A 57,671-nucleotide genomic window follows, 5' to 3' on the forward strand; every position below is an offset into this window, starting at 1 on the left:
TTGCAGAAGTATGTGCTGAGCACAACTGCCACTTCCACGTGGATGCAGCTTGGGGCGGCGCGACACTGATGTCGAACAACCATCGTCACCTACTTGGTGGCGTTGAACTTGCCGACTCTGTAACGATCGATGCTCACAAGCAGCTTTACATTCCGATGGGCGCTGGCATGGTTCTGTTTAAAGATCCAGATGCGATGAAGTCTATCGAGCATCATGCACAGTACATTTTGCGTAAAGGTTCTAAAGACTTAGGCAGTCATACGCTTGAGGGTTCTCGTTCTGGTATGGCAATGTTGGTTTACGCAGCAATGCACATCATCAGTCGCCCAGGTTACGAGCTTCTGATCGACCAAAGTATTGAGAAAGCACGTTACTTTGCCGATCTGATTAACCAGCAAGAAGACTTCGAATTGGTGTCTGAGCCTGAGCTTTGTTTGTTAACCTACCGCTATCTGCCAACCAATATGCGCGCAGCATTAGATAAAGCACAGGGTGTTCAGAAAGAAAAACTTAATGAGTTAATCAACCAGCTCACTCAGTTTATTCAGAAACGTCAGCGTGAAACTGGTAAGTCGTTTGTTTCTCGTACTCGACTGAATCCAGACCAATGGCAACGCATGAACACCATTGTATTTCGCGTCGTTCTTGCTAACCCATTAACCACCAATGATATCTTGAGCGCGGTTTTGAGTGAGCAAAGAGAAATTGCTCAGCAAGCACCGAGCTTGATGGCTAAGATTGAAGAAACTGTCGACGACATTCTCAATTCTTAGTCGCCAATGTGAGTTACATCAAAGTGAAAATTTCTTTCTTTTTGGTGTAACTCAGACATCATTATTGTTCCACTAGAGCAACAAACCAACGATCTCACCTTCAATTCTGTAGTTTTTACAACATTTTGTTTGAGGCTTGTCAAATTCTCACGAAATAGTAACGGTATTTGTTTTAGCCAGATAAAGGATCGGGTTTATACTGAATTTATGGCGCTGGTGGTTTTCGTTAACGCCCCTCTAGACCGAGAAGCCCCTTGGGTTTCCATTCGTTAACAGAGCCAGCGAGTTGTTCTCTATACCCTCGTGAACACTATGAATACATTAGAAAAAATTCAAAAAAACCTGGAGAATTTCAGTAAGTCAGAGCGCAAAGTTGCGGAAGTAATTATGGCGTCTCCACAAACTGCAATTCATTCAAGCATTGCAACGTTAGCTAAAATGGCTGACGTGAGTGAGCCTACTGTTAACCGTTTCTGTCGTCGTCTGGATACTAAAGGTTTCCCAGATTTTAAACTTCACCTTGCGCAAAGCCTTGCCAATGGTACGCCTTACGTAAACCGTAATGTCGAAGAAGACGATGGTCCGGATGCATACACGCACAAGATTTTCGAATCGACAATGGCGTGTTTGGACGTAGCGAAAAACAGTCTTGATTCGATGCAAGTTAACCGAGCGGTTGATCTTCTGACTCAAGCTAAGCGCATCTCATTCTTCGGTCTAGGTGCTTCTTCTGCTGTTGCACGAGACGCTCAAAACAAGTTTATTCGCTTCAATATTCCAATTACTTGTTTCGAAGATATCGTGATGCAACGCATGAGCTGCATCAACTGTAGTGACAATGACGTTATCGTTCTGATTTCTCATACAGGTCGTACTAAGAGTCAAGTTGAGATTGCAAACCTTGCTCGTGAAAACGGCGCGACAGTTATTGCCATCACAGCAAAAGACTCACCGCTAGAAAAAGCGAGTTCACTGGCTATCACGCTAGATGTACCTGAAGACACAGACGTATACATGCCAATGGCAAGTCGTGTGGTGCAAATGACGGTCATCGATGTGCTAGCAACAGGCTTCACGCTACGCCGTGGTACTGGTTTCCGTGAGAACTTGAAGCGAGTAAAAGACGCGCTGAAAGACAGCCGCTACGACAAGCTAAGTCAATACTAACGAATCGACTTAGTCAGTAATAAAAAATAGAAAGGGGAGCTAAATAGCTCCCCTTTTCGTATCTGGTTGATCGTATTTCTATTGATTCACATCCGAAAGGTCGGAACGTGACTCCAACACCTCTACTGAGCTGACATGTTGGCTACCTTCACTCTCGCCTATGCAGACATCACTGCAATCACAAACTTGGCGAAGAATGTACACCAAACGATCTTGCGTAAGCGGTAATGGATTACCTTTGATGGCAACTGACTTTAGTGCATCATCGGCGACTTGCTCAAACGACGTCTGGCACACACCAAATTTACCAAGCTGAGGCAATTCAAGCTTATCCAGCACCATTCTCACCCAAAGTACGCCATCATGTTCGTTGGCATTGGTTCTTTCCGTGACGAGTTGTGCCAATCGCTTGTAACGGCTTATCACATCACTGCGCCCTGCTCTTTTTGCGGCATTGATGTTTTCTTGCATAACATGAGGAGCCAAACGCGCAGTAATAACACTGTGTGGCGCATCGAGCTTGCCACCTAGTGCAGAGGCTAATCCGTGCGCCGCACCAAGTTTAGCGTTGGTGATGGCCATCCCGCCTAAAAGTGCCGCAAAAGAAAGGTCTGCTCTGGCCTTATGATTATCCTGTTTACAGCCCGCAATGACCGAACGACTTAATCGACGTAATCCCTCTTCACACACCATATCGGTGAGAGGGTTTGGATCACCACATACGTATGCTTCCATCAAATGCGTGAAAGCATCCATTGCTCCGCGACCAGAGGTATATTGGTCAGTGCCATAGGTTAAGGTTGGATCGACTATCGCCACATCAGCGAGCATTTCCGGACTTCTTAAACTGACCTTCACTTGGTCTTGCCCGGATTTAAGTACGGCGTTTCTGGTTACCTCAGAACCGGTGCTTGCCGTTGTAGGAATCGCAATAAAATGAATCGGTTTGGTTTTTAAAGGTACGTTTCGTCCAACCACTTCGACGTAATCATAGACATCACCTTGGTTGGGAATGATCGCGGCAAGTGCTTTGCCCATATCAATGACACTGCCTCCGCCAATCGCAATGACCATGTCAGGTTGAAACTTGCGCCCAAGCACTGCAGTTTCTTCCACCATGGTGATATTGGGTTCGCCATTGATGGCGACGTGTTGATAACGCATGTTCTGCGCTTTTAGATAATTAATGATAGGTGTGGCTCGTTGCGTGTCTTTACCAGTGACCAGTAAAACGCTATAGCCAAATTGATTGATTACAGACAGCGAAGATTGGAGCGCTCCCTCGCCGAAGATAATCCGTGTCGCAGTCATAAACTGAAACATACACTTCCTCCCCAAACAACAACTCATACTAGAGTGCTATGCTTTCAGCAAAAAAAAGTTGACCGAGTGCACCTTGCCGCCATTAACCCTTCAAAAAGTGTGTTTTTATGCGTCACTTCACATACTTAACTGCAGCGATTGTGCGGTTAAGAATCATCCCCAAAAGTGACTTTTCTTGGCTTTAAGCTTAGTGCGTGTTTAGTTTTTATACGATAGATTTCACCTATCGAGCCAAGAGGTAAATGCTGCTTTATTTCCGTATCTGGATCGGGCATAGTTATCCCAACAAACGAAAGCATGTACCGACATGACGTCTAGTTGTGCTTTCAACAAGAATAGATTTTAGGAGAAATAAGATTATGTTCGTAGTTATCTTTGGTCGCCCAGCTTGCCCATTCTGTGTTCGCGCAAAAGAGCACGCAGAGACACTTAAAGCAAAACGTGATGACTTCAACTACCGTTACGTAGACATCCATGCTGAAGGTATTTCTAAAGCTGACCTAGAGAAAACAGTTGGTAAGCCAGTAGAAACTGTTCCTCAAATCTTCATCGACCAAACGCACATCGGTGGTTGTGATGACTTTGAAGCTTACGCAAAAGAGCACCTAGGTCTATTCGACGAGTAATTCGAATAACTGATTTTTTAAAAGCCGCTATTAGCGGCTTTTTTATTATGTATTCAAATTGTTACTCCCCTACGTCAAGTAATAGTAAAACCTAAAAAATTTCACTTATCTTTTTGCTATATTTAGTTACAATTCGAAATTCTTAATTTTTATTTGGCACACACCTTACCGAGCCACGCTGTGAACATAGACGTCGTACACCTTCTTGAACAAAACCCCATTCTTCTAATCTTCGTCGTATTAGCAATTGGTCTTGCCATTGGTAAAATTCGCTTTGGAAAGCTGCAGTTAGGTAATTCCATTGGCGTTCTCATTACGTCTCTCGTAATGGGCCATCTTGGCTTTTCTTTTAATGCAGAAGCACTGACCATCGGCTTTATGCTGTTTATCTACTGTGTGGGTATTGAAGCGGGCCCAAACTTCTTCGGCATATTTTTCCGAGACGGTAAGCATTACTTTATTTTGAGTATGACCGTACTCGTTTCTGCGGTAGGTCTCACCTATTTCTGCAGCCACTATATGGGCCTCGATTTTGGTTTGTCTGCCGGTATGATGGCAGGTGCCCTTACTGCGACGCCTGTTCTGGTAGGTGCACAAGATGCGCTCAACTCTGGCCTTGCAACCATTCCACGTAATATGGATTTCTCTTTGGTATTAGAAAATCTATCGGTTGGTTATGCGATGGCTTATCTGGTGGGTTTGATCAGTATGATTATGTTCGCCAAACTGCTGCCAAAACTGCAAAAACAGAACCTATCGGATTCAGCTCAGCAAATTGCGCAAGAACGTGGCCTAGGCAACTCTAGTCAACGTAAGGTTTACTTGCCAATCATCCGTGCATACCGCGTTGGTCCTGAGCTAATTGACTGGACAGATGGTAAAAACCTTCGAGAATTGGGCATTTATCGCCAGACAGGTTGTTACATCGAACGTATTCGTCGTAACGGCATTTTGGCACATCCAGACGGTGACGCAATCCTGCAAGAAGGTGACGAAATCGCACTAGTGGGCTTCCCAGACAGCCACGCACGTCTTGACCCAAGTTTCCGTAACGGTAAAGAAGTATTCGACCGTAACCTACTTGACCTTCGAATTGTCGAAGAAGAGATCGTGGTTAAAAGTGACGCGATTGCAGGTAAGCGCTTGTCTGATTTGAACCTATCTGAATTCGGCTGTTTCTTGAACCGCGTAGTGCGTGCTCAAATTGAAATGCCTATGGATTTAGACATCGTTCTGGCCAAAGGTGACGTACTCCAAGTAAGTGGAGAGAAAAGCCGTGTTCATGGTCTTGCTGAGAAAATCGGTTTCATCTCGATCCACAGTCAAATGGCAGACTTACTTGCGTTCTGTAGCTTCTTTATTCTAGGCATTATGTTTGGTTTGGTGACAATGACGTTTGGTCAGGTGTCATTCAGCCTAGGCAACGCCGTTGGCCTATTGCTTTCAGGCATCACGTTGGGCTTCCTACGAGCGAACCACCCTACTTTCGGTTATGTACCGCAAGGGGCATTGAATATGGTCAAAGACTTAGGTTTGATGTTCTTTATGGTTGGCATCGGCTTAAGCGCCGGTGGCAAGATGTTCGAACACTTAACTCAAGTGGGTCCGCAGATCATCGGTTTGGCGTTTATCGTTAGCGTTGTGCCTGTCGTTCTTGCATACCTAGTTGGCGCTTACGTGCTTAAAATGAACCGTGCACTACTCTTTGGTGCCATCATCGGTGCTCGTACATGTGCACCAGCAATGGACGTAGTGAACGAATACGCGAAGTCGACGATTCCAGCACTTGGCTACGCAGGTACGTACGCGATTGCCAATATCTTGATGACCCTAGCTGGTACTATTCTGATTATTCTGAGTTAATCACTTTAAGTGGCGTTGCAGAACAGTTTATGGAGCGCTCCTTACTCAATACAAAGATTCAAGACACAAAAAAGGCGCTCATCGAGCGCCTTTTTTAATTCCGTTAGAAACGATTAGATTTGAGTGAAATCTGTTTCTACTGCTGGGTTCACGTCTGCTTCGTAATCCACACCGTCAACACCGAAGCCAAATAGCTTCAAGAACTCTTCTTTGTACTCAACGTAGTCAGTCAGTTCTTTTAGGTTTTCAGAGGTGATTTGTGGCCATAGGTCACGACAGTGTTGTTGGATATCTTCACGTAGTTCCCAGTCATCCAGACGTAGACGGTTCACTTCATCTACTTCTGCTGCGCTGCCGTCTTCTTTGTATAGACGTTGGCTGAACATACGGAAGATCTGCTCCATACAACCTTCGTGTACGCCTTCTTCACGCATTTTCTTGAATACCATAGCGATGTATAAAGGCATTACAGGAATTGCAGAACTTGCTTGAGTCACAACAGACTTAAGTACCGCTACGTTTGCGCTACCGCCAGTTGTAGACAGTTTCTCGTTAAGTGCTGCAGCTGCGCGGTCTAGATCCATTTTCGCTTTACCTAGCGCACCATCCCAGTAGATCGGCCAAGTTAGCTCAGTACCGATGTAGCTGTATGCCACTGTTTTACAACCATCTGCTAGAACGCCAGCTTCTGATAGTGCGTTAATCCATAGTTCCCAGTCTTCACCGCCCATTACGGTTACTGTGTCTTGGATTTCTTGCTCAGTAGCAGGCTCTACGCTTGCTTCGATGATGACGTCTTTGTTTGTATCAACAGCAGTCGACGTGTATGTCTCACCGATAGGCTTAAGTGCTGAACGGATCAGTTCACCCGTTTCTGGCATTTTACGTACTGGAGAAGCCAGTGAGTAAACCACCATATCTACCTGACCAAGGTCTTCTTTGATCAGATCGATTGTTTTCTGTTTTGCTTCATTTGAGAACGCGTCACCGTTTAGGCTTTTCGCGTATAGACCCTCTTCACGAGCTAGCTTTTCAAATGCAACAGAGTTGTAAAAACCTGCTGTACCTGGCTTCTTCTCTGTGCCTTCTTTTTCGAAGAAAACACCGATAGTTGAAGCGCCGCCACCAAATGCCGCAGCGATACGAGAAGATAGGCCGTAGCCACTTGATGCACCCACAACAAGAACGCGTTTTGGTGCGTTTTTAATTGGGCCTTGTGCTTTAGTGTAAGCAATTTGTTCTTTTACGTTAGCTTCACAACCCACTGGGTGCGTAGTAGTACAGATAAATCCACGAATTCTAGGTTTGATGATCATATTCAACTTCCTTTAAAAAACGTTGCTAGGATAAAAGGTTCAGCCCTACTTCGCACCTAATTTCTGTAAAAATGCTGCGAAAATGCAAGTGGTTGGAGCACTCAGCCGAAAAGCAAAAGCCTTAAACACAAAAAAGCACCTCAATTGAGGTGCTTCTCTCATTTTATACTCAAGTACTTCATGCTGCTGAGTTCAGATGCGATTTTTTCGTGGTCACATTGGTACGAACTTCTGAGAAATCGTGGCTAAAGTAGTCGACTTGAATCGCTTTGTAGCGCAACTTATCTGCCGCCATGATTTGGTCGATTTCTTGCTCTGTCAGTACCTCTGCTTCAAACGCTTGCTGTAGACGGTCATGCAGCAAGCCTTTACGAGCTACTTTGCCATCTTTCGCCGCTTTCATCAGTTTACGCTCTAGAGGCTTCACATCGTACATCGCTAAGAACGCACGCTCCATCAGACCAACGCTGTCGTCCTCTGCTTTACCGATGTAACACAAGCTCGTCATACGGTCACGTTGTGCTCCTGGTGTCATCATTGCTTCTGCTAGGCTTACACACAGCTCGTCGCTTGGCGCTTTGAAGTGATTACCTAATGGGAATAACAAGCCTTTTAGAACGCCACCAACGTATTTCACAGGGAAGTTTGAATACGCTTCATTTAGCGACTTCGAAGCGTTGTACAAACAGTGCTGAACGGCATAGTGTACAAAGTTCAAATCACCTTGTTGGCGGCCTTCATCTTCGTATTTCTTAAGCGCCGCTGACGCCATGTATAGATAGCTCAAACCATCACCAAGACGTGCAGAGATCATCTCTTTACGTTTCAGGTCACCGCCCAACGTTAGCATTGCAAAGTCTGCACTCACTGCCAGTGCACGGCTTAGGCGAGTGATGTCTTTGTAATATTGCTGTGTAGGACCACTCATGTGCGCTTTCACGAAGCGAGAACCTGTCAGTGCCGCACCCAACGCACCAAAAGTGTTACCCATTGCGTGTTTGATGTGTTTGAACAGCAGATCATCAAACTCTTTTGCGCCTTCTTTCGAGTCTGGGTTTGCAGCAGCTTCCATCTCTTTCAACACGTATGGATGACAACGTGTCGCACCTTGACCGAAGATCATTAGGTTACGAGTTAGGATGTTTGCCCCTTCAACCGTAATCGCGACTGGAATACCTAGATAGTGTTTCGCTAAGTAGTTCATCGGACCATCTTGAATCGCTCGACCCGCGTGAATATCGAAAGAATCGTTCAGGATAGTACGAGCCATTTCTGTCATGTGGTATTTGGCAATTGCGGTCACGATGCCCGGTTTCTCCTTCATATCCAGAGAAGTCGTCGTCAGCGTACGTGTCGCCTCAAGCAGGTAAGTCAAACCGCCAATACGGCCCATTGCTTCTGCCACACCTTCAAACTTACCAATCGACATACCAAACTGCTTACGAACGTATGCATAAGCGCCAGTAGTACGCGTAGTAAGGTGACCAATCGCGGTACCTAATGCAGGAAGGGAAATACCGCGACCGGCCGATAGACACTCAACCAGCATACGCCAGCCTTTACCTGCGTATTCTGAACCACCAATCAGCCATTCCATAGGAATGAACACGTCGTTACCACGAGTAGGACCGTTCATAAACGCAGAACCTAGCGGGTCGTGACGCTCACCAATCTCCACACCTTCATGGTCGGCAGGAATCAATGCACAGGTGATACCAACGTCTTTCTTGTCGCCAAGCAGACCATCAGGGTCTTGAAGCTTGAACGCCAAGCCAAGTACGGTTGCTACCGGAGCTAGAGTGATGTAACGCTTGTTCCAGCTAACACGAATACCAAGGACTTCTTCACCCTCATGCATGCCGTAACACACCACGCCTTGGTCAGGAATCCCGCCCGCATCTGAGCCAGCTTCAGGGCCAGTCAATGCGAAACAAGGGATATCAGTACCGTCCGCTAGACGTGGCAGCCAGTAATCTTTCTGTTCTTGAGTACCATAGTGAGAAAGCAGCTCACCTGGACCAAGAGAGTTTGGTACCATCACAGACACTGCCGCACTGATGCTTCGTGTTGCAATGCGAGATACGATAGTTGAGTTAGCCAGAGCAGAAAACTCGCGGCCACCATACTCTTTTGAAATGATCAGTGAGAAGAAACGCTCTTTGCGTAAGAAATCCCAAACCTCAGGTGGAAGATCTCGATCATCTTTCACGATTTGTTGGTCATTAAGCATTTCAAGCAGTGTTTCGAGTTCATTATCCATAAAAGCTTGCTCTTCAGAAGACAATGCAGGCTTTGGATAATGATGTAACGTTGTAAAGTTAGGCTTGCCAGAGAACAACTCTGCATCCCACCAAACGCTACCCGCTTCCATTGCTTCTTTTTCAGTGCTCGACAATGGAGGCAATACTTTCTTAAACATTTTGAATGCTGGGTCACTAATCCATTTTCTTCGTAGAGAGCTCATAGTTCAGATCCTTTTGTTCACGTCACCGCTCGCGGCTTTCACTTATCTTTTTTATTGATTTAATGTTTTTTACTTAGCGGACATACCTGCCGACAAGTAAGGAATCAGTAGGTCAACGACAGACTTCACGTCCACCTCTTTTTCAAATTTGCTTTCTGCAATCTCGGTTAACGCTTGGCTCGATGCCATAGTGAAAACACAAGTGCCAAGTGTGAAATGTAATCTCCAGAAAAGTTGTTCTTCAGTCATTTCAGGGTTTGCCTTCATGATGGAGAACATAAACAGGTTCAACACTTCTTCATATCTTGTACTGATAAACCAACGTAAATGGCCTTGTACATCGGTGTATCCTCGACCAATCAGCAGCATAAATAACGCTGTGCCGTTCGGTCTCACGTCATTCAGTGCACGTAAAGGTAAACGTAGCGATTCAAACACTTCATCCATGTTGTAATCGTCGCGTGTGTTTAACTCGATCAAAGACGTTTTGATGCTCGGCATTAGCGCCTCTAAATATCGGTCTAGTACTGCCCTTACAAGCGTTTTCTTGTCGCCAAAGTGGTAGTTGACCGAAGCTAGGTTCACGTTCGCCTTGCCAGTAATGGTTCTCAGTGATGTGTCATTGAAGCCGTATTCTGCAAATAGTCCTTCTGCTACATCGAGTATTTTTTCTTTTGTTGTACTTCTCGGGGCCATTTCAATCACTCGTATTAAACAACTGTTTGAAAATATACTCCCGAAACTTGAGATTAACAAATGATTAACATCACATTTTCACTCATTGGTCTGACCAGGCGAGGAAAGTGTGCAGTTAACGAGATGAATTTAAAGCGGTTCTTGTTTTGTGAAAAAAACTTCTAAAAAAAATGGAACTGTTTGGAATTGTTCCGGTCTGAATTACTGTAACAACTAGGGCATTTAAAGTTTTACTGGCCGTCAAACTTGTTTCTATCTAGTTGCTACATTGCTGCTTTTTCTTATTAACTCCTATGTTTGTATCCGCCCAGACACTTTTTCGTCTGGGCTTTTTTTCGTCTGTCGTTTGAGACTTTGTCAAATGACTTTCTTCTGGATACAAAAAAGCCTCCCGATTTGGGAGGCTTTTAAAGTGTAATCGTCTTTTCTTACGCTTTTTCTACCGCTACTTCTTCTGCCGCTTTCTTAGGTAGAGAGAAGTGCAATAGCGCATAACCTAGCACTGCTGCCGTTGTTGAGCCCATCAAGATACCTAGTCGAGCATAAGTATCGAACTCAGGACTTACGTTGCCGAATGCCAGTGATGAGATGAAGATCGACATCGTAAAGCCGATACCACACAGCACCGATACAGCGAAGATGTGCATAAAGTTCACGCCTTCTGGCAACTTAGCAATACCCATTTTCACAGCAGCCCAGCTGAATGTGAAGATACCAAGTGGCTTACCAACCAACAGACCCAGTGCAATACCTAGAGGTAGCATAGAAGTCAGACCGGACATCGATACGCCTTCTAGTGAGATACCAGCGTTTGCGAAGGCAAACAGAGGCAAGATACCGAATGCTACGTATGGGTGCAGTGCGTGCTCCATGTGTTTCAGTGGAGAGTGCTCGCCCTTCTTACCTTTAAGTGGGATAGCAAAACCGATTACTACACCCGCTAGTGTTGCGTGTACACCAGATTTCAGTACGGCAAACCAAAGGATCGCACCAACTATCATATACGGCGTTAACTTGGTGACGTTTTTCGCGTTCAGCATAAAGAGCACGCCCGTCATGATAAAGCCAACCACCAATGCCATTGTCGATAGATCGCCTGTGTAGAAAAGCGCAATGATAACAACAACACCAAGGTCATCGATAATAGCCAATGCCAGTAGGAAAACCTTCAGGCTAATTGGCACACGCTTACCAAGAAGCGCCATGATACCTAAAGCGAAAGCAATGTCTGTGGCAGCTGGGATTGCCCAACCAGAAATCGCCTCTGGGTCACCGGCGTTAAATGCAACATAAACAAGTGCCGGAGCCAACATACCGCCTACCGCTGCAATAGCAGGGAAGATTGCGGTTTCCTTCGATTTTAGTGCACCTTCAAGTAGCTCGCGCTTTACTTCAAGACCGATTAGTAGGAAGAACACAGCCATCAGGCCATCGTTGATCCAGTGAGAAACTGACATACCAAATACATAAGTATGCAGCATAGCTTGATAAGTTTCGCCAAGTGGGGTGTTAGCAATGGTCATCGCAATTGCCGCAGCAATTACCAGAAGAATACCACCAGCGGATTCCATTTTGAAAAAGTCACGAATGACATCGTTCATGATTTCGCCCTTATATTTATTATCTTAATAAACGATTAACAAAGAATGATGAGAGTGTATAGCTGCTGAAAATTTTAGAATAATCGCTTGTTTAGAGTTTAAACTTCGATTTTTCCGATGTTTCATTTACGAAACATCGTATTTTTCAACAAGAACATAATTATTTACAAGACCTGCCTATCTCCTTATAAGCTCAATCTATTAACATAGACTACTATTAAGTTAGTATAATATCTGATGAATTTTCGTGATTAACGTGCGGTTTTGCGTCGAAAACTGCGTGTTTCATTATCAAAAAAGCCACCCTTCTGGATGGCTTTTTTCGTATCCTAGTAACCGGTGAGTTGCATAAATCCCCAGGCTTCATTGGACCCCGATGCGAGTATCGGGCCTTCCCAATATGGAATCACAAAGGGCAGCCACATGTCCGATTTTATGATCCTCGTCGTCAAATTAATCTTCTGATCGGGGACATTAATGATCCACTGCAGCGGTAAACGTCGTCCATTGGACAAGTTGGTCACCTGTAGTGGCGTCATGGTTAAATCTTTTTCGGTAAGGTTAATCACCTTGCCAGAACGCGTTGATAGTGTGCCAAATAGATGTGGCACCTGACCATTGTGTCGATAGCGGCTTACTGTCAATGCGCGGCCATCATCAAGATTAAATACAAACCAATCCCAACCTTGCTGCCCTTCACCAATCAGGCCGCTTCCCCACTCTTTCTGCGTCCATCCAGAGCCAGAGACTGGGATTTCACGACCATTTAAGGTCAGTGTACCTTTTACATTAAGGAACGGCGCACTGAAGCTGAAAGAAGCAATAGATTGAAGTGCGTGTTTAACTTGGAAGCCCTGATCACCATTTACTACAAATGGACCATTGGTTGTGGTGTTCAAATCAAGCGCAAACGTGTCGGTCGCTACGTCTAGGTTACCCGGAAATGGAGTAGAGCCCAATGCTCGCCAGTTCCAGTTATCAATCCACAAGCGGAACGGGCGATTCGTCATTCCAGCCTGTCCAATGCCGCCTCGTGCAACTCTCTGCTCTTTCCACACATGAGAGCCAGAGCTCACAACGACATGGGAGATAAACAATTGTGGGTTCTGCCAACCGCGAGTATCTCGTTCGTCCGTAGCAACTCGGAAGTAGCTCCATTGAACGTTATATACTTTGCCGTTCTTGTCTTGAACTTTGGCAAAGTAGTTCCACCATTCATGTTGATAGTCAGGGTGGAAACGAAAATCCTGCGGCAGTGAAACATGTTGATCTGGTAGTACCGGCTCAAAGATGGTTTTGCTCTCGCGTTTTAGAACATCGCTGATCTCACTTTGTTCTGTTGCCGTCGCTTCTGCCCAATGCGTAACATACAAAGTCACACCCGCTAATGCGATAAACACAACAAACACCAGCGCAGAAATAGAAAACGTCTTTTTTGGGGTCATCTTCTTCATTACAACGCATCCCTTAACGATTTCATCGGCGTGCTCTTGATCATTCTTATCACAGGCAATGCCCCTGCGATCATGATGGCCAACATCGCCCAAGCAATTGTCTGAACGTATTCCCAAGGAATGGTTTGAAGCTCCAACGACCAGCCGAAGGACTGCTTAATGATGATATCGACGATCAAGTGCGCCAACGCTAAGCCCAGTGGAACCGCGATAATCGCAGAAATCATACCGAAGGCGAACAACTGTAAACCACCTAACAAGACGAGTTCTTTGCCTGAAACGCCCATACACCGCAACAAAGAGAAGTGTCGTTGACGAGAAAGCTCACCTGCGAGCGTTGCAAAGAACAAACCAAACACAGCGATAATCAACGTAATGTTGCCCAGCGTACCCGCGATCGCAAAGGTATGGTCAAACACGCGCATGGCTTGGTTATAGATATTGTTATTGTCAAACACTCGATCTTGCGACAGACGGAATACGTTCTCTAGACGACGCTTTAAGCCTTCGCCATTCACGTTGTCTTCGAGCAAGACGCCAAGCCCAACGTTGCCGGAGCCTGCGAACGCATACAGCCAATTGCGATGCGACATCATGACTTGATTGTATGGGTTGCCATAGTCGTAGTAGACACCAACGACTTGCCACCCTCCTCCTAATGGAGGTTGCAGGTCTATGTAATCACCAGGGCGAATGTCGAGCTTTAATGCCATGGATTCACTTACCATCAAACTCTTAGAGTGATGTAAATGATACCAATAGTTAGGCACACCAAGTTTCACGGTTAGAGAGTCCAACTCGCCCTCGGAAGCGCCTGTACTCACAACCTGCAAGGCACCACGTTCAGTCGGTACGTCTTTTTCCCAACGCCACCAAACCGAATCAACCTCTGGCTGCTCTTTTAACCAAGAACTCATGCGTGCAGCAGAGTTGTTGGTTGGGTAAATATAGAGATCGGCCGCTAAGCGTTGGCTCAGCCATTTGTCCGTCGTATCTCGGAAGCTACCCACCATGGTTTCAACACCAATGTTTGCCGCAAGTGCAAGCATAAAGGCCATGGTCGCTACACCTCGGTAACTCATACTTGCCGCCGCGTCAGCAAAGAACCAACGTACACGAACCCATCGTAATGAATAAGAGAAGCTTTGGAACATGTGCCACATCAGGAACGGCATAAACAACGCCACACTGATCAGCATTAGAGCGATAATCGCAAAACCTGACTCTTGCGTTTTTGGTGCCTGATAAACCGCAACAGCAGCCACACAGAACCCACAAGCTGCGAAAGCTTGCCAAGAGAACTCACGCCCAGCAAAACGCATTAGGGACAAGCGAGAAGATAAGCGAATAGGTTGTGATTTTAATAAGCGGATTAACGGCCACAGACAGGAAATCAACGCACCCAATGCCGACATAGCCAAACTGTATAGGCTGGATTCCCAAGACCAACCAATCGTCAGTCCTACATTGGCATCGTATAAATCACTCAAGCTTGATGAAACGGCAGGAATAAGCTCGTTGGCTAGAATCAAACCGAAGAAGTTACCACATGCCCAAGCGACAAGAACAAGTATGGTCAGCTCCAGCATCAAAGCTTGTGCCAATTGCATGCCATTCACACCGGTTTGACGAAGAATCCCCACCAAACGTTGACGTTGAATGAAAGACAAAGACATCGCTTGATAGAAGATGAACAAGCCAACTAGGAACGATAGCATGCCCATTGCTGTCAGGTTCATGTGGAAGGCTTTCGTCAAAGACTCCAATTCTGAGCGGCTATTACGTACCAGCGTCATGCCATTTGGCAGCATATTTTTCAGCGCTAGCACCTTCTCTTCTGGCATTTCGCCACACGCAATCGCGGACAAGCCAGAGCTGCGCTTTAACATTCGAAGAAGCGAAATGTCCGTCACTAAGCGCGTGCCTGAAAGTAAGTTGTCGCTGTCGACTTTCAACGGCCCTAATCTGCTGCCATCGTTGAGAGTGATAAAATCACCATCATTCCATGACATGTGAGACGCTAAGTCTTGGCTCACTAAAATTGGGTAAGGCGGCGTCATCAACGTCAGCATAGGAAGGTCTTTTAGCGACTTTCCTTGCTGCAAAGGCAGTAACGCAACTGGGTCTACCCCAACCAACATAAGGCTCAAGTCGGCTTTGGTATCGAGATGAAGAACATCAAAAGGCGCACATTGATTGAAGCCAGCGCGACGCAGTTGAATATAAAAGCCTTGAGGGATTTTATTAGCTGAATGCTTAGTACGAATACGGTAAGGCAAAGGGTTTGAAAAGAGTTTCTCACCGGTTTCGTAGCTCTGTTTTGCGTGTTGGTTAATTGATGTCACACCGACAAGAAGTGATACACCTAAGGTTAAACCAAGCCAAACAAGAATAATTTGAAGTGGATAGCGACGGTAATGACCGAGTAGTGCCTTAACTACGGGCCATAACATGCAGCTGTCCTCCTTGAAGACGAATTCTACCTTCCATATGCTCTGCGACTTTCTCACTGTGCGTAACCAACAGCAGCGTACACTCTAATTGGCGTGCAAGGCTGGTTAGCAGACGCATTACCGCTTCAGCATTACGCTCATCCAAGCTACCTGTCGGCTCATCGGCAAGCAGGATTTTCGGCTCCATATACAAAGCACGAGCAATCGCAGCACGTTGTTGCTGACCACCAGACACTTCTTCAGGGTAACGACCTAAAAGCGGCATAAGATCGAGAGCAGAAAGAATTTGACGCCACAAGCCTTTGTCTTCTTGTAAGCCTTTTAATTGGCGGCAGAAGCGGATGTTGTCAGCGATATTCAAGGTAGGAAGCAGGTTGAACTGCTGGAAGATATTTCCAATGTTGTTGCGGCGGTAGAGTGTTCTAAGATGTTCAGGTGCGCTATGCATTGCAAAGCTTGGGTATTGGATCTCGCCCGAATCGGCAGTATCAAGGCCTGCGATAAGGTTAAGGAGCGTACTTTTCCCCGATCCACTTTCACCCATTAATGCGACTTGTTCACCTTGTTGTAATGTTAATTCTGCCCCTTGTAGTACAGGATGAAACTCTCCCCCGTCTACATAGCCTTTACATAGGTCTGACAGTTTTAACATTGATTTTGCCGCTCAAATGGTGTTTAAAAATTGGAATCAGAATCTACACTAAAATCCTGTTGGTAGGAAGTATTTTGAATAGTTGATCACACTATCAGAGTACAAATGCAACTTGTCTCGCGACCCTTCCTAAACATCGATCAAATTTTTCATCCATTTCTTGCTCGCCATGCGGTGTAGGCATGTTCCCCACTTCACCACTTCTTCGGTCAAAAACAGTAAATAAACCCACTGTGGCTCAAAGCCTAGATAGATGGCACCAAAGGCGGCTAATGGAATACTTATTACCCATTGTGCGATCAGATCTTGGTACAAACAGAACTTCACATCCCCACCCGCACGAAGCACACCGACAATAGCCATCATAGGAACAGAACGAAGTACCACCCCGACGGCAAGAATCACCATAAACTGTTCAGCTAGGTGGCGCGTTTCTGGCGTCAGAGCACTAAAGGCATCGAGAATAAGTTGGTTTGAGAGCAGAAGTAAAATCGCGACAACGACGGCTATCAATACATTGAGAATCACGGTTGCCCACGCTTGATAGTAAACCGGACCAAAGTTCTTGGCGCCTAATTGATTACCCACCAATACCGCAGCAGCGTTGGATGAACCGATCATCATAGCAAGAGCAATCGACTCTACCGGCGTCATTACTGACAATGCCGCTAAGCCCTGCACGCCTGCTTGTCCCATAATCGCGTGATAAGCAAACAAGCCGCCCGCCCATGCTAGGAAGTTAAATGTTGTCGGAAGGGAAAGTTTTAAGAAACGGGTGATTTTATCCAACACTAAGCTGGCACGAATGTCGTCCAAACCAAAAGCAATGATGTGTTTTTTAAACCACAGGTAACTGAATAAACAAGTTACTTCAATAGCACCACTGATGACGGTTGCAATGGCAGCCCCTTTAATGCCCATCGCAGGAAAGCCAAATTGCCCAAAAATAAGCACCCAGTTAAGGAAGATATTAGACAGAATGCCGATGCCGCTAAAAAACGTACTTAGACCCGGTTGATGCATAGCACGGAGACCAACCGCCATACTTGCGACACAGGCAACAGCAAACATGCTAACCGATGAAATAACGAGATAATCAGCACCAAGCCGAATCACCTCTTCCGAATCTGTCGTCAAACGCATGATGGGTTCTGGGAACAGAACGAATAACACCACAGTAAAGGCAGCGAAAACCATGGAGATCATCCACGTCAACGACGTACTTTGCCTTACACCAACTTTGTTTCCCGCTCCCCAGTACTGCGCTGTTAACGACGCTCCTCCAGTTGTTACGCCAAGGAGCATGATGGTCGTAACGAATGTCGCTCTTGCTGCAACGCCGACCGCAGCAATTTCCGCCTCGCCCAATTGACCTAGCATCAGTACATCCATCAAGCTTCGGCTGGAGAACATCATGCTCTGTAAAGTGATGGGTAATGCAATGGCAAATAGTCGACGTAAAAACGACTTATCGGCATGAGTAACCAGTTGTGAGAAAAAAGTCATGCACGCTCCGACGACAACTTATTGATAGAACGAGAAAAGTGTCTCATGATTATACCCAGTGGTGACTAATCCACCAGCAATAAAAAGGACTCAGAATGAAAAAGGTGTTGGTACTTGGGGCTTCCGGATACATTGGCTCACAGCTTCTTCCACAACTGCTCGACAAAGGTTACATTGTCACGGCAGCCGCGCGTCATATAGACTATTTAGAATCTCGAACGCAGCCACACCCTAATCTCACACTCACTTATTTAGACCTCGCAGACGCAGAAACGACACTCGAAGTCGTAAATGATTTTGATTTGGTGTTCTTCCTTGTGCACGGTATGGCGCAAGGTCACGACTTTGTTGAGTACGAATTAAACCTCGCAGAGAACTTCAAAAATGCGCTTGAGAAAAGTCGTGTAGAACACGTGATCTACTTGAGTGCGATTCAGCCTCAAACCGGCAACTCTCAACACTTAGCAGCACGTAAAGCAACGGGGAAGATCATTCGCCAAGCTGGCATTCCTGTTACCGAGCTTCGTGCAGGCGTGATTATTGGGCCGGGGTCTGCGGCATTCGAGATCATGCGTGACTTCGTCTATAACCTACCAATTCTGATTGCGCCTAAGTGGGTCGATTCCAAAGCCAACCCAATCGCCCTACCCAACCTCAATCACTACTTGCTTAAACTGGCAGAAACTAAGCCAACAGAAAGTGAAATCTACGAAGTCGGTGGGCCAGACACATTAAGTTATCGCGAGCAATTTGAAGTCATTTGTAAGATCACGAAAAAACCTTACCGACTTTGGTCAACCCCACTGCTGACACCCAAAATGGCGTCGTATTGGTTAGCTATTGTGACGTCAGTTCCTGCAAGTATTGGTAAAGCGTTGCTAGCTGGTTTGGAGCACGATTACATTGCCGATACCAAAGCCATTCACGAACGATTTCCACAAGAGCTAATCAGCTATGAACAATCCGTAGCGGACACCATCGCTACGGAAGGAACTTTTGTGCGCAGCAACGTATGGGGTTTTGAACCAGCAGCACTCAAACGTTGGCAACCGGGCTACGGGTATTATCCAAAACAGGCAGGAGCAAGCATTAAGACAAAAGCCTCTGCAGAATCACTTTGGAAGGTCGCACAAAAGATCGGGAGCCCCGAAAAAGGCTATTACTTTGCCAACATCCTTTGGCACACCCGAGAGTGGCTCGATATCTTCTTTGGTGGAGGGAAACCCATTCGAGTTTCACCACCAGGGCCAGAGCTCAAAGTGGGTGATTTCATTGATTCATGGAAGGTGATTCGCTGCGAAGAGAACCAGTTCCTCTCACTGTTTTTCGGTATGAAAGGGCCGGGACTTGGTCGTTTAGAAATAACAATAAAAGACGATGGCGAAGAGCGCGAGTTCGATATCACCGCATGGTGGCATCCGCAAGGCTTCCCCGGTTTGCTTTATTGGTTTGCGATGATGCCAGCACACCTATTCATCTTCAAAGGTATGGTAAAAGCGATCGCCAAAGAAGCAGAGCATTTAGAGCAGGAGTAACACCATTACATTTGGCCGCTCATAGCACTTTAAAACAAAGCAAATAAAGACGATTTGAGAGTGCTATTGAAAAGGTTCTATATTGATTAACACTCTGTAAATTTAATTGAATTTATTTCAGTGCAATCCCCATATTATTCTTAGCTCATACCTTATTTAGACCGGCTTTGTTCTGAACTTAGTGACTATAACGTTAAGCAGATTTTGGAATCACAATGGGCAATCGATACATCATTAGCAGTAAACACCACGATAACTTTATGCTTCGTCAGCAACACGTCGATAAGATCGCGTTGGTGACAGAGGGAGGCGGACAGCGAGGCATTTTTACTGCAGGCGTGTTAGATGCCTTCCTGCATGCTGATTTTAATCCTTTTGACTTGCTGATTGGTACTTCTGCTGGCTCTCTCAACCTCGCCTCGTATATCTGTGGGCATCAAGGGCATGCCTACAAAATCATCACAGAAACAACACGACGCCCTGAGTTCTTTAAACTCACGAAATACTTGCTCAATGGTGAAGGGTTTGACTTAGATTTTTTAGTGGATAATGCCGAGATAAGCATCCCACTAAACTGGGAAAAAGGTTCTGATTTACTCAAAACAAAGCAAGTCGTCGCCGTCGCGACACACGCACGAAACCTAACGACAGAGTGTTTTGATGTCACCGTTGATAATTGGAAGGATGTACTGAGAGCATCTTGTGCGATTCCCGCTCTACACAAAAAGCCCGTTGTGTTTAATGGCGCGCGTTGGTTAGACGGCGGTGTATCTGCACCAATCCCAGTTGAAGAAGCTTATCGTCGAGGTTACAAACACATCGTGGTAATCCGGACGATGCCCATCGACTTTGACGAACATCATCCTTTAATAGAAGCCGTGCTAAAGCGCGCGCCATCCAAAACAATGAGTGAGCTGTCGGCTATTTTGCTCAAACACGAAGAAACTTATCGACAAACTCGACGCTTTCTCGCCTCTCCTCCTGATGATGTAAACATTTACGAAATCTCTCCGGCACGGAACTTACAATCTTCGGTTGTTGAGAGTACGAAAAAACAACTCGATGCGGATTATTTGCACGGAGCTCAACTGGGCCGCTTGTTTGTGACCAGCATAGGAAGAAAACTCAATATTCCTCACAAACCCTATAAACGCTATCACCCCATTACCTCGGAGTTGAGTCACCATAACCATAATTATCACCAACAAATAGATGATGTATGGCAAAACAGAAAGAGCGGTTACTTCAAAGGCGCGATGAATAATGATATCGCTTGGATCAACGTGAACCCTCAAAACCATACAAGAACGTTAGTCATTGTTCAGGGGCGAAATGAATCGTTTTGGAAGTACAAAGAAGTCATTTACGAACTCAGCCAATACTTCAATATCTATTCCTTTGATCATCGAGGTCAGGGAGAGTCGCAACGCTTGGCAGAACACAGCGAACTTGGGCACGTGGACCAATTTGAGCATTATGTTGAAGACTTAGCTCAGTTTCTTGCAGAGGTTGTAGAGAGCCAACATAAAGACGGAGTTATGATGCTCGCCCACTCGATGGGAGGTGCTGTCGCAACTCAATACCTCGCGAGCTATGATCACAACGTTAAAGCGTGCGCCCTAACAAGCCCAATGTTTGGTATAAAATCACCCAAAGTGGTGGGCGGCATCCAAACGGCCACCATTAAACTCATCAGTCAACTTCAGAAAACACCGAATTTCGCCCCTACCCAAACGGCATTTGTGACCAAAACCTTTGAAGGTAATGACCATACAAGTAGCCCTAATCGCTTTAAAGCTTATAGTGATTTGTTGAGCAACAACCCCAACCTGAGACTCGGTGGTGTTAGCCCTAAGTGGATCAGCGAAGCCGTTGCTGCAGGTAAACATTGTTTAGCTCAAGCCAAAGACATTAAAACGCCGATTTTAATCGTGCAACCAGAGGGGGATAACGTTGTGTCCTTGCCTGCCCAAGACTTATTCAATGAGCATTGTGCCAGTTCGAGGCTTTTAAGCATTCCTCATGCAAGGCATGACATTTTAATTGAATCCGACCGATATCGAGATTGGGCCCTGAAGCGAATCATGAACTTCTACGATCACAGCCATAAGTTTGTTTAATCGCTTGATAGAAGTGAATGCCATGCCCTCAAAAACAAAAAAAGCGTACACACCACAGTATGTACGCTTTAGAGAGCCGTAATCTCCGATAAGTAACGTTCTTAACTCACCTGAAGGTGAAGCTCAGTTACATATTGAGATGGTAAATACGGTCTAGTCTGCTTTAAATGACAGCGGGATCTCTGCCAGTTGATTGCCTTCGTTCGCAGGGAAGATCAGGTATTCACCGTGGTATTTCACCATGGATTTGTAATCCGTCACTTTATGAACCATATAACCCGCTTGTGATGCTTTTTCGACAAACTCAGCGTGGTTACCACGAACAAACCAACTCATTGGTTTAACGAGTAACTCACCATCAAAACAGCTTTCGCACTGGTCAGCACATAAGGCTAGTGAGTTTTGACCTTCAGTGAAGATTTGCACTTTGCCACAGCCAACCAGTTGCTCAGACGTAGACACTTCCCAACCCGCTTGCTCCATCGCATCAAGAAACGCTTCAATGTCCGAATCTTTGATCACTTTAGGCTCTTCACCTTCTGGGAAAAACTGCGCGTAAAAGCCAGAGATGCGTTTAAAGATGAATAGCAAACCCGCATCATTACCTTTTGAGCGACCTGCTTTTTGCCAACGCGTTAAGTCATCACCCACAGTGCGACCAAAACGTTGTGATTTCAGCGCCTTGGTTACCCAACGAACCAAGTAATGGTTGTTGGCTACTGGCGCATTCGCCAATTTACCTGAGCGATGCTCCTGGTCTAAATCCGCCAGAGCAGCGTTAACTAAGTTTTGAATTTCTTTGGTGTAATTAGACATTACGCCTTTCTTCCTAAAGTCCAATAAAACAGTGCAGACAGCACTGAACAAGCAAACATTACGATGATCATCGGCCACGCAACAGCGCCTGGCATTGCAGCAACGAGCGCACCAACCAGTGAGCCAGTGCCAAATCGCAGTGTACCAGCAAGTGAAGATGCTGTACCCGCCATGGTTGGGTACCCACTCAACAACAGAGCCATTGAGTTACTACCAATCGTAGACAAAGTACCGATAAACAGCACAACAAAAGGCACCATGCCCCACAAGCCAAGGTCGAGCATCCAGCCAACAAACAGACCAATACCCGCAATCAACTGAATCGTTAAACCAAAGCGAAGCATGGCGTGTGAACCAACTTTCTTCACCAAACGACCGTTCAGGCTGGTCATGATGATCATCGCAATGATGTTCAAACCAAACAGGTAACCGAATTGGTCCGGTCGAACACCATATAAATCAATATAAACAAACGAACCCGCTGTCAGGAATGCAAACATCCCCGAGAACGAAAACGCACCAGAAAGCATTAAACCTAATGCCTCAGGGTTAGAACACAGACGCGCATAGTTGCGAATCGTCGTTCTGAATCTTAGCGGCTGACGATTTTCTGGTTTCAGCGTTTCTGGGATCATCCATAGAACCAGCAAAATCACCACAACAGCAAAAATAGCAAGCACCCAGAAGATCGAGCGCCAACCGAACCAGATAGCAAGGTGACCACCAATCATCGGCGCTACCAGAGGCGCAATCGTGATTACCAAGGTCACGAATGACATTGCACGCGCGAAATCTTCACGGTCAAACATATCACGCACGACCGCTTGAATGATCACAGCAGCCGCAGCGCCAGCAAAACCTTGTGCAGTACGCACATAAGTTAGCGCATCAATACCGTTAGTGGTTGCACTGACTACCGCTGCCAAACCAAAAAAGAGCACACCTAAAATGAGTACTGGTCGGCGACCGTAGCTGTCTGCTAAAGGACCGTGAATTAACTGACCTATCGCAAAACCCGCCGTATAAGCCGTTAACGTAATTTGTACCGCGCCTGGGGTTACGCCAAGATCTTTTGCGATGGTTGGCATCGCTGGCAGATACATATCGATAGCAAGTGGCGTCAACGCACCAATAGCACCGAGTACAAGGAACAATAAAAAACTGATTTGTGACTGGGGAGCACTTTGGGCTTTTTCTGTCATTGCTTTACCTCTTGTTGTGTCCTCCCATCAACATTCCACATTGATTGAGATAGATGATTGACGCTTCTCCTACCCTGAATTCATAATAGTTACGAAGACAGAGCATAGTTTCCTTACCAATGAGAAGATCATAAAAGACGAAAGTATACCAAGACGGTCTTGACTAACTCGACGCTATAACCTGCATGATCAGTATGCAGAACGACAAAATAACCGAGCTAAAACGAAGAGGCGGTGACGTTAACACCGTCTGTACTTATCGTCAGTAAGGACCAACAAGAGAAAAGACTTTTCTCAGATTAAATACAATTCTGCCTGCGTTTACGAGCGGCGAATGTGCGTCTTGTTCAGACACTAAGACATATTTGGTAGGAACCCTCATTTTGAGCGATTTCCTACCAAAACACTAGTTCCTATTGGGAATTAAACAATTTCCCAGAACAGCAATTATTTCCGAATAGAATGGATTACTTCCAAACTGATTCGACTTCTTCTTCGGTTAAGAATCGGTAATCACCCGGCTCCAATGCTTCATCAAGCACGATAGAACCAATACGCTCACGATGTAAGTGCTCTACTTTATTGCCGAGTGCAGCAAACATGCGTTTCACTTGGTGGTATTTACCTTCTACAATCGTTAGAAGTACTTCGTTTTCTGCTTCGTTGACGATTTCTAGGTGTGCTGGCAGTGTCGCTTCACGTTCGTTACGTAGCTCAATGCCTTCAGCAAACTTCTCAACATAATCAGGTTGAATCGCATCCACTAGCCATACACGGTACGTCTTTTCACATTTGTGTTTTGGTGACGTAATACGGTGCGACCACTGACCGTCGTCTGTGATCAACACAAGACCGGTTGTGTCCACATCCAGACGACCAGCAAAGTGAAGGTTCTCTACCTTTGGTTCATCAAGTAACACGAATGCAGTCGGGTTGTGCCCATCTTCATGTGAACACACAAAGTCCGCAGGTTTGTACAGCATGATGTAACGAGGGCCAGGAGCACCAACTTCGCGCCCTTCCCACTCAACTACACCACCTTCTGGCACTTTGAAAGCGCCACTCTTTTGTACTTCACCATCAACCGTTACTTCACCACTTTTGATGATCTTCGTTGCCTGCTTGCGAGTCGCGCCCAGTGCATCACACAAATATTTATCTAAACGCATGAATACCTCTAATGTTTAAGGTCGGGTATTATAGCGATCCTAATTCGAATAGTTGAGCAATTTCACAGATTTTCATGTACACCCTTCGACCATACCAAGCCGACTCTGTAAAAGCGGTGATTCACTATTTTCGTAAACACTCCACACCAGCGGTCATTGTACTGCCTACAGGTGCGGGGAAAAGCTTGGTCATTGCTGAGTTAGCAAGGCTTGCCAAAGGTCGAGTACTGGTACTTGCTCACGTAAAAGAATTGGTGGAACAGAATCACGCCAAGTACGAAGGCTATGGACTGAAAGGCTCAATCTTCTCGGCAGGGCTTGGGCGAAAAGAAACCGATCAACAAGTGGTGTTTGCGTCGGTGCAATCTGTGGTGCGTAATCTGGATTCCTTCAAGAACCAATTTTCTTTGCTCGTCATTGATGAATGCCACCGCGTACCCGATGAAAAAACCAGTAGCTATCAAAAAGTAATCACACACCTAAGAGAGCTTAACCCGGGCATTAAAGTTTTGGGCTTAACCGCAACCCCATATCGCTTAGGTATGGGTTGGATTTACCAATATCACACCCGTGGGCAAGTTCGAACAGAAGAGCCACGCTTTTTTCGTGACTGTATCTTCGAGCTGCCTATCCGTTACTTGTTGGATGAAAACTTCCTAACACCAGCACGTATGATGGATGCGCCCGTCTTATCTTATGACTTCTCGCAACTAAAGCCTGCCAATACAGGTCGATACAAAGAAGCGGAAATGGACATGGTGATCGACAAAGCCAAACGTGCGACGCCACAAATCGTTGAGCAAATCACTCAATACGCCAAAGAACGTAAAGGCGTCATGGTGTTTGCTGCCACAGTTCGCCATGCGCAAGAAATCCATGGATTACTGCCTGAAGGTGAAACCGCGATAGTGATTGGTGATACGCCAACACCAGAGCGCGATGCTATCATTCAATCGTTCAAGAACCGTGAAATTAAGTACTTGGTCAACGTGTCCGTTTTGACCACAGGCTTCGACGCGCCACATGTGGATTTAATCGCGATTCTGCGTCCAACCGAGTCGGTCAGTTTGTATCAACAAATTGTTGGTCGTGGTTTGCGTCTGTCAGAAGGCAAATCTGAATGTTTAGTTCTGGATTACGCTGGCAACAGCTATGACTTATATCAACCTGAAGTGGGTGATCCTAAACCAGATTCCACCAGCGAAATTATCACCATTCCTTGCCCTGCTTGCGGCTTTAATAACAACTTCTGGGGCAAGTTAGACAGCAACGGCTTTTTGCTTGAGCACTTTGGTCGTCGCTGCCAAGGATATTTTGAAGATGATGAAACCGGAGAGCGTGAACACTGTGGTTATCGCTTTAGAGCGAAATACTGTGGGGAATGTGGCGCTGATAACGACATTGCGGCGCGTATTTGTCATGAATGCGATGCTACCCTTGTCGATCCAGATAAAAAACTCAAAGAAGCGTTAAACCTGAAAGATGCGCTGATCTTCGAATGTACAGAAATGGATTTGTCGGTGTTTAAGTCCAGTGACGGTAAATCACAACTAAAAGTGACGTACTCCGGCGAAACCTATCAAGGCGAAGGCAATGCATTGGTGCACGAGTTTTGGTCATTGAACACTAAAAAACAGAAGCAAACTTTTAAAGACCAGTTTGTGCGCCCTCACCTTGCCGACAAACATCGTCCATTTGAAGAAGCATCACCAACGAAAGTGGTGGCAAACCAACATCGTTTCCGTTTACCTCAATTTGTGATTGCTCGTAAATCAGGTCGTTTCTGGAAGTTACGCGATAAGATCTTCGAAGACGAACTCAAGCAGTAAAAATTCAAGTATCGTCCAGCTATAAAATGATAAACAGCGCCCACTTCGGCGCTGTTTCACTTTAAGACTTAGACTCAAATGTCCTTGTACTGATACATGTCTTGATCAGCCAGTTCAATCACATCAAGCAGAGACTCGTCACTCGTTCCTTTAGCCACCCCCGTCGTCACACCAACCTCTATGCCATAACGCACTAAAGGTCGTGCAGCGATGCTATCTCGCAAATTGGCAGCAAGCTCCTCTGCAGACTCCAGCGGGCAATGTGGCATAACAACCACAAACTCATCACCACCAAGGCGAATCAACCAATCACTCTGCCTAAAGGTCGACTTCATCATTCTTGCGATATGAATAAGCGCTAGGTCACCCGCTTTATGTCCATAGGTATCATTGATTTGCTTAAACTTTTTACCATCGATAAGAATCACCGAATAGTGTCCATCTTTAAGTGCGTCTTCAAAGTCCTGATCTTCAAATACCTTGCGATTGTACAACTCGGTCAGCTCATCCCGACTAGCACTTTTAATCGCATGCGCTAAGTGATCCCTGTGCTTTATATTGGAAGAGTAAAGGCGGTGATAAGTTCGAACCAAAACCCAAGTCACCAGCAACACCCAAAGGTTATCGATGATCACCTTTACCACAGGCAATTGATAGATCACCACGCTGACGTTATCAAGCGGCAATATTAGCCCTCCAGCGAGATCATAAAACGGGTAATTTGCATGCCCGATAGTGACGTAATAATGCCCGTTCACTTTCTCCGTCGATAAGCTCTGCCCTTCCAAAAACTCATAGTTAACGTGAACTTCAACGACCACATCACCAACGATGCTCCCGTCACTATAAACAGGGCTTGAGATGCTGAATGTCGTTTCTCCTGTCTCGGTATTATTAAAGTTTTCAGAGAAGACAACTCGGTCGGCTAAATCAGAGTCATGCATATTCAAGGTGCAATCGCGAGTTTGACTGCATAAAGCGGGATCGAACATTGAAGGCTCAATAGCAAGGTTGTCCCCTGCTTTCGAGAAGATAAGCTTTTGCCCTGTGTAAGAGCGATAATAAATGTGAACGTTGGGTCTTTCCGCAAGCTCGCGGTTGTACTGATAAAGGTCTTCTAATACGGTGAACGCAATCCTTTCGCTGTGATTGAGCTCGTCATCGTTTAGCGATTTAACTCGTTGCAATTGGTTTATATGATCTGATGTAAGGGAAACTGGAGAATCGTGTTTTAGGTCAGATTGAATTCTCAATCCAGTTAGGACCGCAGTACTTTTGTAGAGCTCCAGATAATTGGCGATAGAAGCAAACTCTTTTTCACTGCGATTGATCGCCCAAAAGCTCATCGAAGAAACGACAGCAACATAGACCAGTAACGAAATGACCAGAGGATTTTTCGACAGTTTAAACAGAAGCATTCTCTACCCTAAGAACTCCATGCATACACTAGGAACTGCACCGAGCCATCCAATTAAAATGCCCTATCATTTGTCCAGACCAATTATATGTAATATTTATATCAGCAGCGTATAGCGCGAAAAATATACATTTGTTAGGTTTTTGTTTATAGGCATATTGCGAAATGCAAATCCGACCAGTGCCTAATTACTGTTAAATCTCTCTATAAGCCATTTAAATTACAGAAATTAATTTTTTTCGTAACGAAGGTAGAAAAATTTGAACTCGATTTCGTATTCACTTTCCATTCATGTACGAGCCGATATAATTTTGCTAACTCTCCGAAAAAGGCTTTGCTATGTCTACATCCTTCACACCACGCAAGCTGCCTGTGCTGCTAGGTTTAGTACCGCTTTTATTGTCTGCACCAAGCTTTGCGTCTCACCATGATCATCATGATGACAAAGACGGTCATGCCATTGTTCGTGACGTCGAAAAACCAGGAACACGAATTGAGTTCGATGAAGATCAGGACGAAGTCTACCGCGCCGTTCAGAAAGGCTATATCCGCCCTTTCTCTGATATGTATGAAGCAGTGGAGAATGATCTGTATGGGCGTATTATTAAAGTAGAACTTGAAGAAGACGATGATGAGTGGGTATACGAGCTGAAAATCCTGTTCAATGACAGCGTAATCAAAGTGGAATACGACGCAGCAACGCTGGAAATGCTCGAAATCAAAGGCCGTAACTTTAATAAAGCACTCAAGCCACAGTAATCAATCATAAATAATCACTAAGCATAATAAGAAGAAAGAATATGAAAATACTTGTTGTCGAAGATGAACCTCGCCTAGGCGAACAGATTTTAGAAACGTTGGAAAACAATGGTTGGGTGCCAGAGCTTTCTCAAGATGGCATCGATGCTTTGTATCGCGCTACTTCTGAAGAATGGGATGCGATCGTACTCGACCTTGGTTTACCAAAACTCGATGGTTTGACGGTTCTAAAAGGCATTCGAGACGAGAACATTAATACACCCGTGGTGATTTTGAGTGCGCGTGACACTCTATCTCAACGTGTTGAAGGTTTGAATGCGGGTGCCGACGACTATCTAACTAAGCCATTTGAAATGGTGGAACTTACTGCACGTCTCCGCGCTCAACTGCGTCGTGCTTCAGGTAACGCATCACCTGTCATGCAGATTGGTGATCTAAGCTTAGATACGCGCTCATCAAAAGTTCTATGGCAAGGCCAAGCTGTCAGCTTAACCGCGCTGGAGTACAAAGTGGTGGCGTACTTCATGCACAACCCTGAAAAAGTCATTTCCCGTACCGAGTTGGTCGAACACATCTATAAGCAAGATTTCGACCGCGACTCAAACACCATTGAAGTGTTCATCGGTCGTATTCGTAAGAAAATCGCACCGAAAATCATCAAGACCGTTCGTGGCTTGGGGTATCAACTGAATGCCGAATAAAGCAAGGCCTTCCATACATGTACTTAAGCGACTCAGTATCAAGAGTCGCTTAGTTTTAGCTGCGGTCGTTTGGCTGACCGCAATGATCCTTGCTGCTGGCGTAACAATCCCTACTCAAGTGTATAGCTACATGGTGGACGACACTCGTTCGCAATTGAATGTTTACATGGACGAAATCGCCGCCCAGCTTGAAGTCGACAGCAAAGGCAAACTCACCCTCCCTACCCAACTTTCAGACCCAAGATTTAGCCGCCCATACAGTGGCTTATACTGGAGCGCTTCTACCGAGACGAGCTTAGAACGCTCTCGCTCTCTGTGGGACAAAAAAATCGAATACAAAGGCTTGGATAAAGATGCTTTTGGCGCGCGCGATGAAAAGCTCATCACGTTGAAGAAGACCCTTTACCTTCCTGATTTTGACGGCCCTATTGATGTCATCATCGGTATCGACGAAGACCCAATTGAGGGCACGATTCAATCTTTAACTGGGCAACTTTGGATTATCTTGGGATTGCTGTTTGCTGGCGTACTCGCCGTTATCTTGCTGCAAATCGCGTGGTCTTTAAGCCCGCTGACCAAGTTACAAAGAGAATTGGCCGAACTGAAATCCGGCAATAAAAAAGGCTTGGAAGAAGAGTACCCGAAAGAGATTTCGCCGTTAATCTCAGACCTCAACGCCCTGCTCTTCCATTATCAAGAACTGCTTGAGCGTGCTCGTAACCATGCCGGGAATTTGTCTCATGCGCTTAAAACGCCGCTTTCGGTTTTGAAAAACGAAGTGCAAACCTTAAAGCCCGAAGAGCAAGATCGCTTGAACGCGCCAATCACGCAGATTCAACAGCACATCGACTATCACTTAGGTCGTGCTCGAATGGCTGGTTCAATGAATATCCTTTCGGTGAAATCGAACCCTTCAGAGCGTGTTGATGCCATTTCGATGGCGTTTGATAAAGTCTATGCACATCGTGATGTCACATTGATTAATGAGCTCGATTCTGAACTGAATGTGGCAGTAGAGAAAACCGACCTTGATGAGATGGTGGGTAACTTGCTAGAAAACGGCTACAAGTGGGCAAACAGCATTATTCGTGTTCATTCAACCTTGGACAAAGACAACATTCATATCGTTATTGAAGACGATGGTCCGGGGATTCCTGCTGAGCAACTATGCCAAGTGATTAAGCGTGGCTACCGACTGGATGAAACCACTCCGGGTTCTGGTTTGGGTTTGAATATCGTGAATGAAATGGCACACAGTTACCGAGGCCAACTTGAACTCTCAGAAAGTAAAATGGGCGGTTTAAAAGCCACCCTTATTTTGCAAAAGAGTCGAGCTTAAATCACACCCGGTGATAACTCTGAAATGGCACTTATCGATGCTTCATCGTTAGGTGCCATTTTTGTATCTGGGCGCTGATTAGATACATTTAAAGCGACTGAAGGCTCGCTAATCAACAATACATTCCCATCTGAGTAATAGTCATGCTTATTGTCCATTGCGACAGGCTGCGCTAACGAATGCAATTCCCCTACTAAGGCTAGGTGACTCATCTCGATTTGATTCGCCAGACGGTCTCTTTCACTGTCTACGTTTGGATCAATCCGGTGCAGCACGGTAACAATACCGGAATAATGCGCTAATTTGAGTCCATCATCATAGCTTATCGCCCCTACCCAAACCGACTGATTTGAGCTTGCCTCGAGCCCTGCTTGCCACCAGCGTATATGAGAGCGTTTAAGTAAGCTTCCTGGTTCTTGAAATGCCATCGCTTGTGGTTTGCCATTCCAAAACAAATCCGACACAGGTGGCAGCTTTTGCTTCAACAAACTCACATAGTCAGACAACTCAATGTCGTTTCTTGAGAATGTTTGATTTTCTAGCCAACCGAGTTCTTGCATTAAGGTTCTCGGTGATTCACCGACGTAGACCAAATTCACGGCCTGAGCGTCAAACACATTGGAACGTCCCGGATACACTTTAAAACCAAGATCGTTAAACGCGATTGGTTGAATCTCAGTGGGCTCGACTTGCAGAACATTATCGTCAGCAAGATAGAAAAAATGACCATAGTTTGCAGCAACCAAACACAGCACTAATGCCGTCAGGGATTTGGTCCATTTGCGTGACCAGTTCTTTTGCCACGCAACAATGGTAAATGTCACAGCCACCAATACCGAAGCGATAAGAAGTTTATGTTCGATTAAGATTAACTTTAGGGAATCCAGTGGCAACCAAGTTTGTAAACCTGAAGCAAGCAAGTATCCAGCAACGACAAATTGCCCAACACCAAGTATCAAACCGATTGATGAACAGACAGTAAAGCGCTTCCAACTCACGTTCACTGAACCCGCCATAAATGGCACGACCCAAGCGACAGGGCCTAGTAGGCGTGCAAAGATCAAAATGACGTTACCACGCTTTTTCATTAACAAGCGACAACGAGCAATTGGGCGCTTCGTCTTAGCTTGCCAACGAATAAGCTTTCTCTGAGCTTTAGAGCCCGAACGTTTACCAATAAAGTAACTGAGTTGATCACCAAGCCAACCACCAATGAGGACGGCGATTACGCCCCAGATGATGCCTTGGTGTAATTGATAGCCCGCAGCGAGCAGAAACGGCTCGCCCGGGACAAAGAGATTAGGTCCAATCGTCGCATCCAGAAATGCCCCGAAGAACAGACTGATCGCTTCCAGCATACAGCCTCCGACGATTATGAGTGTTGATCTTTATAGTGACCGAATTTGTACTCCATTTCGTTGTTGCGCATTTCCCCAAAGAAGAATCGGCGCACATTGGCTTTGAAATAGGTCATGCCCATTTTAAAGAAACCATCTTGCTCCAAACGACGCGGATCGAATTCGAACGTCATTGGTAAAAAGCGGAATCGCCATGTTTTTGAAGCGCGTTTCACGTAATCACAATCTTCGCAAAGCGTAATAGACTCATCAAAGCCGTTGATCTCTTTGTGGGCACGCTTGGTAGAGAAAATGCAAGCACCTACCGCAGTTGGGAATGTGTACTGAGTAATAAACAAACCTGCGTTAAACATGCCATAGCCTAGCTTGTGCGCCATTGGTAAGTCTTTTGCGCCCATATAGACGCCGGCCACTTCTAACTTGGCGTCTTCTAACTTGCTCATTGCACGACTTAGAAAATCGCTTGGCAAACGTACGTCTGCATCCAAGAAAAGAATGCGTTCGTATTTCGCTAATTCTGCCCCCGTGTTACGTCCTAAGCTGACACCACGAGTCTCCATTTGATGAACGGTAAGTTCTGGTAATGAGCTTTCGTAAGCTTGTGCAACTTCACGTGTCGAATCTTCGCTGTTCGAGTCCACCACGATCACTTCAAAGTTCTGGTGAGTTTGTTTGGTTAAGTCCTCAAGTAGTCGACCAATACGTTTTTCTTCATTGAGGGTAATAATCACGATACTGATAGGATTCATAATGTGCTCCATTGAGGTTGTCCGTTTATGTACGATGGAGAATAGAACCGACTGACTTAACGGTTACTGAGGTCAACATTCATTTTGCGTTCATTTTGTGAATAACAGATGTCGTTAATGAATGAATTAACTTGGGAAGAGGATTGAGTCCTAGGCAAATAAAAACGTGCTGACAAAGAGCCAAATAGGTTAAAATCAGCGCAATGCGAACAAAGTTTTGCCGACACCACAAAACAGACACTCTTCTTGACGAAGAATTACTGGCTTTTTGGTGATTTAGGTACAATTTTGGTTGCTGAATGTAGAGCAGGATGATAGTATCCGCGCTCGCTTGAACAGTTCCTGTTTCAAGCTTTACTACGAACACAAGGTCGCATTGTGTTTGTAAAGTTTTATTTTTTACTAATTTGAGAGTAAATACTATGAAATTCGAAGCAGTAGTACGTACTGAACTAGGTAAAGGTGCGAGCCGCCGCCTACGTCACGCTGGCAAATTCCCTGCAGTTGTATACGGCGGTGAAGCAGCAGCAGTTGCTATCGTTCTTAACCACGACGACATCGTTAACCAAATGGACAAGCCTGAGTTCTACGAAGGTATCGTTCTAGTGATCGACGGCGCTGAAGTTAAAGTTAAGCCACAAGACGTTCAACGTCACGCTTACAAGCCAAAAGTTGAGCACATGGACTTCATCCGTATCTAATTCCCTACCAAGGAATTAACGGATAAAATCCAAACCTTTTGCATAAAGATTATCGGACTTACCAACCGAGATATCTAAAAAATTTCAAAACCCCGGAGACTTACCACCTCCGGGGTTTTACTATTTAGGGTAAACATAAATCTCCCCTACACTTAGATTCTGATAAACGACTCTCTATTCAACCAAGCTTTGCATTGGGCATTTCAGTTCAGAGAAATGTGAGCTTAAGCACTAGGTTCGCGCTATATACTTCACCAATGTAACGTCGTTTAGCGTCATATCATCAATAATCTCGGCCTCTTCCTCTCCAGAGCGCACAAAACCGCACTTCTTATAGAAATTCAGCCCCTGCTTATTGGTATCTAACGCCTTAAGGCTAATTTGCATCACAGGCGTTGAGAGCAATCTTGTTTCTAACTCATCAATCAATGCACTGCCTGCACCCTGTCCGTAATATAAAGGGGAAACATAGCAACAGGTTACAATCGCCGTTTTGTCTTCACTTGAATGATTAGGCAATTCATAACTCAGAAAACCGACAATCTCTTTTTGCTTTTCGACAACGATGAGGTTTGCCAGTTGCTCCGTCATCACTCGCGTCCACATTCGTTCTCGACGTTCTCGAGTGAACTGGTCAATATAGCTTTGCGGCATCAACCCTCTGTAAGCAACTTGCCAAGAATCAACGTGTATCTTGGCGATATAACTCGCTTCGTCTCTCACTGCATTTCTAACTGTATATCCCATTGCTCGCCTTTCTCGTTATTCCTGAGTAAACACCCTCTGACGGCTGTACGCTTCAAAACCTAATGACTGGCACAGCTTTATTGAGATCGTATTTTCAATATTTACTCGATACCTAATTGTGCGCTGCCTAGTCTTCACTTCATTAATTAAGTGGCCAAGCAGCCGTTTCCCATAACCTTTCCCTCTCGAATTTGGGGAAACTAATATGGACAAAGACTCGAATGGTTCTTTTCCTTGATAACAGTATGAAGCAAGCACAGCGACCAGTTCTTTGTTGTCGAAGATGCCATAGAAAAAATGGCTATCGAGGTCAAAATCCGCCTTTAAAATATCTTCTTCACTCTCACGACTTAAAAAGGATTCGAGCAACTCACGATCCGACTCAATAGAAAGAGAAATCACTTCGTCGTCTTTGTTGACGTTATCGTCATTAAATAAATAGTAGTCGACATCGTCGTATTCACAGAACAATTGCTTGTTATTTAATTTTCTCTCCAGCTCATCGGTCTGAAAATGTTTAATTCTTTCCCATAAACTTGGAGGACAGGATATATACGTACAGGCATCAGATTGGTATAAAAATACAGCACAAAGATCGGAGAACTTTTGCCAATAATGTGGGTCATAAGAATAGCCGTTGTACAAATTACCGTTCACGTTGAACAGTTTCTGCCATGAGCAATCGATTTCTGCGGCAAGCGCGGTTGTTTTTTTGAGCATCCCTTCCTCTCAACACAGCGTACAGAAAAGTATAACTATTTGTTTCTTTAGCATTAAGAAGACATGAATTTGGCAAAATAATCACCAAAGTTTGCTTTATATCTCACCAAAACGCGTATTGATTCACATAAACAAAATGCATTCAATTAAACCGCTCACACTTTTAATCCAATAATGGGTTAAGCCTTTCCTAAATACGATTTCTGTTTATTTATCGACATGCTTTGCAGCGCCGTAATTTCCCTTATTCAACAAAACTATAAATAAGATGTAGATCACTAAAGTTTCACATTATTTCCGTATATTTCACGCCGTAACAATAACAAAATCACAAAGAAAGGATCCCTTATGAAGTTTTCCAAATCCCTTTTGGTACTTTCGGTCGGTATTGCCATGGCTGGTTGTTCTGATGATGAGACCATTATCGTTCAAGCTCCTGAAGGTGACGTAAATACGTGTTTTACCGCTGAATCATGTACTAAGTTCACGGTTCTCCACACTAACGATAACCACGGTCGTTTTTGGGAAAACAGTAAAGGCGAGTACGGCATGGCTGCACGTAAAACGCTTATCGACTCAATTCGCGCAGAAGTAGAAGCAAATGGTGGTGAAACCATCCTACTATCTGGCGGTGACATCAACACAGGTGTTCCAGAGTCAGATATGCAAGATGCAGTACCAGACTTCGTAGGTATGAACCTTCTTGGTTACGATGCAATGGCTGTGGGTAACCACGAATTTGATAACGCTTTGTCTGTATTGGATATGCAAGCAGAACTAGCAGACTTCCCTATGCTAGCTGCGAACATCTACAAGAAAGATGCAGACGGTAAAGTAACTGACGAACGTTACTTCGACCCTTACCAAGTATTCACAGTAAACGGTTTGAAAGTAGCGGTAATCGGTCTTACAACAAAAGACACAGCGAAACTGGTAAACCCAGACAACGTAGCCACTATCTACTTCGAAGATCCACAAGTTGAAATTCAAAAAGTACTGAGTGAAATTGAGGCAAATGAAGACGTTGATCTAGTATTTGCTACCACGCACATGGGTCACTACCAAGATGGTCAACACGGCAGCGAAGCACCTGGTGACGTTCTACTGGCTCGCTCTGTAAAAGATGGTAAGCTAAACGCAATCATCGGTGGTCACTCACAGAACCCTGTATGTATGGAACCAGGCACTAACGACTACGCAGACTTCAAACCAGGTGATGACTGTATGCCTGATCGCCAAAACGGTACTTGGATCATGCAAGCGCATGAGTGGGGTAAATACGTAGGTCGTGCGGACTTTGAATACTACGATGACAAGCTTCACCTAGCGAGCTACAAGCTGATTCCAGTTAACCTTAAAGCGAAAGATGAAAATGGTGACTACCAATTCATCGGTGAAGAGATCCAACCTGACGCAACAGTGAAATCAACACTGCAGCCATACCAAGACCAAGGTCAAGAACTACTAGACGTAAAAGTTTCTGAGACTAATGGCAAGCTTGAAGGCGACCGCAGCGTTGTTCGTTCTCAACAAACAAACCTTGGCCACTTATTGGGTGAAGCGTACCGTACTTATGAGCTAGTTAACGCTGACTTCGGTGTAATGAACTCAGGTGGTGTACGTGATTCAATCCAAACTGGCGACATCACTTACCGCGACGTACTAACGGTACAACCTTTCGGTAACTTCGTAACTAAAGCAACCATGACGGGTGCAGAGGTGAAAGAGTACCTAGACGTAGTTGCAACTAAATCAGCGGGTTCTGGTGCTTACGCTCAACTGGATAACATCAAACTGACTGTTGACTGTGATGCAAGCGACGTAACAATCACAGACATCAACGGCAAAGGTTTCGATCCAGCAGCGACGTACACCTTCTCTGTAATCAGCTTCAGTGCTGCGGGCGGCGATGACTACCCGATCATTAATGTTGAATCTACTCAAATGACAGATGCATCTGTACTACGTGAGTTCTTCGTTAACAATCCTCAGATTTCTGCCGAGGATTACAACAAAAACCTAGGCAACATCGAGTACTTCAGCAACGGTCAATCAGTAAAAGGTTGTCCTGCTTCTGGTAGCTAATCTATCTAGACATTGTCTACACTTAGACGTTGACAGCCATTCGGTTGCATAACAATCGAAACAAAGGCGTGTCAGACTGACTCTAAGACCAACCGGAGCCCAAGTGGCTCCGGTTTTTTTATTGGCGCTAAATCTCTGATAAAACGCCACCTTCACAAATCGTTCAAAAAATGTTCATTTGTGTTATTGACGCCCCTGTGTGCGGCTTCTATGTTTGATAAGGTCTTTCAAATATGCAGATTCATTAACTGAGTTTTTGGAGTCATTTTTGATTCATGCAGCCAATGATTCTGAGAAAGACGTGAATGGCGTTACAAACACTGCTCTCAAACAATTTGTCTCTCAGACTTCAAACGAAGGCGATGGGCTTCTACGCTCACGCCAATGAGCAGCGATATGAACGCCAATGTGTTCGAACTGCTGCCATCGAGTTCTGGAGGTCAAAAATGAAACGAGCCAGCAACAGCTATAGACTGCAATTAATTAAAGAAGTGGTTACTCGTAGAGAGCGCGAATCGTGTACTGATCCAATGGCAAACTATATCCATCGACTGATGGATGAAATGCCCGCGAGTAAACTAGAGGTTGAACAAAACCACCGCTTTGCCGGGAGTCACTTCGACGAACAAGCAGGAGGCTGGGTAAGCGACCAATGGTCTTTAAAATAACGCCAAACGCTCACTCTTTTGGGCGAGAAAATGGATAGGAACTTCCCGGCTCTTATGGATGAGCCTCTCAGACTGGGCCGGGAATAGTTGTTGAACTGGACAATCAATGGGTAGCTAAGTAGATATATAGCTAAGACAGATTAGATAGCGAAAACCAAATCCAACCATCAGAACAAATCTTGTTGCGGTGACAAATCATCTTTAGGCAGTTCTGCTTTCCCCTTCCCTGCCAGTACTTTTCTTCTATAACGCTGACGACACAACTTAATCACGTGCAACTGCTGCGCTGGGGTAAAGCTCAGCCAATTAAACCGCTCTTCTCTTTTACGCATACATCCTTTGCAATAGCCCTTTTCGTCTGAGGTACACACTCCGACACAAGGACTTGGGACGGTAAAAAACTCCAGTTGCTCCATGCTCAACCCGTTCTTTAGTTATCTCATCAAGACCCGATTCGCTTATAGTCGAATAACTGTAAGAAATTTCGAAGTTTTCTGTGAATTTCAATACCGGGAATGGGATCTCTGTTATAAAATACGCTGTGTTTAAAAACATACGAAACCATAACCGTATGCTGACAAAAACAGTGTTTTATTACCTATACTTACCACGTTTTCTAAAAACGGAGTCAATAAAATGAAGCTTAGCCTAAAAACGTTAGTAGCAGCAATCTCTCTTCCAGTTCTAATGACTGCATGCGCTAGCAACGGTGATAATGTGAAAGAAATTACGGCTCAGGATCTACAGCACCATAACTGGGAGCTGGTTCAAATCGATGGCAAAAACATCGCATTGGAAGAACAACAAAAAGCCCCTCGTCTAGAAATCGGTGAAAACCTAACGGCGAACGGCAACGCAGGTTGTAACAACTTCTTCGGTCAAGCTGAACTGAAAGACAACCAACTACGCATTGAAAAAATGGGCATGACCATGATGATGTGTGTAGGCGATCAAATGAAGATTGAAAAAGTAATGTCTGAAACGCTTTCTGATTGGAGCGACGTTACTCTGACTGACCAAGGTCTAGTACTTAAAAACGCAGATCATGAACTAACGTTCACACTGCGTGAATGGGTAAACTAATCATAACTTGAGTTTTAGAGCGGTTTTAAAACCTTAGTGTGTAAACCAATCGCCTCTAAATACATAAGTTCCTAAAAAAGCAGCCTTTTGGCTGCTTTTTTGTTTCTAGTGTCCCATACCTTGTTTAGCAAGCTTTTCCGGGTCATCATAAATCGCATGGCGATCAATCATATCCAGCGTTGCTTCATTCATTCCTCTCACAGCGACAATAGAGCCACCTTTTCGGAACTTGATGATCGCTTTATCTAATGCAGATATTGCCGTGATATCCCAGAAGTGCGCATCAGATAAATCTATCGTGATGTACTTAGTCGCATTCTCAAAATCAAACATATCGGTAAAGCTGTAAGCAGAAGCAAAAAAGATCTGACCGTGTACTTTGTGAATCGTATGGTCATTATCAATGATGACCTCATCCGATACCTTCATTAAGGTGCGACTTTGATTCACATAAAACACACACGCAAGTAAAACGCCGACTAACACGCCAATTGCGAGGTTATGAGTCGCAACAACAGCAATGACGGTGGACACCATGATCACGTTAGTTGGTAAACTGTGCTTACGCATCTCAGCAAGAGAGCGCCAAGAAAACGTACTGATAGAAACCATGATCATCACAGCAACCAAAGCAGCCATCGGTATTTGCTTAAGGTAATCTCCTAAGAACACCACCATAATCAGTAAAAACACACCTGCACAAAGCGTAGACAAACGTGTTCTACCACCAGATTGAATGTTGATCATCGATTGACCAATCATCGCGCATCCGGCCATGCCACCAAACAGTGACGCCACCATATTAGCAATGCCCTGCCCTTTACACTCATCATTCTTTTCGCTTTCCGTATCAGTGAGCTCATCAACGATCGATGCCGTCATAAGAGACTCCAGCACACCAACAATGGCGAGTGCTAACGAATACGGGAAAATTATTTGGAGCGTTTCAAGGTTGAAGGGAATATCGGGAATCATGAACACAGGGAGCGAATCGGGCAAATCCCCCATATCTCCAACTGTTCGGATATCGATATCAAACATCAACGCAATCACCGTCACCGAGATAATGCACACCAATGGAGAAGGCAGCATTTTTCCGATTTTAGGTAAGTATGGAAACAGATAAATAATGGCTAATCCTAACGCAGTCAGCGCATAAACTGGCCAAGAAACGTTCGTCAGTTCAGGCAGTTGAGCCATAAAGATCAAGATAGCCAAAGCGTTAACGAATCCCGTCATAATCGACTTGGATACAAAACGCATTAGGTCCCCTAGTCTCAAATACCCAATCAATAATTGAAGCACACCAGCGAAAAAAGAAGCCGCTAACAGATACTGCAAACCATGATCTTTGACTAAGGTGGTCATTAATAGCGCCATCGCTCCTGTCGCAGCGGAAATCATTCCGGACCTTGAGCCTGTGAACGCAATAACGACGCATATTGAAAACGAGGCGTATAGACCAACTTTAGGGTCTAATCCCGCGATAATAGAGAATGCGATAGCTTCTGGTATAAGTGCCAGCGCTACAACAACTCCTGATAAACAATCTCCTTTAACATTGTTGAACCAAGTATCTTTTATCTTTTGTAAATTTAAACATAAATCTCTCATAAACGTATTGCCTTAGTTGGTGCATTGCGCACGGTGAAGGGAGTGATGCAAACGCATCTGAGAGATCGTTCTAAGGCGGACTAATGAGCAAAAAGCACCTTCCTTTTCCTGTTGATGAGCCGAAAAATGAGGGCAAACAGCGAGTGCAGCCCTCAAAAGAAGTGTGCTTTATATCACTATAAAAATGTAAATTGTAATCAATTCTTACAAAACGAAGTCAATAATCCTACAGAAAGCCACAAAAAAACGCCTCACAAAGGAAGCGTTCTTATCATCTCTATGCCTTACAGGATAAGGGATTATCTCACCAACCGTTTTTAGAATGACTGCTGAGAGTAACCTTCTCCATCAAAGCCACTTAATTGCTCATAAGCTTTGGAAAGAATGGCAATACCAACAATCGTGACAAAGAAGCTTAAAAGACTCATCAGGAAAGGAAGCTGTAAAAACGCAAGTGGGGACATAGCCAAACCAAACAGAAGCGGCACAATAACCACAACACTCATCATGTATCAGGTATGGCCTTTAGTAAGATTCCACGCGTAAGGAAAAGAAACACCTTTACCAATCGCGATGGCAGGAAAAACCAAGACTAATCGGCAACACACAACGCTTAACGCTAATAGCGCGATAGCTGCAAGGACAAGATTAATCATCGCGAAAATCGCAGCCACTGCGACCACCGCCACGGTCATGGCCAAGTAGTGGCCGATAAACCACATTTCGATTTTTCCAAACGTGAAACGTCCCCACTGTGGCACAGACTGAGGGCCTTTCAAAATGATGCTGTGAACGTTGATTGCAACGATTGCAGATAAAAGAGCCATCAGGATCTGAACAAGAATAGGAGCGACATCCCCTTGCGCTGAGTTCAAAACAAGATCCAGCATCAAAGAAAGGAGAATGGGTAACGCCGTTGCTTTCGCAATAGCCTGTTTATTTGCACTCAATGATGAGAAAGCGCTTTTTACGGTATCGACAAACATAGTTGGATTCTAATTAAGAGTAAGGTTTATTCTGGTTACTGATGTTATCTTCCAGATACTAAATGAGCAAACCTTTCCCTAATTATCATTGAGTTACCGTAGTTACTTCGATCTGAATAGATTCATTGACCCACAATTATGCGCTTTGTTCACCAAATACGGCTTTGTTAGATTAAATGTCCAACTTTACGAATCAGTACAGCAAGGCTTTCCGCTTCGAGTTTCTTCATCACGTTAGAACGGTGCACTTCAATTGTTCGCAGAGAAACACACAACAAATCCGCCATCTCTTGGTTTTTCATTCCTTTCACCACTAAGCCAAGCACTTCTCTTTCGCGCTTAGTCAGATTCTGTAGAACTTGTTTTGCACCAAGCTTTTCACAGTTTTTGATCGACTGTGCCATCGCATCGTCTACGGCGACCACCAGAGCGTTGCCATCAACGGGCTTTTGGAAGAAATCTAACGCGCCATCTTTGAGCGCATCCACCGCCATCGGGATGTCACCATGTCCTGTCAAGTAAATCACACTGATTGGACTGAATTTCTCGTTCATGAAGTGGTGAACATCTTGGCCTCTCATCTCTGGCATGCGGCTATCAAGCAAAACACAACCGGGTGATGATAAATCGGCATTATCGAGAAACGCCATCCCGCTAGAGAAAGTCTCAACCTCATAACCATAGCTTTCCAACATAAACGCCATGGATTCCAATACTGGCTCTTCATCATCAACGATATAGAGCGGACAAAGGTTACGACTCATGACAAGCCTCCTGATACGGTAATACAATGGTCACCTGACACCCCGTTGGCTCAATTGACCTAAATTGAATGCTGCCTTGGTGGGCATCAAGCACATCACGACAAATCGCCAAACCTAAACCCAACCCATTCTCTTTGGTGGTGTAGAAGGCTTGGTCAAGTGGCGTGCTCTCTTCTTCAATACCAATTCCGTTATCGGTCACATCAATGATGACCATCTCATCACAAAAACTAACGTGCAGATCCACGTACAAATCTTTTCGTTTCGGTGAATGGCTCAAACAGGCGTCTTTAGCATTGTTCAGAACATTAAGAATGACTTGCTGCAAACCGGTAACGTCAGCAAACACTTTTTGCGGTTCGCCGGAGTACAGCACACCAAGTTGGATACGATGACGCTGAAATTCGTAATCCACCAGCTTCATCGCTTCTTCGATTAAGAAAGGTAAATCTACCCAGCTCTTTTCAATCGGCGTTTTGTTTATCAAGCTACGAAGACGCTGAATAATATCGCTCGCGGACGTAACTTGTTGCTGAATCTTATCGAGGATTGGCGACATTTCTTCTGCTGTCGCGCCCCGCTCCATTCGCACTTTCGCGCCCTGACTGTAATTCTTGATTGCTGCAAGCGGTTGATTGATTTCGTGCGCGAGGCTACTTCCTAACTCACCAACAATGGTAATTCGCTGAGCATGTTCAAGCATCGAGCTCTTACGACGCAAATCGTTCATCGTTGCTTGCAGCTCTTCTCGGCTCCGTTTGAATTTCCACTCCAACCAGAAGTGATAGCCCGTTAATAGCAACAAAGTCAGTAAAGAGGCCATCGCAATCGCTTGGTTCTTATGCAGCCACTCTTGTGCTTTTTGCCCCCAAGATTTTTGTAATGGGTGCATGTCTAAGTGCTTGTAGACTTTATCAACATTGATGCTCGGCGCTGGCAACATCCATCCCACATTATTCGCAGCAACCGCTGCTGGGTGCTCTTCAGGCATTGCGAATAAGGTTTGCGCCACCATTTGTCCCACATCCGCAGGCGCTCGCTCTGTCATTGCCATCGTCCAGTTTGGATACAAAGGTGTACTCACCGCACAAACAGAATCGGCAGGACGTTTTTCATTTAGAACGCGCAGGTTATGCAGCTGAATACGCCCCTCTTTCGCCATGTTCTCCAGAGTACAAGCTGGCACGATCGCGACATCGAGATCATTCTTGATCACGTCCAAAATCAGTTGATCAGTCGGCGGGCCAGTAAAGTGGATCTTTTCGAAGAAAGAAGAGTTGAAGTAACCCAATTTATCTAGCTCGTAGCGCAGGGCTAAGAATCCACCAAACGCTTTTTCTGATACTGCCGCAACGTTCGCTTTATTGATGTCACGTAGCGTTTTGTACGGTGAAGCTTCACGCACCACCACAACAGATGCGATCGATTTGTTCGGCAAATTACTGTAGGCGGTTTTCTGCGTTGCCAACCAGTTGATTGGGTACTCGCGAGCAAGTTTGGTCGCCTGTCCCGGACTGGTCAGGATGAAATCGAGCCAACCGTGTAAAAACGCGTCTTCAAGTTGGTCAAAGTCGTAAGTATGTAAGTTGAATTTATAACCAGGATTTTGAGCCTCTAACCAATCTAAAGTCGGTTGCCATGCTTCTCGCGCATGTGCGTGCCCGCGCAGTGCTAAAACGCCAACATCATAGTCTGTTCTATTCGCTTTTTGTTCACTAGCAAACCCAAAAGAGGTAAAGAAAAAGAGGAGAGTACAAATGAAAAGAATTAACTTTTGAGAATAATTATCAATCACTTACGAGATACTACCAAAACACGGTTGTGGCACATTTTAGCACCACTCCCCCCTACTACTTTGTTGCTTTAGATCAATCCCACATCATTATTGTGGGAAACCACAATATCGTCATTTAAACGTTTTCCTCAGAATGCCTTACCCATAAAGGGGTAGAGCACATTTTATCTGTTTCAAGCCATGAACATCTCTAACGAATAAAAAACGTTCATGTCAGCAACTCCCCTTCAAAAGCATTCTAACTGTCGAAAAATCGAAGTTTCGACAGAAAAACTTAAAATTAAAATATGGAAGCAACTCATGAAAAAATCGACGATTGCGTTGGGTGTGTTGGCGGCTGTCGCAGCTGTTGGCTACTCAGCTTACAATACGATGTTCTCAGCTGAAGCAGTGACAGTGGATGCCGCAGCACAAGAGCAAAAGTTCACTGAATACGCTCACCCAGAGCACTTCATCTCTGCACAACAACTGAAATCGCTGATGGACAGTGATAAAGACGTGGTTGTGATCGGCGCGCTAAACCCTATCAAGCCAGACAGCCCTATCTCTGGCTCTTACACTATGTGGCGTAACGATTACTCTGCGGCAGAAGGCGTTTACGATTTCGGCGGTATGAGCAACAGCACAGAAGAGATGGAGACCATCTTAGGTAGCTTCGGTGCAACCACTGACAGCACAATCGTCGTTTACGCGGCAGGCTCTCACCACGATGCTGCGCGTCTTTACTGGCAAATCCATAACCTTGGTCACCAAGACGTTCGTTACCTAGACGGTGGCTTAAACGCTTGGATGGGCGCAGGTTTCCCAACTGGCTCTGCAAACCAAAGCGTTGCAGCGGTTGAATACAAAGCTCCGAACACGAAACAAGACAACAACACACTAGCAACGCTAGACATGGTTATCGCAGCACAAAACAACCCTGATTGGGTGATCCTAGATACGCGCGGCAACGACGAATTTAGCGGTGAAGTAGCGGTGTCTGGCGCATACGGTCCGGGCACTATCCCAAGCAGTGTTCACATTAACTGGACCAAAGCGTTGAACGAAGACACAACGCTGAAATCAGCAGAAGAACTGCAAGCCCTTTACGGCGACATCATCAAAGGCAAGAAAGTTATCGCTTACTGCCAATCTGGTGTTCGCTCTGCCCACACCACCATGATTCTTACTGAAGTATTAGGTGCAGAAGGCGTCTACAACTACGACGGCTCATGGATCGAGTACAGCCATGCTCACTACGAGCAGAAGAATCCTGAAGTGAACGTTATCAACGGCAAGAGCTAATCAACACGGAAACCGCAGTTAATGAACAATGTAATTTTTAGCCAAAAGCTATACGACACCGCGCAAATGATTGTCGATGGCTGTATGGGTGATGCCGATCCGGCATGCCAAACCGCATGTCCAATGCACACAGACGTAAAACAATACGTTCGCATGGCAGGCGAAGGTGATTTCCAAGGTGCTTTGGATCTGATCCGCAGCAAACTATTCCTACCTCAAACGCTTGGCCGCATCTGTGCACACCCTTGTGAGGCTTCTTGTCGTCGTAACACTGAATTCGGTCAGCCAATCAGCGTTGCAGGCATCAAACGCTTCGTTGCAGAAAAACTGGATAACCAAGATCACTGGGATCTTAACATCGCGCCCCTAACCAACAAGCACATCGCGATCGTGGGTGCAGGCCCTGCTGGCGCGCAGGCAGCTATTGAGCTTCGTCGTCAAGGCCACGAAGTAACAATTTATGAAAAGCTAGACGTATACGGCGGCATGATGCGTGTGGGTATCCCTGAATACCGTCTACCACGCGACGTTATCGACTTCGAATACAGCTACTTAGCAATGCTAGGTGTGACGACTCGTTTCGGCGTTGAAATCGGCAAAGACATCAGCTTCGACACTCTACGTAGCGAACACGATGCTGTGATTCTGGCTCACGGTGCACACGTAGGCTCTATCATTCCGCTACCAGGTCACGACAACGACGGCGTGTTCTCTGCGGTTGAGTACTTGAAAGAGATTTCTGAAACTCGCCAATTCCCACGTGCAGGCAAACGCGTGATGGTTATCGGCGGCGGTGACGTGGCAATGGACTGCGCGCGCTCTTCATGGCGTATCGGTGCAAGCGACGTTTACCAATGTTCGCTTGAGAGCCTAGAGAATCTACCTGCAAGCCAAATCGAAATCGACGAGTCGCTAGAAGAAGGCGTCGAGTTCAACGCAGGTTGGGGCCCAGTTGCTATCGAACATGAAAACGGCAAAGTAACCGGCATCACTATCAAGAAAGTAGTGTCTATCTTTGATGCGCAAGGCAACTTTGCACCTCAGTACAGCGAAGAAAGCAAAACTATCTCTGTGGATACGGTTATTTTCGCTACGGGTCAAGTTGTGGCTGACATCACTGGCGGCGCACTGGAACAAACTCGCGGCGGCCGTTACGTAGTCGATAAACAAACGCTAGCTTCTAGCCTAGAAGACGTCTTCGTAGCCGGTGACGCGTGTGGCGGTAACATCGTGATTGAAGCGATGGCATTAGGTCGCAAAGCCGCAATGAGTGTTGAGCGTTTCCTAACGACTCGCCCACTGACTGAAGGTCGCGACTTCGAGCAAGAATACAGCTACTCATCTCGTCTAGACGTGCCACTACCAAAAGGTACGGTAGATACCCCTCGCCTACACGGTGAATTGCGTAACGCTGAAGAGCGTAAGCAAGATTTTGCACAAGTGGATTTAGGCTTTACTGAAGAACAAATCAAACAAGAAGCATCTCGCTGTCTGCAATGTAGCTGCAAGCTATGTATGACCGAGTGCATCATGATGAACGACTTCAGTGACTGTCCAAAGACCATCTTCTCTGACTTTGTGAACAACAAGTCAATGGACCCACTGATGGCTTACTCATGTAACGCCTGTGACCAGTGCACCATCGTATGTCCGAAAGACTTCCCTATGAAGGAAATGTTCCTAGGCGCACGTGCTGACTTTGTTAAGGCAAACAATGGTGAATCACCAATGCCGGGTCACAAAGCAATCAATATGCACCAGAAGCTGGGCTTCTCAAAAATCTTCACTATGGCAAAACGAGCGGTATCGACAAAATGAGTAATAAAGTATTTATGCCAGGATGCAGCTTGCCATCCTACTCACCAGAAGGCGTAGCAGCAATTGCGAGCTACTTAAAAGAAGTGTACCCAGACATGGGCGCAGTGCAGAAGTGTTGTGGTAAACCAACCGCTGCTATTGGGCAAACTGAGAAGTTCAAAGAGCGTTACGGCCAGCTTCAAGCGGACTTCGATAAGCTAGACGCACAAGAAGTCATTGTGGCGTGTCAAAGCTGCTACGGCATGATCAAGAAATCTGGTGGCACACAAAAACCGGTTTCATTGTGGAAACTGCTTCCAGAAATCGGTCTGCCAGAAGCGCTACGCGGTAAAGCGAAAAACAGTGACGTGGTATTTACCATTCACGACTCTTGCTCTACTCGCTACGAAAAAGAGCTGCAAGACGGTATCCGCTGGATCTTGAACGAGCTTGGCTACAAAACCTCAGAACCAGAACACACACGTGAAAACACACGCTGTTGTGGTTTCGGCGGCATGGTAGTGCCAGCAAACCCAGACGTCGCAACACGCGTAATCAAACGCCGCGTGGAAGAGTTTGAGACAGACTACGTTGTGGTTTACTGCTCGGCTTGTCGCGCATCCATGATGGGTGTTGGTACGAAATCTTGGCACATTCTGGATCTGATGTTCGGCCCTGTAATCATGCAAGGTGATGAGCCGCCAGTAAACGTGCTCGCTAGCCCTGTGAAAGCTTGGTTCAACCGCTACAAATCTAAAGCGGGCCTAATCAAGTGTATGTCTGTGTAGATGTGTCTCTGTAGCTACGCTTTTGTAGCTACATCTTTTTAATTATTAGGTTTAAGTGAAGTTGAACTTATGAAATTCGTAAAAATCGCTCTTATTGTTGCTGTTATCGCTCTCGCTCTATTTGCAGCAAAACAAACTGGCATCCTTGAAATCATCACAGACATCAAGAGCCTACAAGATTGGATCGCAAGCTTTGGCGTTTGGGGTTACGCGGTATTCGTAGCTGCATTCGTGTTTGCGTGTGTTTTCCTACTACCAGGCAGTGCGTTCACCATCGTAGCGGGTATCGTATTTGGCCCAATCAAAGGCGGTATCTTAGCACTGTTCTCTGCAACGCTTGGCGCGGTGGCGGCATTCATCGTAGCGCGCTTCCTGCTTCGTAACACCATCATGAAGAAGTTTGGCGATAACCCAATCTTCAAGAAAATCGACGATGGCGTAGCAGCAAACGGCACAAGCTTCTTGATCCTGACGCGTCTCGTGCCTGTATTCCCATTCAGCCTACAGAACTACGCTTACGGTCTAACCAGCCTCAACCTTGGCACTTACGCTCTGGTTTCTCTACTAACAATGGCACCAGGCGCATTCATCTTCGCTTACATGGCGGGTGATATTGCGACAAACGGTGTGTCTGCGATGCTACTAGTGAAGTTTGCGGTTGCGGGTCTTATCCTGTTTGGCATGTCTCTGATTCCAAAATACATCGCGAAGAAAAAAGGCATCAACATGGAAGAATTAGCGAAGTAATCCGGTCTATCCATTATTGACGCCAAAAGAGTGCGACTTATCGGGAGTTGCACTCTTTTCATTCTTACTAATTTGCTCACAGTTTGTGCCTCTTTTGGCGACTTTTAAAACCAAAAACTGACGCGAATTGGTATGACCTCACAAGGCGAATAATTCTATGAAACTATTATCAAATTCGCGTTGATAATAAAGCGAGATAGATTACTATCCATGTAGAGGGAACGGAGCGTTCAGCCTGTTTATACCCCTATGTTGAGTATTGAAAATAGACGTTTTTCATCACATAGGCGAACAAAGCTCCAAAATGAAAACAAAGATAAAGAAACACGGATTACGTATGAAAAAGCTACTTAGCACCATTGGCATTTTAGCCACCACTTTTGCCACCTCCTCTTATGCCACTTCTCACTCCGAAGAATGGCAAAAAATCGAACAACAAGCCGACGGTCAGACTATTTATTTCCATGCTTGGGGTGGTAGCCAAGAGATCAACCGCTATATCCAATGGGCAGGCAAAGAGCTTAAATCTCGCTACAACGTGACGCTTAACCACGTAAAAGTCACCGACATTTCTGAAACCACCACTCGTCTTATCGCAGAAAAAGCCGCAGGGAAGAACAGCGGTGGCAGCGTAGATATGGTTTGGATTAATGGTGAAAACTTTAAATCAATGAAAGACAACCAACTGCTGTTTGGTCCTTTTGTTGATGGTCTACCAAGTTGGCAATATGTCGATAAAACACTACCGGTAGATGTCGATTTTTCAGAACCGACTGATGGCCTTGAAGCGCCATGGGGTGTCGGCCAACTTGTTTTTATCTACGATGAAGAGACGCTCAACAACCCGCCAAGTTCTTACGCAGAAATGCTAAGTTACGCAAAAGCGTTTCCTAACCGCCTTACTTACCCTCGCCCACCAGAGTTCCATGGCACTAGCTTCATTAAATCTCTGCTCATTGAGTTAAGTAACAACGATCCTGCACTGCAAAAACCAGTGACCGACGAAGCATTCAAAACCGTTACGCAGCCTCTATGGGCTTACTTAGATGAATTCCACACTGTTGCATGGCGTGGCGGTAAACAGTTCCCTGGCGGAACAGCAGAAACCGTACAACTGCTAGATGATGGTCAGATTGACCTAGCTGTCACGTTCAACCCGAACGCGGTTTTCTCAGCACAATCAAGCGGTAACCTAGCAGAAAGTACCAAAGCATACGCAATGGACGCTGGCGCATTGTCGAACATCCACTTCTTAGCGATTCCTTGGAACGCAAATGCCAGTGCAGGCGCGCAAGTTGCTATAAACTTTTTATTGAGCCCTGAAGCACAATCTCGCAAAGGTGATATCAACATCTGGGGTGATCCTTCAGTGCTAAGCAGCCAGTACCTAACCGGCACGGCTAAGAATACTCAACAGTTCAAATCTATCGCGGAGCCACATCCAAGCTGGCAAGCAGCGTTAGAAAAAGAATGGCTGAAACGCTACGGAAATTAATACACACCCATGTTAAGAGCGCTGTATCTAGTTATTATCGCAGTTTGTATATTACCAACCATCCCGGGACTACTCGGGGTGGTGGTGTCTGCGCTCGGCTATGTACCCCCTATCGGTTTGCACCACTTTTCACTGGATGGCTTTCATGCTGTGTTTGACTGGGAAGGTGTGTGGACGTCGATTGGACTGACTTTCTATTCCGCCATTTTCAGCAGCTACCTTGCTTGTTTGATCACTTTCGCGATTCTTCAAGCCTCATGGGGTAGCAAGTTCTGGCGCAAGATTGAAATGAGTCTGTCCCCTCTTCTTGCAATGCCGCATGTCGCGTTTGCTATTGGTTTCGCTTTTCTATTCGCACCAACAGGTATGGGTGTTCGCGTGCTCAATCAATTGTTTGGTTACGATCCAAATGCGCAAACAGTGAATGACTTAGCATTGTTGATCAAAGACCCACACGCACTGGGTTTGATCGTCATGCTTGCCATTAAAGAAGTGCCGTTTTTATTGTTGATGAGCATTCCTATTCTTCAGCAACTAAAAGTTGAGAAGATTGAAAAAGTCAGTCATTCGATGGGTTACAGTTCCGCGCAAGCGTGGTGGAAATGTGTTTTCCCACAATGGTTAGCGAAACTGCGTTTCCCAATGTTGGCTGTTCTGGCTTACAGCTTATCCGTTGTGGATGTGGCGCTAATTATCGGTCCAACCAACCCTCCTACGTTTGCAGTGTTGGTATGGCAGTGGTTTAACGATCCTGATTTGTCACTCCTACCAAGAGCAGCGGCGGGAGCGGTGGTGCTGTTTGCCATTGCGAGCCTCTTGATTGGTTTTGCACGACTCGTCGAATGGAGCGTTACCAAAGGCTTCAAACGCTGGCAATACTCCGGCCGTAGCGGCTTCCGCTTACCGGGTAAAACCTTGTTCTCTATGATTGCCCTACTCGCACTGCTAATGGTGCCTTTGATGGTGGTATGGAGCTTTGCACAGCGTTGGCGTTTTCCTGACTTATTACCAAGCCGCTATAGCTTACGTTTTTGGGAATACGAGTGGCAAAGCATTCTTGGCACGCTAGAGCAAAGCATGTTGATTGCAGTTATCAGTGCATCTGTTGCCCTCGTATTGGCGCTGATCGCTCATGAGTACCGCCTACGCTACCGTTGGCAGGTGCCGGGTTACATCATCGCTGTGCCTATGTTGATCCCACAGCTTTCTGTGTTGTTTGGTATGCAGGTCGCTACTCTGTATCTCGACAGCAATGCGTATTTCTTCTGGGTGTGCTGGGCACATGTCTTCTTCGCTTTCCCATTCGTTTACCTGTCATTGGATGGGCCTTGGCGCAGCTTCGACAACGGTTTGACTCGTGTCGCTCTTAGCCTTGGTAAATCACCAATGCAAGCTTGGTTGAAAGTGAAGTTGCCGATTCTTCTGCCTGCCATTGCCTTTGCTTGGGCTGTGGGTATTAGTGTGAGCTTGGCGCAATACCTACCAACACTCGTGCTGGGCGCAGGTCGCATCAGCACAATAACAACAGAAGCGGTAGCCCTCTCAAGTGGCTTCGACCGTCGTGTCACCGCGATTTACGCAATTTGGCAAGCGCTCTTGCCGTTAATGTTCTTCTCTTTTGCGATTCTACTTAGTCGTTTACACGTCAAGTATCGCCGGTTGTCTATTAAAGGTTTACTACCGAATGAGTCTTTGTCTCGAAAACCTCGCCATCCGTAAAACCAATGGCGACACTCTTTTCTCTGCGTTCAACATGACCGTAAAGAAAGGTGAAATTGTTACCCTGATGGGCCCAAGCGGCTGTGGAAAATCCACCTTGTTGGATGCGATTGCTGGTCACCTGTCTTCCGAGTTCGACTATTCAGGCTCAATCACGCTCGATAACGAAAAGCTGGATGCTTTACCTGCACACAAACGTCAGGTGGGTATTCTGTTCCAAGATGACTTGCTCTTCCCGCACCTCACCGTGTGGGAGAATCTGGCCTTCGCGCTACCCGATTCAATCAAAGGCGCAGAGCGCAAAGAGCGTGCAATGCAGGCTTTGAAGCACATCTCGCTAACTAAACTTGCAGAGTCTTTCCCTGATCAAATCTCTGGCGGCCAGCGCGCACGTATTGCTCTCACCCGCATGTTATTGGCAAAACCGAAAGTTGCCCTACTCGATGAGCCATACAGCAAGCTCGATAAAGATCTGCGCGTACAGTTTCGCAATTGGGTTGTGGAGCAACTTCAACAAGCCCACATTCCTGCATTAATGGTGACTCACGATGAGGATGATATTCCTGAGGGCAGTCGCTGCCTGAACTGGCCTTGGGAGACAAGCCATGCTTGATAGCCTGAGTATCAAAATCATTAAGTGGCCATTGGCACAAAGCGCAAAACTCATTGATAGATGTGGCGTGACAGCTAACCAAACCACCTTGTTTGGCTTCGCCCTTGGCTGTTTTGCCTTACCTGCATTGATGGCAGAGCAATACACGCTTGCATTGGCGTTTATTCTACTGAATCGAATCTGTGATGGATTGGATGGTGCTTTAGCGAGGATTCAAGGCATCACCGATGCGGGCGGCTTCCTTGATATAAGCTTAGATTTCTTGTTCTATTCTCTGATTCCATTTGGCTTTGTACTAGCAAACCCAGAACAAAACGCTGTCGCGGGCGCGTTCTTGATCTTCTCGTTTATTGGTACAGGAAGCAGCTTCTTAGCATTTGCGATCATGGCGGGTAAACGTGGTATCGATAACCCTGTCTACAAGCACAAATCTCTGTACTACATGAGCGGCCTGACAGAAGGCACAGAGACCATAGGTTGCTTCGTGCTGTTCTGTTTGTTCCCGCAACATTTTGCCGTGATTGCGTACATCTTTGGTGCAGCATGTTGGTTTACTACTTTTACGCGTATTTACTCCGGGTTTCATACGCTGAAACCGTAAACAAAACTTCAAGAGAGATTCCTGATTGCAACGAAGGAATGCAGTCGGGAATCTCTATTCCATCATCCCTCAATAAAGCATCCCACTCACCACCAGCGTCACCACAATTCCAGAGACAAAACTCGGAAAATGCCACGTCCGCTGCTTAGCGCGGTAATACTCTTTTTGTAGGTCCTCTTGGTAGCTCTTTATGACCAATTCTTTAATGTAGTTATTATGCATACCCTATCCTCCTGACGTGTTTTACAGGTGGAGGATAAAAGCTCAAGTTAACTTCAGGTCAACGAAAAAAATTCAATTTCGAATAATATTATTTGCGGAGGCTGAATCTCTCACTCCTAGCTCTTAAGTTCAATCAGTTGCACTTGTTTGTATCACAGTTCTGTTGTGTCACTTGATCGTCGTCAATGGAACATCAATCTCTCACACCTTTCGATGTTCAAATGACATCAACTTGCTAGCATGAGCCCATTCAAGATAACTCTGGGCTTGTTATGACTCCTACTGTCGACCACGTACTTCTCAATATCGCACTCAATCTGAGCTCAAATCGCTCTCATGAGCAGCAATATCAAAACCTGATTGACGGGGTGGCACAAGTCTTCCCTTGCGATGCAAGCTGTCTGTTTATCTTTGATGAAGACGGTTTTCTCACGCCAGTCGCAGTAAAAGGTTTGTCGAGCTCAGTACTCGGTCGCCGTTACTTTCCTAAAGCTCACCCGCGTTTGGATGCCATCATTCATAGTCGCGAGCCTGTTCGCTTTGATGCCGACTGCGCCCTACCCGATCCATTTGACGGAACACTGTTAACCGAAGACCAATGTATTGACGTCCATGACTGCATGGGCTTTAGCTTGTACGTTGAGGGGCAGCTTGTCGGCGCATTAACCATGGATGCACTAGCGGTTGGCGCGTTTGACCATATCGATCCGGTAGCAATCGAAACATTCGCAGCACTAACGGCGGCAACACTACGTAACATTGCGCAATTAAAAGCCCTTAAAGCGCAGAACCAGAAGCAAAAGAGCGTCACACAAACCCTGATCCAACAGGCGCGCTCACAACACGGTGACATGGTTGGCTTAAGCCCACAAATCAATCAATTACGAAACAACATTGCGACCGTTGCTCAATCAGATTACGCAGTATTAGTAACGGGAGAAACGGGGACGGGTAAAGAGCTTGTGGCTCACTCCGTCCATGCTCAATCTCATCGTAATGATAAGCCGATGATTTACGTAAACTGCGCCGCCCTACCCGAAGGTCTGGCGGAGAGCGAACTGTTTGGCCACGTAAAGGGCGCTTTTACCGGAGCCAATAGTCATCGTGCAGGTAAGTTCGAATTGGCTGATGGCGGTACAATCTTCTTAGATGAAGTGGGTGAATTGCCATTGATTTTACAAGCAAAACTGCTACGAGTTATCCAGCAAGGTGAGTTGCAACGTGTGGGTAGCGATCAGCATTTGATGGTTAACGTGCGCATCATCGCAGCCACCAACCGACAGTTAGAAAAAGAAGTGGAAGATGGCACATTCCGTGCGGATTTGTTCCATCGCTTAAACGTATTCCCAATCAAAGTACCACCACTGCGTGCACGTGATGGCGACATTCCAGTTCTTGCGGGGTATTTGTTAGAAAAAGTACGTCAGCAATTTAACGCACCAAACCTTCACGTTCACCCTAAGGTACTGACTCAACTAGAATCTCTGCCTTGGTATGGTAACGTTCGAGAACTTGAACACACCTTAACGCGAGCAGCGTTACATGCCATTCAACAAGGCGCGAGCACTATCATGCTCAATCACTTTGATACTTCATTGGCATTGGATGATGTAAAAAACACATCGCATTACTTGCCGAAAGAGAGTCAGCCAATGCGCGAGCTTGTAGAGAGTTATCAACGAGACTTGATTGAACACGCTTTGAGCCAAACTGGCGGTGTTTGGGCAAAAGCAGCAGAGTTTTTACAAATGGATCGAGGCAACTTGTATCGCATGGGTAAAAAGCTCGGCATTAGCAAATAAAGTACCCTACTTCGCTCTTTTTTCTAGAAGGAAAAAGTTACCTCTTGAACAGAGGGATTCCGGATGGCTCACTTAGACTCGTCCGGAATGACACCCAACACCAATATACATTGGCTAACTGCCCCATCTGGTTTCACGCATTTCATTTTCTCTTCCACATTAGTGACAATTAAACAGCTCTAGTCTCCGCCTTCTTCTGACTCTTTAAACTCACGAAGTTTTCAGCAGCCCTATTGCGTCACTCCCGAAATCTACAGAGGCGCGCAATAGGGAATCTCTTTCTCCACACAACTTCATTAACTTTTCTCCTGTTTAACAAGTACTTCCACTTTCGATTGTTAAAGCGTTTCTCGCGCGTTGCTTTTCTCATCACATCTGTATTTTCGTTGTCATTTGGACATCATTCGCGTTGTCACAATCACATCAATCACGCACTTCAAAAGCAACAAAATCATTTAAAATCAACAAGATAATGATTGGCACGCATTCTGCTCTAAAAGGAAAAACAAAACGACTATTACTACAATCACTGGAGAACCCAATATGTTCTGTATTCAATGTGAACAGACAATCCAAACCCCGGCTGTAAAAGGCTGTTCTTTCGCACAAGGTATGTGTGGCAAAACTTCAGAGGTATCCGACCTACAAGACGTGTTGGTTTACACTCTGCAAGGGGTTTCTTTTTGGGCAGCACGCGCGCTTGAATTCAACATCATCAATGATGAAATCAACCAATGGGCTCCAAGAGCATTCTTCTCTACGTTGACTAACGTAAACTTCGATCCTGAGCGTATCCTTGAGCTAACTTCTCAGGCAGCAACATACAAAGCACTGCTAAAAGACCAAGTCATGTCTGCCGCAACACTTGCTGACGAAGTCGTATTGAACGTTCCTAACGTTGCGAACTTCGAACTGCCAAACAGCGCAGAAGAAATCTTAGCATTTGCTCCTCAAGTGGCAGTAAACCGTGGTAAAGACCAAGTACACGAAGACGTTATCGGCCTGCGCCTACTTTGCCTGTACGGTCTAAAAGGTGCTGCAGCGTACATGGAGCACGCACGAGTATTAGAGCAAACCAACAATGACATCTTCGCGGAATACCACGAAATCATGGCTTGGTTAGGCACAGACCCTGAAGACCTAGGTAAGCTATTAGACTGCTCGATGCGCATTGGCCTTATGAACTACAAAGTGATGGAAATGCTGGATCATGGTGAAACAGCAACGTTCGGTCACCCAGAGCCAACCACTGTTAACGTTAAGCCAGTGAAAGGCAAATGTATTCTTGTTTCTGGTCACGACCTTCACGATCTAGAGAAAATCCTGCAACAGACTGAAGGCAAAGGCATTAACGTTTACACCAACGGTGAAATGCTGCCTGCACACGGCTACCCAGAGCTGAAGAAATACCCTCACCTAGTGGGTAACTACGGTAGCGCTTGGCAGAACCAACAGAAAGAGTTCGCTAACTTCCCTGGCGCGATTGTGATGACATCAAACTGCCTATTGAACCCGAACGTTGGCCAATACGCAGACCGTCTATTCACACGCAGCATTGTTGGTTGGCCGGGTGTCGCTCACCTAGAAGGTGATGATTTTAGCCAAGTCGTTGAATGTGCATTAGCGCAAGAAGGCTTCCAACATGACGAAATCGAACACAACATCACGGTTGGTTTCGGTCGCAACGCACTAATGAACGCAGCACCAGCGGTTATCGACCAAGTGAAGCAAGGCAACATCAAACACTTCTTCCTAGTAGGTGGTTGTGATGGTGACAAAGCAGAACGTAGCTACTACACCGACTTCACTGCAGAAGCACCAGAAGATACGCTAATCCTAACGCTGGCTTGTGGTAAATACCGCTTCAACAAGAACACATTTGGCGACATCAATGGCATCCCTCGCCTATTGGATGTGGGCCAATGTAACGATGCGTACTCAGCAATCCAGCTTGCACTAGCACTTGCGAAAGAGTTCGATTGCGATATCAACGAGCTCCCTCTGACGCTTGTTCTGTCTTGGTTCGAGCAAAAAGCGATTGTGATCCTACTTACGCTATTCGCTCTTGGTGTGAAAGGCATTTACACGGGTCCAACAGCGCCTGCATTCCTGACGCCAAACTTGATTGCGATTATCCAAGAGAAATTCGATATGCGTAGCATTGGTAATGTTCAGGATGATCTTAAAACCATCCTAGCAGCGTAATCACCTTGCTTATCACGCTCCCCCTTAATTGGGGGCGCTTTTATCTATTGAGTACTCGACAACCAAAGAGATTGTTATGTTTTTTGAATGGCAAGGCAGTCAACCTGTCACGTTACGCTGTGTAGACAAATACCATGAAACTGCTGATGCAGTGAGCCTCAAGTTGGCAGACCTGTCAGAGTCGCTCTTGTTTGAATTTAAAGCCGGTCAGTTCATCAACCTTGGCGTTGAAATCGATGGCAAGATGGAGTTTCGTGCTTACTCTCTCAGCTCTCTTTCCGGTGACGACTGTCTGCAACTAACGATAAAGCGTGTCGAAGGCGGTAAGGTATCCAACTACATCATCG

At 45.6% G+C, this 57,671-nt stretch carries 49 protein-coding genes (2 of these 49 only partly in view); 25 read left to right on the forward strand and 24 right to left on the reverse strand.

Annotated features, from left to right (window positions below; genetic code table 11):
- Window positions 1-773: the end of a pyridoxal-dependent aspartate 1-decarboxylase PanP gene (panP, locus tag H735_RS06180; protein ID WP_009705831.1), read on the forward strand. The gene continues 874 nt to the left of window position 1, outside the view; only the last 773 of its 1,647 coding nucleotides appear in the window; the start codon falls outside the window, past its left edge; the stop codon is at window positions 771-773.
- Window positions 774-1,085: 312 nt separating this feature from the next.
- The gene (locus H735_RS06185; protein WP_005442248.1) at window positions 1,086-1,940 is read left to right on the forward strand and encodes a MurR/RpiR family transcriptional regulator; all 855 of its coding nucleotides are present in this window, start codon (window positions 1,086-1,088) and stop codon (window positions 1,938-1,940) included.
- A gap of 78 nt (window positions 1,941-2,018) precedes the next feature.
- Here the strand turns inward: H735_RS06185 and H735_RS06190 are convergent, their stop codons facing one another.
- On the reverse strand, window positions 2,019-3,263 hold the full coding sequence (locus H735_RS06190) for an iron-containing alcohol dehydrogenase (RefSeq protein ID WP_020194894.1): 1,245 nt from the start codon (window positions 3,261-3,263) through the stop codon (window positions 2,019-2,021).
- A gap of 359 nt (window positions 3,264-3,622) precedes the next feature.
- Between H735_RS06190 and H735_RS06195 the strand changes: the two genes are divergently transcribed.
- Both H735_RS06195 and H735_RS06200 read left to right on the forward strand, forming a co-directional pair.
- Window positions 3,623-3,889 (forward strand): GrxA family glutaredoxin, encoded by a 267-nt coding sequence (locus H735_RS06195; RefSeq protein ID WP_005428550.1) that lies wholly within the window; start codon window positions 3,623-3,625, stop codon window positions 3,887-3,889.
- A gap of 180 nt (window positions 3,890-4,069) precedes the next feature.
- Entirely contained in the window at window positions 4,070-5,752 is a 1,683-nt protein-coding gene (locus H735_RS06200; RefSeq protein ID WP_005442250.1) for an aspartate:alanine antiporter, read from the forward strand.
- A gap of 113 nt (window positions 5,753-5,865) precedes the next feature.
- On the opposite strand, the gene fabV is transcribed toward H735_RS06200, so the two are convergent.
- From fabV to H735_RS06240, 8 genes are all read right to left on the reverse strand, one after another.
- Window positions 5,866-7,068: an enoyl-ACP reductase FabV gene (fabV, locus tag H735_RS06205; protein ID WP_009705827.1), complete on the reverse strand. Its 1,203-nt coding sequence runs from the start codon at window positions 7,066-7,068 to the stop codon at window positions 5,866-5,868.
- A gap of 178 nt (window positions 7,069-7,246) precedes the next feature.
- Window positions 7,247-9,532, reverse strand: coding sequence for an acyl-CoA dehydrogenase (locus tag H735_RS06210; protein WP_020194895.1), 2,286 nt, complete (start codon window positions 9,530-9,532; stop codon window positions 7,247-7,249).
- A 69-nt stretch (window positions 9,533-9,601) separates the two neighbouring features.
- Complete coding sequence (gene psrA / locus H735_RS06215; protein ID WP_020194896.1) at window positions 9,602-10,228, reverse strand: TetR family transcriptional repressor PsrA; 627 nt, start codon at window positions 10,226-10,228, stop codon at window positions 9,602-9,604.
- A gap of 428 nt (window positions 10,229-10,656) precedes the next feature.
- Window positions 10,657-11,829, reverse strand: a complete 1,173-nt coding sequence (nhaA, locus tag H735_RS06220; protein ID WP_009705825.1) for a Na+/H+ antiporter NhaA — start codon at window positions 11,827-11,829, stop codon at window positions 10,657-10,659.
- Between the two features lie 329 nt (window positions 11,830-12,158).
- On the reverse strand, window positions 12,159-13,283 hold the full coding sequence (locus tag H735_RS06225; RefSeq protein ID WP_020194897.1) for a lipocalin-like domain-containing protein: 1,125 nt from the start codon (window positions 13,281-13,283) through the stop codon (window positions 12,159-12,161).
- On the reverse strand, window positions 13,283-15,736 hold the full coding sequence (locus H735_RS06230; protein WP_020194898.1) for an ABC transporter permease: 2,454 nt from the start codon (window positions 15,734-15,736) through the stop codon (window positions 13,283-13,285). The genes H735_RS06225 and H735_RS06230 overlap by 1 nt, the downstream gene beginning before the upstream one ends.
- Window positions 15,717-16,388, reverse strand: a complete 672-nt coding sequence (locus tag H735_RS06235) for an ABC transporter ATP-binding protein (protein ID WP_020194899.1) — start codon at window positions 16,386-16,388, stop codon at window positions 15,717-15,719. Before H735_RS06235 ends, H735_RS06230 begins: the two co-directional genes overlap by 20 nt.
- Before the next feature lie 129 nt (window positions 16,389-16,517).
- The gene (locus H735_RS06240; RefSeq protein ID WP_020194900.1) at window positions 16,518-17,894 is read right to left on the reverse strand and encodes an MATE family efflux transporter; all 1,377 of its coding nucleotides are present in this window, start codon (window positions 17,892-17,894) and stop codon (window positions 16,518-16,520) included.
- Between the two features lie 95 nt (window positions 17,895-17,989).
- On the opposite strand from H735_RS06240, the gene H735_RS06245 reads away from it, so the two are divergent.
- Window positions 17,990-19,429: a DUF2867 domain-containing protein gene (locus H735_RS06245; RefSeq protein WP_020194901.1), complete on the forward strand. Its 1,440-nt coding sequence runs from the start codon at window positions 17,990-17,992 to the stop codon at window positions 19,427-19,429.
- Window positions 19,430-19,644: 215 nt separating this feature from the next.
- Entirely contained in the window at window positions 19,645-21,549 is a 1,905-nt protein-coding gene (locus tag H735_RS06250; protein WP_020194902.1) for an alpha/beta fold hydrolase, read from the forward strand.
- 153 nt (window positions 21,550-21,702) lie between these two features.
- Here H735_RS06250 and H735_RS06255 read toward each other — a convergent pair whose 3' ends face one another.
- The 3 genes from H735_RS06255 to rsuA all read right to left on the reverse strand — a co-directional run bounded on the left by H735_RS06255 (window position 21,703) and on the right by rsuA (window position 24,736).
- Window positions 21,703-22,365 (reverse strand): DUF2913 family protein, encoded by a 663-nt coding sequence (locus H735_RS06255; RefSeq protein WP_005442263.1) that lies wholly within the window; start codon window positions 22,363-22,365, stop codon window positions 21,703-21,705.
- The gene (locus H735_RS06260) at window positions 22,365-23,567 is read right to left on the reverse strand and encodes a Bcr/CflA family multidrug efflux MFS transporter (RefSeq protein WP_020194903.1); all 1,203 of its coding nucleotides are present in this window, start codon (window positions 23,565-23,567) and stop codon (window positions 22,365-22,367) included. The genes H735_RS06255 and H735_RS06260 overlap by 1 nt, the downstream gene beginning before the upstream one ends.
- A 467-nt stretch (window positions 23,568-24,034) precedes the next feature.
- Window positions 24,035-24,736 carry a 16S rRNA pseudouridine(516) synthase RsuA gene (gene rsuA, locus H735_RS06265; RefSeq protein ID WP_009705818.1) on the reverse strand — a complete coding sequence of 234 codons (702 nt, stop codon included), beginning with the start codon at window positions 24,734-24,736 and terminating at the stop codon, window positions 24,035-24,037.
- A 74-nt stretch (window positions 24,737-24,810) separates the two neighbouring features.
- Here rsuA and radD point away from each other — a divergent pair, with 74 nt between their 5' ends.
- The gene (gene radD, locus H735_RS06270) at window positions 24,811-26,565 is read left to right on the forward strand and encodes a DNA repair helicase RadD (RefSeq protein WP_020194904.1); all 1,755 of its coding nucleotides are present in this window, start codon (window positions 24,811-24,813) and stop codon (window positions 26,563-26,565) included.
- 74 nt (window positions 26,566-26,639) lie between these two features.
- Here radD and H735_RS06275 read toward each other — a convergent pair whose 3' ends face one another.
- Window positions 26,640-27,983, reverse strand: a complete 1,344-nt coding sequence (locus H735_RS06275; RefSeq protein WP_020194905.1) for a GGDEF domain-containing protein — start codon at window positions 27,981-27,983, stop codon at window positions 26,640-26,642.
- Between the two features lie 338 nt (window positions 27,984-28,321).
- Here H735_RS06275 and H735_RS06280 point away from each other — a divergent pair, with 338 nt between their 5' ends.
- Genes H735_RS06280 through H735_RS06290 form a run of 3 tightly spaced genes read left to right on the forward strand, consistent with a single transcriptional unit; the run spans window position 28,322 to window position 30,781 of the window.
- The gene (locus tag H735_RS06280) at window positions 28,322-28,741 is read left to right on the forward strand and encodes a PepSY domain-containing protein (RefSeq protein ID WP_005442271.1); all 420 of its coding nucleotides are present in this window, start codon (window positions 28,322-28,324) and stop codon (window positions 28,739-28,741) included.
- Window positions 28,742-28,782: 41 nt separating this feature from the next.
- On the forward strand, window positions 28,783-29,442 hold the full coding sequence (locus H735_RS06285; RefSeq protein ID WP_005442273.1) for a response regulator transcription factor: 660 nt from the start codon (window positions 28,783-28,785) through the stop codon (window positions 29,440-29,442).
- The gene (locus tag H735_RS06290) at window positions 29,432-30,781 is read left to right on the forward strand and encodes an ATP-binding protein (protein ID WP_027726590.1); all 1,350 of its coding nucleotides are present in this window, start codon (window positions 29,432-29,434) and stop codon (window positions 30,779-30,781) included. Before H735_RS06285 ends, H735_RS06290 begins: the two co-directional genes overlap by 11 nt.
- Here H735_RS06290 and H735_RS06295 read toward each other — a convergent pair.
- Both H735_RS06295 and H735_RS06300 read right to left on the reverse strand, forming a co-directional pair.
- The gene (locus tag H735_RS06295) at window positions 30,778-32,139 is read right to left on the reverse strand and encodes an LssY C-terminal domain-containing protein (RefSeq protein WP_020194907.1); all 1,362 of its coding nucleotides are present in this window, start codon (window positions 32,137-32,139) and stop codon (window positions 30,778-30,780) included. The genes H735_RS06290 and H735_RS06295 overlap by 4 nt on opposite strands.
- 14 nt (window positions 32,140-32,153) lie before the next feature.
- Entirely contained in the window at window positions 32,154-32,888 is a 735-nt protein-coding gene (locus H735_RS06300) for a glycosyltransferase family 2 protein (protein WP_020194908.1), read from the reverse strand.
- Between the two features lie 422 nt (window positions 32,889-33,310).
- Here H735_RS06300 and rplY point away from each other — a divergent pair, with 422 nt between their 5' ends.
- The gene (gene rplY, locus H735_RS06305) at window positions 33,311-33,589 is read left to right on the forward strand and encodes a 50S ribosomal protein L25 (protein ID WP_005442281.1); all 279 of its coding nucleotides are present in this window, start codon (window positions 33,311-33,313) and stop codon (window positions 33,587-33,589) included.
- A gap of 231 nt (window positions 33,590-33,820) precedes the next feature.
- Here rplY and H735_RS06310 read toward each other — a convergent pair whose 3' ends face one another.
- Window positions 33,821-34,336: a GNAT family N-acetyltransferase gene (locus H735_RS06310; protein ID WP_020194909.1), complete on the reverse strand. Its 516-nt coding sequence runs from the start codon at window positions 34,334-34,336 to the stop codon at window positions 33,821-33,823.
- 15 nt (window positions 34,337-34,351) lie between these two features.
- The gene (locus H735_RS06315; protein WP_020194910.1) at window positions 34,352-35,056 is read right to left on the reverse strand and encodes a GNAT family N-acetyltransferase; all 705 of its coding nucleotides are present in this window, start codon (window positions 35,054-35,056) and stop codon (window positions 34,352-34,354) included.
- Window positions 35,057-35,404: 348 nt separating this feature from the next.
- Here H735_RS06315 and ushA point away from each other — a divergent pair, with 348 nt between their 5' ends.
- A complete protein-coding gene (gene ushA / locus H735_RS06320; RefSeq protein WP_020194911.1) occupies window positions 35,405-37,141 on the forward strand; it encodes a bifunctional UDP-sugar hydrolase/5'-nucleotidase UshA in 1,737 nt (578 codons plus the stop codon).
- 446 nt (window positions 37,142-37,587) lie between these two features.
- Window positions 37,588-37,809: a hypothetical protein gene (locus H735_RS06325; protein WP_009705808.1), complete on the forward strand. Its 222-nt coding sequence runs from the start codon at window positions 37,588-37,590 to the stop codon at window positions 37,807-37,809.
- A 167-nt stretch (window positions 37,810-37,976) separates the two neighbouring features.
- On the opposite strand, the gene H735_RS06330 is transcribed toward H735_RS06325, so the two are convergent.
- Window positions 37,977-38,225 (reverse strand): DUF1289 domain-containing protein, encoded by a 249-nt coding sequence (locus H735_RS06330; protein WP_020194912.1) that lies wholly within the window; start codon window positions 38,223-38,225, stop codon window positions 37,977-37,979.
- Between the two features lie 220 nt (window positions 38,226-38,445).
- Here H735_RS06330 and H735_RS06335 point away from each other — a divergent pair, with 220 nt between their 5' ends.
- The gene (locus tag H735_RS06335; protein WP_020194913.1) at window positions 38,446-38,892 is read left to right on the forward strand and encodes an META domain-containing protein; all 447 of its coding nucleotides are present in this window, start codon (window positions 38,446-38,448) and stop codon (window positions 38,890-38,892) included.
- A 105-nt stretch (window positions 38,893-38,997) separates the two neighbouring features.
- Here H735_RS06335 and H735_RS06340 read toward each other — a convergent pair whose 3' ends face one another.
- The 5 genes from H735_RS06340 to H735_RS06355 form a co-directional block, all read right to left on the reverse strand.
- Entirely contained in the window at window positions 38,998-40,506 is a 1,509-nt protein-coding gene (locus H735_RS06340) for a SulP family inorganic anion transporter (RefSeq protein WP_027726591.1), read from the reverse strand.
- A gap of 317 nt (window positions 40,507-40,823) precedes the next feature.
- The gene (locus tag H735_RS31590) at window positions 40,824-41,015 is read right to left on the reverse strand and encodes a hypothetical protein (RefSeq protein WP_020194915.1); all 192 of its coding nucleotides are present in this window, start codon (window positions 41,013-41,015) and stop codon (window positions 40,824-40,826) included.
- A 3-nt stretch (window positions 41,016-41,018) separates the two neighbouring features.
- The gene (locus tag H735_RS06345; protein ID WP_020194916.1) at window positions 41,019-41,492 is read right to left on the reverse strand and encodes a hypothetical protein; all 474 of its coding nucleotides are present in this window, start codon (window positions 41,490-41,492) and stop codon (window positions 41,019-41,021) included.
- Window positions 41,493-41,659: 167 nt separating this feature from the next.
- On the reverse strand, window positions 41,660-42,256 hold the full coding sequence (locus H735_RS06350; protein WP_005442298.1) for a response regulator transcription factor: 597 nt from the start codon (window positions 42,254-42,256) through the stop codon (window positions 41,660-41,662).
- A complete protein-coding gene (locus H735_RS06355) occupies window positions 42,246-44,051 on the reverse strand; it encodes a sensor histidine kinase (protein WP_020194917.1) in 1,806 nt (601 codons plus the stop codon). Before H735_RS06355 ends, H735_RS06350 begins: the two co-directional genes overlap by 11 nt.
- 300 nt (window positions 44,052-44,351) lie before the next feature.
- Here H735_RS06355 and H735_RS06360 point away from each other — a divergent pair, with 300 nt between their 5' ends.
- From H735_RS06360 to H735_RS06395, 8 genes are all read left to right on the forward strand, one after another.
- Window positions 44,352-45,335 (forward strand): sulfurtransferase, encoded by a 984-nt coding sequence (locus H735_RS06360; RefSeq protein ID WP_009705802.1) that lies wholly within the window; start codon window positions 44,352-44,354, stop codon window positions 45,333-45,335.
- Between the two features lie 21 nt (window positions 45,336-45,356).
- Window positions 45,357-47,153 carry an FAD-dependent oxidoreductase gene (locus tag H735_RS06365; RefSeq protein ID WP_020194918.1) on the forward strand — a complete coding sequence of 599 codons (1,797 nt, stop codon included), beginning with the start codon at window positions 45,357-45,359 and terminating at the stop codon, window positions 47,151-47,153.
- Window positions 47,150-47,920: a heterodisulfide reductase-related iron-sulfur binding cluster gene (locus tag H735_RS06370; RefSeq protein WP_005442306.1), complete on the forward strand. Its 771-nt coding sequence runs from the start codon at window positions 47,150-47,152 to the stop codon at window positions 47,918-47,920. Before H735_RS06365 ends, H735_RS06370 begins: the two co-directional genes overlap by 4 nt.
- A gap of 69 nt (window positions 47,921-47,989) precedes the next feature.
- Window positions 47,990-48,667: a TVP38/TMEM64 family protein gene (locus H735_RS06375; RefSeq protein ID WP_005442307.1), complete on the forward strand. Its 678-nt coding sequence runs from the start codon at window positions 47,990-47,992 to the stop codon at window positions 48,665-48,667.
- A 337-nt stretch (window positions 48,668-49,004) separates the two neighbouring features.
- A complete protein-coding gene (locus H735_RS06380; RefSeq protein WP_020194919.1) occupies window positions 49,005-50,162 on the forward strand; it encodes an ABC transporter substrate-binding protein in 1,158 nt (385 codons plus the stop codon).
- A gap of 9 nt (window positions 50,163-50,171) precedes the next feature.
- The gene (locus H735_RS06385; protein WP_020194920.1) at window positions 50,172-51,881 is read left to right on the forward strand and encodes an ABC transporter permease; all 1,710 of its coding nucleotides are present in this window, start codon (window positions 50,172-50,174) and stop codon (window positions 51,879-51,881) included.
- Entirely contained in the window at window positions 51,847-52,494 is a 648-nt protein-coding gene (locus tag H735_RS06390; RefSeq protein ID WP_020194921.1) for an ATP-binding cassette domain-containing protein, read from the forward strand. Before H735_RS06385 ends, H735_RS06390 begins: the two co-directional genes overlap by 35 nt.
- Complete coding sequence (locus H735_RS06395; protein WP_020194922.1) at window positions 52,487-53,095, forward strand: CDP-alcohol phosphatidyltransferase family protein; 609 nt, start codon at window positions 52,487-52,489, stop codon at window positions 53,093-53,095. Before H735_RS06390 ends, H735_RS06395 begins: the two co-directional genes overlap by 8 nt.
- A 69-nt stretch (window positions 53,096-53,164) precedes the next feature.
- Here H735_RS06395 and H735_RS31330 read toward each other — a convergent pair whose 3' ends face one another.
- A complete protein-coding gene (locus tag H735_RS31330; RefSeq protein WP_020194923.1) occupies window positions 53,165-53,317 on the reverse strand; it encodes a hypothetical protein in 153 nt (50 codons plus the stop codon).
- A gap of 272 nt (window positions 53,318-53,589) precedes the next feature.
- Here H735_RS31330 and norR point away from each other — a divergent pair, with 272 nt between their 5' ends.
- The 3 genes from norR to H735_RS06410 form a co-directional block, all read left to right on the forward strand.
- Entirely contained in the window at window positions 53,590-55,119 is a 1,530-nt protein-coding gene (norR, locus tag H735_RS06400) for a nitric oxide reductase transcriptional regulator NorR (protein WP_020194924.1), read from the forward strand.
- Between the two features lie 543 nt (window positions 55,120-55,662).
- Entirely contained in the window at window positions 55,663-57,324 is a 1,662-nt protein-coding gene (gene hcp / locus H735_RS06405) for a hydroxylamine reductase (protein WP_020194925.1), read from the forward strand.
- Between the two features lie 76 nt (window positions 57,325-57,400).
- Window positions 57,401-57,671 carry the 5' end (the start) of an FAD-binding oxidoreductase gene (locus H735_RS06410; protein ID WP_020194926.1) on the forward strand. It continues 770 nt past the right edge of the window, so the window shows 271 of its 1,041 coding nt (coding positions 1-271); the start codon lies at window positions 57,401-57,403; the stop codon falls past the right edge of the window.

This window comes from Vibrio owensii CAIM 1854 = LMG 25443, assembly GCF_000817815.1.
Classification (GTDB): domain Bacteria; phylum Pseudomonadota; class Gammaproteobacteria; order Enterobacterales; family Vibrionaceae; genus Vibrio; species Vibrio owensii.

Excerpts from the sequence above, each read along its gene's own strand:
- H735_RS06185 (WP_005442248.1), top strand. The coding sequence starts at position 1,086 with ATGAATACATTAGAAAAAATTCAAAAAAACCTGGAGAATTTCAGTAAG.
- H735_RS06190 (WP_020194894.1), bottom strand. The coding sequence starts at position 3,263 with ATGTTTCAGTTTATGACTGCGACACGGATTATCTTCGGCGAGGGAGCG.
- H735_RS06195 (WP_005428550.1), top strand. The coding sequence starts at position 3,623 with ATGTTCGTAGTTATCTTTGGTCGCCCAGCTTGCCCATTCTGTGTTCGC.
- fabV (WP_009705827.1), bottom strand. The coding sequence starts at position 7,068 with ATGATCATCAAACCTAGAATTCGTGGATTTATCTGTACTACTACGCAC.
- H735_RS06210 (WP_020194895.1), bottom strand. The coding sequence starts at position 9,532 with ATGAGCTCTCTACGAAGAAAATGGATTAGTGACCCAGCATTCAAAATG.
- psrA (WP_020194896.1), bottom strand. The coding sequence starts at position 10,228 with ATGGCCCCGAGAAGTACAACAAAAGAAAAAATACTCGATGTAGCAGAA.
- nhaA (WP_009705825.1), bottom strand. The coding sequence starts at position 11,829 with ATGAACGATGTCATTCGTGACTTTTTCAAAATGGAATCCGCTGGTGGT.
- H735_RS06225 (WP_020194897.1), bottom strand. The coding sequence starts at position 13,283 with ATGAAGAAGATGACCCCAAAAAAGACGTTTTCTATTTCTGCGCTGGTG.
- H735_RS06230 (WP_020194898.1), bottom strand. The coding sequence starts at position 15,736 with ATGTTATGGCCCGTAGTTAAGGCACTACTCGGTCATTACCGTCGCTAT.
- H735_RS06235 (WP_020194899.1), bottom strand. The coding sequence starts at position 16,388 with ATGTTAAAACTGTCAGACCTATGTAAAGGCTATGTAGACGGGGGAGAG.
- H735_RS06240 (WP_020194900.1), bottom strand. The coding sequence starts at position 17,894 with ATGACTTTTTTCTCACAACTGGTTACTCATGCCGATAAGTCGTTTTTA.
- H735_RS06245 (WP_020194901.1), top strand. The coding sequence starts at position 17,990 with ATGAAAAAGGTGTTGGTACTTGGGGCTTCCGGATACATTGGCTCACAG.
- H735_RS06250 (WP_020194902.1), top strand. The coding sequence starts at position 19,645 with ATGGGCAATCGATACATCATTAGCAGTAAACACCACGATAACTTTATG.
- H735_RS06255 (WP_005442263.1), bottom strand. The coding sequence starts at position 22,365 with ATGTCTAATTACACCAAAGAAATTCAAAACTTAGTTAACGCTGCTCTG.
- H735_RS06260 (WP_020194903.1), bottom strand. The coding sequence starts at position 23,567 with ATGACAGAAAAAGCCCAAAGTGCTCCCCAGTCACAAATCAGTTTTTTA.
- rsuA (WP_009705818.1), bottom strand. The coding sequence starts at position 24,736 with ATGCGTTTAGATAAATATTTGTGTGATGCACTGGGCGCGACTCGCAAG.
- radD (WP_020194904.1), top strand. The coding sequence starts at position 24,811 with ATGTACACCCTTCGACCATACCAAGCCGACTCTGTAAAAGCGGTGATT.
- H735_RS06275 (WP_020194905.1), bottom strand. The coding sequence starts at position 27,983 with ATGCTTCTGTTTAAACTGTCGAAAAATCCTCTGGTCATTTCGTTACTG.
- H735_RS06280 (WP_005442271.1), top strand. The coding sequence starts at position 28,322 with ATGTCTACATCCTTCACACCACGCAAGCTGCCTGTGCTGCTAGGTTTA.
- H735_RS06285 (WP_005442273.1), top strand. The coding sequence starts at position 28,783 with ATGAAAATACTTGTTGTCGAAGATGAACCTCGCCTAGGCGAACAGATT.
- H735_RS06290 (WP_027726590.1), top strand. The coding sequence starts at position 29,432 with ATGCCGAATAAAGCAAGGCCTTCCATACATGTACTTAAGCGACTCAGT.
- H735_RS06295 (WP_020194907.1), bottom strand. The coding sequence starts at position 32,139 with ATGCTGGAAGCGATCAGTCTGTTCTTCGGGGCATTTCTGGATGCGACG.
- H735_RS06300 (WP_020194908.1), bottom strand. The coding sequence starts at position 32,888 with ATGAATCCTATCAGTATCGTGATTATTACCCTCAATGAAGAAAAACGT.
- rplY (WP_005442281.1), top strand. The coding sequence starts at position 33,311 with ATGAAATTCGAAGCAGTAGTACGTACTGAACTAGGTAAAGGTGCGAGC.
- H735_RS06310 (WP_020194909.1), bottom strand. The coding sequence starts at position 34,336 with ATGGGATATACAGTTAGAAATGCAGTGAGAGACGAAGCGAGTTATATC.
- H735_RS06315 (WP_020194910.1), bottom strand. The coding sequence starts at position 35,056 with ATGCTCAAAAAAACAACCGCGCTTGCCGCAGAAATCGATTGCTCATGG.
- ushA (WP_020194911.1), top strand. The coding sequence starts at position 35,405 with ATGAAGTTTTCCAAATCCCTTTTGGTACTTTCGGTCGGTATTGCCATG.
- H735_RS06325 (WP_009705808.1), top strand. The coding sequence starts at position 37,588 with ATGAAACGAGCCAGCAACAGCTATAGACTGCAATTAATTAAAGAAGTG.
- H735_RS06330 (WP_020194912.1), bottom strand. The coding sequence starts at position 38,225 with ATGGAGCAACTGGAGTTTTTTACCGTCCCAAGTCCTTGTGTCGGAGTG.
- H735_RS06335 (WP_020194913.1), top strand. The coding sequence starts at position 38,446 with ATGAAGCTTAGCCTAAAAACGTTAGTAGCAGCAATCTCTCTTCCAGTT.
- H735_RS06340 (WP_027726591.1), bottom strand. The coding sequence starts at position 40,506 with ATGAGAGATTTATGTTTAAATTTACAAAAGATAAAAGATACTTGGTTC.
- H735_RS31590 (WP_020194915.1), bottom strand. The coding sequence starts at position 41,015 with ATGATGAGTGTTGTGGTTATTGTGCCGCTTCTGTTTGGTTTGGCTATG.
- H735_RS06345 (WP_020194916.1), bottom strand. The coding sequence starts at position 41,492 with ATGTTTGTCGATACCGTAAAAAGCGCTTTCTCATCATTGAGTGCAAAT.
- H735_RS06350 (WP_005442298.1), bottom strand. The coding sequence starts at position 42,256 with ATGAGTCGTAACCTTTGTCCGCTCTATATCGTTGATGATGAAGAGCCA.
- H735_RS06360 (WP_009705802.1), top strand. The coding sequence starts at position 44,352 with ATGAAAAAATCGACGATTGCGTTGGGTGTGTTGGCGGCTGTCGCAGCT.
- H735_RS06365 (WP_020194918.1), top strand. The coding sequence starts at position 45,357 with ATGAACAATGTAATTTTTAGCCAAAAGCTATACGACACCGCGCAAATG.
- H735_RS06370 (WP_005442306.1), top strand. The coding sequence starts at position 47,150 with ATGAGTAATAAAGTATTTATGCCAGGATGCAGCTTGCCATCCTACTCA.
- H735_RS06375 (WP_005442307.1), top strand. The coding sequence starts at position 47,990 with ATGAAATTCGTAAAAATCGCTCTTATTGTTGCTGTTATCGCTCTCGCT.
- H735_RS06380 (WP_020194919.1), top strand. The coding sequence starts at position 49,005 with ATGAAAAAGCTACTTAGCACCATTGGCATTTTAGCCACCACTTTTGCC.
- H735_RS06385 (WP_020194920.1), top strand. The coding sequence starts at position 50,172 with ATGTTAAGAGCGCTGTATCTAGTTATTATCGCAGTTTGTATATTACCA.
- H735_RS06390 (WP_020194921.1), top strand. The coding sequence starts at position 51,847 with ATGAGTCTTTGTCTCGAAAACCTCGCCATCCGTAAAACCAATGGCGAC.
- H735_RS06395 (WP_020194922.1), top strand. The coding sequence starts at position 52,487 with ATGCTTGATAGCCTGAGTATCAAAATCATTAAGTGGCCATTGGCACAA.
- H735_RS31330 (WP_020194923.1), bottom strand. The coding sequence starts at position 53,317 with ATGCATAATAACTACATTAAAGAATTGGTCATAAAGAGCTACCAAGAG.
- norR (WP_020194924.1), top strand. The coding sequence starts at position 53,590 with ATGACTCCTACTGTCGACCACGTACTTCTCAATATCGCACTCAATCTG.
- hcp (WP_020194925.1), top strand. The coding sequence starts at position 55,663 with ATGTTCTGTATTCAATGTGAACAGACAATCCAAACCCCGGCTGTAAAA.